The sequence below is a fragment of the Carnobacterium iners genome (genome assembly GCF_900177385.1).
In the GTDB taxonomy this organism is placed as follows: domain Bacteria; phylum Bacillota; class Bacilli; order Lactobacillales; family Carnobacteriaceae; genus Carnobacterium_A; species Carnobacterium_A iners.
The window spans coordinates 1,480,414-1,538,084 of the sequence record NZ_FXBJ01000002.1; the positions used below are offsets into that span (position 1 = coordinate 1,480,414).

Sequence of the window (57,671 nt, forward strand, 5' to 3'; positions counted from 1 at the left end):
TAACGTTTATTAAGAAAGGTGATAAAAATGAATAAGATTAAAAAAAAACATTCTCACGAAGAGCACAACCATAATTATAATCATGGGAAAACACCTGTTTATTTATATTATATTGGTTTAGTTTTATCGTTAATAGCATTAATATTAAACGAAAAATATGTGCTGCTGCAAAATAGCCTATTTTTAATCGCTATCATTACAGCGGGCTATCATGTCATTATTTCGGAAGGATTAAAAGAGACGATTGAACGCACTAAAAATAATAAAAAATTTACTCCTAATTCTCATGTTTTAATGGGGTTAGCGGCAATTGGTGCTTCGTTAATAGGAAAATTTTGGGAAGGAGCACTCTTGATTCTTATTTTTTCTGGTGCCCACTTCCTCGAAGATTACGCTGAAGGTAAGAGTAAAAGAGAAATAACGAAGTTAATGGAAATGAATCCAACAACAGCTAGATTCATTATGCCTGATGGAACAATAAAGGTTGTTGATGTCGAAGAACTAAAAGTTGGCGATCATCTACAAGTCTTAAATGGAGGACAAGTTCCTATTGATGGAATTATTTTGTCTGGAACAACTTTTATTAATGAGTCTGCTATTAATGGAGAAAGCATGCCTAAAGAAAAAACTAAAGGCGATGCTGTTTTTGGGAGTACAGTAAATGGAACAAGTACTTTTTCAATGGAAGTTACAAAAGAAAATAAGGATACAGTATTCTCGAAAATTTTACAATTAGTCAATCAAAATCAAGAAAATCAGACAAAAGCGGCTAGTATTATCCAAAAATTTGAACCTAAATATGTTACGTTTGTTTTAATTGCTATTCCTTTAGTCATTTTACTCACTTCTCTTTTATCGGATTGGACATGGACAGAAAGTATTTATAGGGGACTAGTTTTACTCGTTGCAGCCTCACCTTGTGCGCTAGCGGCTAGTACTATTTCTGCAACTTTATCTGCAACGTCTGACCTTGCAAAAAAAGGTGTTCTTTCAAAAGGAAGTACGTATCTATCACAACTAGCAGATATAAAGGCTATCGCTTTTGATAAAACGGGTACCCTTACTCGTGGTAAACCAGAAGTGACTGATTACTATTTTAATTATTCTACCAATGTTACTAGGATGACGGATATCATTGTAGCTCTTGAAAAAGAGTCAAATCATCCATTAGCTAATGCTATTTTAGAAAAATTTGATAAGAAGAATAAGTTAGAGATAAACGTGACAAATCAAATTGGAAAAGGATTAACAGGTGATTATCAGGGGAGAAGTTATCGGATTGGAAAACCAACTTCTTTTAAAGCTGTTTCCAATGAATACAGTAAATTAAACACAGAATGGGCATCTACAGGAAAGACCGTTGTATATGTAGCGGAAGATGAAATAGTCATTGGTCTAATTGGTTTAATGGATATTCCTAGTCAAGAAGCGAAAGCAACAATTGCTTACTTTAAAAACCTGGGTATTCATACAACGTTGATTACCGGAGATTCCCAAATGACAGGACAAGCTGTAGGTAAACAATTAGGAATAGACGAAGTTATTGCCAATGTTATGCCAGAAGATAAATCACTAATCATCAATAAGAAAAAAGAGCAGTACGGAATAACCGCGATGGTAGGAGACGGTGTAAACGATGCGCCTGCTCTTGTTAAGGCAGATATTGGGATTGCTATGGGGGATGGAACAGATGTTGCAGTAGAGGTATCTGATTTGGTTTTAATGCAAAACGATTTATCTAAATTAGTTAACGCACACAAAAGTTCTTTAAAAATGAAACAGATTATTTGGCAAAATATTATTTTTTCAATGTTAGTTGTAGCCTTTTTAGTTGTAGTCAGCTTAATTGGATTAGCTAATATCACAATCAGTGTCATTATTCATGAAGGAAGTACATTGGTTGTTATTCTAAATGGTCTCAGATTATTAAGAACGAAATAAAAAAACTGGACTGTCTCTTTTAGAGATAGCCCAGTTTTTTCTTACTCATCTTTTGTTGAATCAGGAAAAACAAAACGATTTTTTTTAAATTTTTGAAGCGCATAAGTAGAAAGTATAATATTTACTAGAATAGCAATAACACTACCTATGACGGTATCAAGAACCCGATTAAGACCATAAATATAAGTAGCATTCATCGGAATCGTAAAATAAGTAATCATATAAGTAGCTGTGCCACCGATAATTCCATCATGATAGTGCAATCGGTCGCAGATAATAATAACAAGCATTTGCCCAATAGAAACACCAATAATTTCAAGAATAAACTGATTCCCTGTTGCTGTCTGGAATAATACTAGCGCCGTTGCAAGAATAGCACCGACTGCATTTCCAAAGATACGATTTCTCCCAAAATTAAAGCTCGTTCTCCAGTCTGCTCTCAAAGAAAAAACAGCAGCTAAAGCAGCTAAAGCGGGAGTTCCTCGATTTGTATAGTGAAAAAAAATCATACATAAAGCTACAGCAATTCCTGTTTTGATTGTACGCATACCAATTCGATAATGACTTTTCAACAATATCCACTCACTTTTTAGTTGACCTTTTAACAAGCAAGGTCTGATAATATCTATCATACAGAGATTCCATACTAAAATGCAAGAGTCTTTAGCAAAAAAGGTTAGAAATAAAGGAGATGTTACAGAAAATAAAACTCAAATTGAAAATTAAAAGCAATAGTTATTTTTTTGAGTGGTAAGGAATAAGCAAATTAATAAAAATAGCAATAAAAGCGCCAATGAACGTATCAAAGATACGCTGAATAGCATAAAAGAGGGCATCATCAATAGGAATCGTATAGTAAATGATTAAAAAAGCAGCTGTTCCACCAATAATTCCTGCATTATTTTTAAGTAAGTCACAGATAACAATAATAAAAATAATAGCTACTGGTACACCGATAAGTTCAATCAAAAAATGGGTGCCAAAAATATTTTGAACAAGAACAACTAATGTTGCAGTAAAGGCTCCAATAGAATTACCCAAAATCCTATTTTTACTGAATTTAAAAGTCATTCGCCAATCTTCTCTTAAAACAAAAATAGCAGTTAATGAAGCTATCATAGGGGCTCCACGATTAGTGAAATGAAACAATAAAATACAGCTGGCTACGGCGATAGCAGTTTTAACGGTGCGCATACCAATTCGATACTCTCCGATCATCATCAGCAAAATCCTCCTTAATAAACGTATAAAGTCAACTGACTTTATGAGTCTTCTTTTAATTTTCTATTTTATCATAAAAAAATCAGTAAAAAAATAATATCCTAAATAAATAACGCTTACATCAATTGATATGATAAGGTATAGATAGAAACAAAAAAGAAAGTAGGAGGAAAATGATGAAAAAAATAACAGTCTTATTTAGTTTATTAACAATAGGATTTATTTTGTCTTCTTGTCGACTTTTTAAGATAGATGATTCCGCTGTTAGCGAAGCAGTTTCTAGTCAAAATCAAGTGACTGATAGCTCTAAAGAATCACTAAAATCAAGTGAAACCGATGATTCTTCTATTACAGAGAGCTCAATTAATTCAGATGAATCTAAAGAAATAGTAACTGAAAACCAATTAGCTGATTACTTTCCTGAAACGGCTAATAAAGAATACGTATATATAGGAGAAGGAAATGAATACGCAAGTTACGATGTATTTACAGATTATGAAGCAAACAATTCTAAGCAAACAAGAACAAATAATGGAGGTACAGAAGTAGTAAAAGTATTGGATTTAGAAGAAAATCAAGTAGTGGTTCGCATAGATCGAGAGGAAACCTATACTAGAGAAAATTGGCTCAAAACAAAAATATCTAATAAAAATGAAGAAATGGAAATTTTAATAAAAAGCCCAATAAAAGTCGGGACTAGCTGGGAAGTAGTAGGAGAACGCACAAGATCTATTACTGCCATCAATGTCTCTATGACGACCCCAATTGGAACGTTTAACACGATAGAAGTGACGACTGGAGGAACAGGAGACAAGGAAATTACTTATTATGCACCCAATATAGGATTAGTGAAAAGTGTGTTTTCATTAAATGGTTACAATGTAACATCAACATTAAGTGAAATAAACGAGACACCATTGATGCAAACAATCCGTTTTTATTACCCTGAATCTGACGGAAAAACCATGTCCTTCGTCGACAAAGAAGTAGCCTTTAAAACAAATAATGTTACAAGAAAAAGAATCGAAGCAGCCTATAAAGAAGTCCCTAATAATCAAGTCGGAAATGTCCTTTCTAAAAATACTAAGATCTTAAGTTTGTATTTAAATAAAGATGGCCATGTATACATTGATTTTTCAAAGGAACTAACTTCTGAAATGAATGCGGGGACAGCCTTTGAAACGTTGATTATGCAAAGTCTTGTTAACACAATTGGTGGGTATTATCATACGAATGACGTTTATCTAACAGTAGAAGGTAAACCTTATAGTACAGGCCATATTCAAATGGAAAAAGGGGAACCCTTTATGGTAACCAATAAAAATAGTCACGAGCTAGGAAAATAATAAAATAGAAAAGGCGGAATAGCTAGATTTTCTAGTCTCTATTCTGTTTTTTTGTGTAAGAAAATAAAAGAATAAAAAAAGTAAATAAACGGTTGCTTAAATTGTCAGAATATTCTATACTGTTAGACATTAGCAACTCTTACCAAATTCTAATGTAAATAATATCCAATTTTAAGATTAGTTGAGAAGAAGCTAAAAAACCATATAGGAGGAAACCAAATGAAAAAATTAATTGTAGGCCTTGCAGCATTGGCATTATTTACCACGGCTTGTGGTACAAAAGAAAATACGAAGGATGCCGATACAATTAAAATCGGTGGGAATTTCGAATTAACCGGTCCTGTTTCCGCATATGGAACGGCAGAATCAAAAGGTGTTCAACTAGCGATTAAAGAAATTAATGCAGCTGGTGGCGTTTTAGATAAAAAATTAGACTATGTTGAGTTAGATAATAAATCTGATACAACAGAGTCAGCTAGTGTAGCCACTAAATTAGCAACACAAGAAAAAGTATCTCTTATCGTAGGACCTGCAACCAGTGGAGCAACAAAATCAGCAACCCCTTCTCTTACGAGAGCAAAAGTAGCGATGATCACACCCTCAGGAACAGATGATGGGTTAACATTAGATAGTAAAGGCAACGTTCAACCATTCGTTTTTAGAACGGGTTTCCAAGATTCTTTTCAAGGAGTAGCATTGGCGGAATTTGCTGAAACAAGCTTAAGTTCTAAAAAAGCGGTCATCATCGGAGATAGTTCGAGTGATTACGCTATTGGGTTAACAAAATCTTTCAAAAACTCATATGCTGGTGAAATTGTCGCTGATGAAAACTTTACAGCTGATGATACGGACTTTAACGCTATCTTGACTCGAATCAAAGACAAAGACTTCGATGTTATCTATATGCCCGCTTATTATGAGCAAGCAGGTTTAATCATCAAGCAAGCACGTGAAATGGGTATCGAACAACCGATTTTAGGAGCTGATGGGTTTAGTAACCAAGCGTTACTAGATTTAGCTGGCGAAGAAAATGTTTCAAATGTTTATTACTCAGCTCATTTCTCATTAAACAATAAAGAAAAGAAAATCACAGATTTTATCAAAGCGTATACTGATGAATACGATATCGCACCTGATGCTTTTGCTGCACTAGCTTATGATTCTGTCTACTTGGCAAAACAAGGAATTGAAGAAGCAGATAGCTCAGATCCTCAAGAGGTTGCTAAAGCTCTTGAAAAAGTGACAGACTTCAACGGAATCACTGGTAATTTCTCTATTGATGAAAATCATAATCCAGTGAAATCAGTATTTGTCATCGAATTACAAGACGGTAAAGAAGCTGGCGGTACTGAAGTAAAACCTAAATAAACAAGAAACGATTAAAGAAGGTGCAGGCTGAATGTAGCTTTGCATCTTTTTAATTTTAGGAGAAAAGAGGAGCCTTATGGAAAATTTTATTCAGCAATTAATTAACGGGCTTTCATTAGGAAGCATTTATGCTTTAATTGCTCTTGGTTATACGATGGTATATGGCATTATTAAGTTAATCAATTTTGCTCACGGTGAAATTTATATGGTCGGTGCTTTTGTCGGTTATGCTACTATCAATACCTTTCAGCTTGGGTTAATCCCTTCACTCATCATTTCAATGGCTTTTTGTGCTTTGTTAGGTGCGATGATTGAACGTGTTGCTTACAAACCGCTAAGAAAAGCTACGCGTGTTGCAGCCTTAATTACAGCGATTGGTGTGTCATTTTTATTGCAAAATATTATGATTTATATTGTTGGACCACAGGTGCGGGCCTTTCCACAAGTCATTGAAAATAAAGTTTATTCCGTTGGAAATATCCAAATAAATCAAACGCAAATCACGATTTTTTTAACAACGATTATTTTGATGGTAGCTTTGCAGTTTATCGTTAAGAAAACTAAAATGGGCAAAGCGATGAGAGCAGTTAGCACAGATGCTGACGCGGCTAGATTAATGGGAATAAACGTAGACAATGTCATTTCCTTTACCTTTATTTTAGGTTCTTCATTAGCTGGCGCGGCTGGCGTATTAGTTGGGATGTATTACAATTCGATTGATCCTTTGATGGGTGTTGCACCGGGATTAAAAGCTTTTATCGCCGCTGTTTTAGGTGGAATTGGCATTATTCCAGGTGCGTTAGTTGGAGGATTTGCTATTGGTATTATTGAAACATTAATAAGCGGATACGGCAGCTCGTTGATTAAAGATGCTGTTGTTTACCTTATTTTAATTATTATTTTAATTGTTAAGCCAACTGGCTTATTAGGCAAAAATAAAAAAGAGAAAGTGTAGGTGTTAAAAATGAAGCAACTAAATAAAACCAATCTTGGCTGGCTCATTTTTATCCTAGTCGCCTTTCTTGCTACTCAACTGCTTGTTTCTTTCGGTATTATTGATGCTTTTTATGAGATTACGTTAATGACAATCTTAATCAATATTATTTTAGCAGTGGGATTAAATTTAATTATCGGTTTTTCTGGACAATTTTCTTTAGGCCATGCAGGTTTTATGGCGATTGGAGCTTATTGTACGGCCATTATGACAATCAAAATTCCGACACTAGTCGGCTTATTTGCTGGGATTTTATTAGGAGCAGTCATTGCAGGAGTAGTTGCGTTACTTGTTGGAATCCCAACTTTACGATTAAAAGGCGACTATTTAGCCATTGCTACTTTAGGAGTAGCTGAAATTATTCGCATTGCTATTTTGAATATGGGGAGTCTAACAAACGGTGCAGCTGGATTAAGTGATATTCCTTATCTAACCACTTGGCAATTAGCGTTTATTTTTGTAGTGATAACACTCATTATTGTAGTCAACTACATTAAAAGTAGCGCTGGAAGAGCAACCATTGCGATTCGTGAAGATGAAATCGCTGCTGAATCGATGGGAATCAATACGACTAAATACAAAACGATTGCTTTTGTAATCGGCGCAGCAACAGCAGCTGTCGCAGGTGGTTTACATGCTTCTTACTTTAGTGTTATTCGCCCAGCAGATTTTACTTTTATGAAGTCAATTGATATTTTAATCATTGTTGTTTTTGGTGGATTAGGAAGTGTCACAGGTAGTGTTATTGCCGCTATCGTTTTAGGTATTATTAATGTCTTTTTACAACCTTTTGGACAATTACGGATGATTCTTTACTCGTTGGCTCTGATTGCTATTATGATTTTCAAGCCCTCAGGATTATTTGGGACAAAAGAATTTACGATTTCTACTGTAATGAAAAAAAGAAAAATGAAAACTCCTACTAAAAAGGAGGAAACCAAATGAGTTTATTAGAAGTGAAAAAATTGACTAAAAACTTTGGTGGCTTGGCAGCTGTTTCAATGGTGTCTATGGAACTTTATCCCAACGAATTAGTCGGGTTGATTGGACCAAATGGAGCTGGTAAAACAACGCTATTTAATTTATTAACAGGAGTCTATCAACCAACAGAAGGCAGTATTGATTTAGAAATCAAAGGTAAAAAACAGTCCTTAATTGGAAAAAAAACCTATAACATTACAGATATGGGCTTAGGCCGAACCTTTCAAAATATTCGATTATTCAAAAATCTAACCGTATTAGACAATGTTTTAATTGGTATGCATGCAAAAAAAAAAGTCGGAGCATTAGCTGGTATAATCCGTACACCTCATTTTTATCAGTCTGAAGAAAAAATGAAAAAAGACGCGATTGCATTACTTACTATTTTTAATTTAGAAGATAAAGTAGCTGAACTAGCTAAGAATTTACCTTATGGGGAACAAAGGCGTTTAGAGATTGTTCGCGCACTAGCAACGAAACCAAAAATTTTGTTTTTAGATGAACCTGCAGCTGGAATGAATCCACAAGAAACAGCTGATTTAACCGCTTTAATTCGCCAGATTCAAAGAGATTTTGAAATCACGATTTTATTAATCGAACATGATATGTCTCTAGTTATGAACGTTTGCGAGCGAATTTATGTGTTGGAATACGGCCGGATGATTGCTCATGGAACACCAGCAGAAATAAAAAACAATCAAGCGGTTATTAAAGCTTATTTAGGTGGTGATTAGCAATGTTAGAAGTCAAAAAGTTAACCGTTCATTATGGCGTAATACAAGCAACGAAAGAAGTAAGTTTCCAGGTGAAAGAAGGCGAAATTGTCTCGCTAATTGGAGCTAATGGAGCAGGTAAGTCAACGATTCTTAAAGCGATATCTGGTTTGCATCGAGCAACTTCAGGCGATATTCTCTACCAAGGTAAGCCGATTCAAAAGGAATCTACGAAGAAAATTGTTGAACTAGGTATTTCTCAAGTTCCAGAAGGACGGCATGTCTTTGGAGGGATGACCGTTCTTGAAAATCTGGAAATGGGTGCTTTTCTTCGTAAAGATAAAGCTGAAATCCAAAAAGATTTTAAAATGGTATTTGAGCGATTTCCTATTCTAGAAGAGCGAAAAAAACAAGACACAGCCACTTTATCTGGTGGAGAACAACAAATGGTGGCTATGGGAAGAGCTTTGATGTCTCGTCCTAAATTGTTGCTATTAGATGAGCCTTCAATGGGACTTGCCCCTATTTTCATTAAAGAAATATTTGCTATTATCAAGATGATCAATGCTCAGGGCACAACAGTTTTACTTATCGAACAGAATGCTAAAGTTGCCCTAGAAATAGCGCAACAAGGCTACGTATTAGAGACAGGAAGAGTCGTGAAAAGTGGAACGGGTAAAGAATTGTTGGCTAGTGATGATGTACAAAAAGCCTATTTAGGGGGATAAGTGCAATGAATGTAAAAAATTATATGACATCAAAAGTTGTGACAGTTTCTGAGGATACAAAAGTTTTAGAAGCTCTTGATATTATGAAAGAACATAAATTCCATCGTTTACCAGTTGTTCGAAAAGATAAAATGATTGGGTTAATCACCGAAGAGATTATTCAAGAAAATTCTCCATCAACGGCTACTAGTTTAAGCATTCATGAAATGAACTACTTATTGACAAAGACGACTGTTGGAGATATTATGCACAAAAAAATTATCACTATTGGAGCGGATGCTTTGTTAGAAGAAGCAGCTGATTTGATGCTGAAAAATGAAGTCGGTGTATTGCCAGTAGTTGAAGATCGTGATAACGTTATAGGGATTATCACAGACAAAGATTTATTCAGAGCCTTTATCGACGTTATGGGATACAACAACAAAGGCAGTCGAGTTGTCATCGATATCAAAAAAGACCATTCTGGTATTCTAAAAGATATTACGAATATTCTTGCTGACGAGCATGTTAGTATCAATCAAATTGCGGTTTATCGACAAAATGATATCACTCAAGTCGTCATTCAAATGGATAGTCCTAATACAGATAAAATCAAAGAAATATTAACTGATAAAGGCTATACAGTGAGTTCAGCAACCGTTAAAGAGGGCAATTAAATTGATTACTTTAAAGATTAAAAGAAATATAGCATTGAAAAAGCTATTTTTCTTTTGATTTTTTATTTTTTACTGAGACAAAAAAAGAGAGTTAGGTCTTAAATAGGAGACAAACAGAATGGATGTGGTGTAAAATGAAGGAAGTTAAGAAAACAAATCAAGAACAATGGAGGTTGGAACAACTATGAATAAGCTTAAAAAGTTAAGTATTGCGCTCGTTGCGTCCGTCAGTCTTATAGGAATAACCGTTTCTGTCCTGCCCTCACTCGCGCTAGCTTCGTCGGGTGATATTGACACAACAATAATAGATGAAAAATGGGGGAAACCAACTTTTGTATATGGAGGTGGTTTATCTGATAACCAAATTAGTGAAACAGAAAAATTACTAGGAATCAACAACCCTGAAAATGTAGCAAGCGTCGCTGTAACAGGCGAGGATTTAATCCAATACCTAAAAGAGGGATCAGGGGATACGGCTAACATGATTTCATCTGTTTTAGTCCAAAAAGAAAATTCAGGTAAAGGTGTAGAAGTAACTATTGAAACACCGGAAAATATTACCCAAATTACCCAAGACCAATACGCCAATGCAGCCATCACAGCAGGGGTTAACGATGTTAAAATTGTTGTAGCAAGTGTTAAGAAAGTTACCGGGGAAAGCGCCTTGACAGGTATTTACAAAGCTTTTGATGTAAATGGAGAAGACTTAGATCAAGACCGGATGGCTGTTGCTCAAAAAGAATTAGAAACGACAAATGGTATTGCGCAAGAGAATATAGATAAGACTGACTTCGATCCTGCAAAATTCGACCAAGCGATTATCGAAATCAAACAAGAATTAGCAGATTTAAAAGAAAAACAAGGTGAGTTAGCAACCAAAGAAGACATTGAGCGAATCATAAATGATGCATTAAAAAACAATCAATTAGAAAATGCAGTAACACAAGAACAAATCAATCAATTAATGAGCTTATTTGAGAAATACCAACAAACAAGTGCCATTGACTCAGCACAAGTGAAAGAGCAATTACTAAAACTATCCGATTCAGTCCAATCAAAATTTGGCGAAGCACTTCAAGGTGCTAAAGATAGTGGACTGCTTGATAGAGTGGGGAATTTCTTTAGTCAAATCTTTGATGCAATCGTTGGATTGTTTAATTAATACTAAATCATCAACTGAATAAAGAGATAGAAATAAATAATTATAAAAATACCCGTATTGAATGAATCCATTCAATACGGGTATTTTAACGTTTAAAAGATAGCGTAGCCTCAATTTCACTACTGGTTATTAAGCTTCTTTTTTACGCATAACGGCTTGTAAGTAACGGTAAACGCTAGCTTCGGAGATAGTTAATGTAGCAGCGACTTCGACAACTGCCCCTTTAATTTGAAAAACACCTTTTTCCTCCAAAATTTCAATAATTTCGATTTTTTGATTTTGAGACAACTTAACATCAGGACTTAATAATTTAGAGTCAATGACTGTTAAAACGATGTCTCGAACAGAATTTGAAAAATTTTCAATATAAGGATTCGTATGTTCAGCTGTTAAATCATTTAAAGGTAAGATGATTTGCGCAAGACCTAAAATATCTTTAGCAATATATTTGTATTGATCGATATCGAAATTAATACACAATAAGCCCGTTAGTTTTCCATCTGAGTCTTTGATAAAAAGTGTCGAAGAACGAAATTCTTTTCCGTTAGACATCGTGCCTTTATATCCAGTTATGAACTCCTTTTCTAAATAAACCTTATCTTCAATTAAATTTAGTGCAAAATCAGTTAACGGATTTGTTAAACTGCGGCCACTTAATTCCCCGTTAGCAATAGCTCCAATATAAGACTCTTTTTCAGAAGTAAGGACATGTAAAATAACTTCATATGTTGGACCTAAAAGTTCCCCGAAGTAATAGACAATTTTTTTATACTGTTCAATAATTTCTTTTTCCAATTAGCAACGAACCCCTTCTATAATAGAACAAAATAAAACTACCAATTATGGCGTAAAATGATAGCTTAATTAGATTTTAAGGCAAGAAAGAGAAAAATACAACTGAATTTTAATAATAGTCTATAATAATAATAATTTATCATCAAAAGTGTTGACAGTAAGAAATTAGTGTTATAAAGTGTAATTATGATAATAATTTATTATTTAAGATATAAAGAATTATAAATTTAAAAAAGTCAAGGAGCCTTTTTCAGGTATAAATTATTTTTGCGTCTATTTGTAATCGCTTACTGTTTGTGAAGATTTATTGAAAGTAAAATTTACCTAAACAAAACATTGGAGGAAAAACATGGATATTTTATTTGGGACATTATTATTACTGCTGGTTTTAGCGTTTTTTACTTTATTCAACTACAAAGCACCTCAAGGATCGAAAGCTATGGGCGCATTAGCTAGTGCTGCTTGTGCTAGTTTCTTGGTTGAAGCTTTTCATTTAGCTTTTTTCGGGAATGTGCTAAACATTGAATTCCTAAAAGAAGTTGGGGGAGCAAACGGAAGTCTTGGAGGCGTTGCCGCAGCAATCTTAGTGCCTTTGGCATTGGGAGTTTCACCTGTCTATGCTGTTCTTGTTGGTCTTTCTTTATCCGGACTTGGAATTTTACCTGGCTTTATTGCTGGATACTTAATTTCATTTGTTATTCTATATATGGAGAAAAAAATACCCGGTGGTTTAGATTTGATTGTCATTATTGTCGTTGCAGCACCGCTTGCTCGTTTAATTGGATCGTTAACGTCACCAGTAGTCGATGCAACATTGATGCAAATTGGTGAAATACTAACTGCTACAGCTGACACGAGTCCAGTTATGATGGGAATAATTTTGGGAGGCATTATAACAGTTGTGGCTACAGCGCCACTAAGTTCCATGGCTTTAACCGCAATGTTAGGGTTAACAGGCGTTCCAATGGCTATTGGTGCATTGGCTGTTTTTGGTTCATCCTTTCTAAATTACGTTTTATTTAGTAAAATGAAATTTGGAAGTAAAAAAGATACTATCTCAGTAGCAATAGAACCGCTGACGCAAGCCGATATCATCTCAGCAAATCCGATACCGATTTATGTTACAAATTTTATCGGTGGAGCAGCAAGTGGAATCATTATATCTCTAATGGGATTAATCAATAACACGCCAGGTACAGCAACACCAATAGCTGGCTTTGCCGTCATGTTTGCTTATAATCCGGCTGGCAAAGTATTAATTGCAGCATTTGCATGTATGATTGTTAGTACCCTTGCAGGTTTTCTAGGATCTTATGTTTTTAGAAACTTTAAAATAAAAACCGCTGAACAAATTAGGTCTGGAAATATAAATACAAAAGAATCTGTTTTAGAATCAACTAGTGAAATTGAAGAAACGGTTATTGTATAATAAATGTATCCAAAATACAACGAGCTACTAAAAATTCAGATAATAGAAGAGGAGTTTTTTATAATGAGAACAAACTTAGCAATGGACGAAAAGAAATCTGCTATAGAAGAAACAACTTTATTCCAAGATATCAAAGCAACAAAAGAAGTATTCTGGGTTAATCCAAATAAAAAGAAATTCGAAAAAGCCGCAGAAAAGTCTTCCATCACAAAGGCAGATATTACAGACGCAGATGCTCGCTTAACTCGATTTGCATCGTATTTAAAAATAGCTTTTCCAGATACAGCTCCAACTAATGGCATCATAGAATCACCTATTACAGAAATACCGCATATAAAAGCTTACCTTGAAGAAGAGTACAAAGGAACGATTGAAGGAAAAGTATGGTTGAAGCGAGACGATTTACTACCCATTGCTGGAACGGTAAAAGCACGTGGAGCTATTTATGAAGTCTTAAAGCATGCGGAAGATTTAGCTTTAGAACATGGCATGTTGAAATCAATTGATGAAGACTATGCTATTTTTGCAAGTGAAGCATTCAAAACGTTCTTTTCTGGTTTTAAAATAACTGTTGGCACAACTGGGAATTTAGGAATCAGTGTTGGAACAGTCGGAGCAAAATTAGGTTTTGAAGTCATTGTTCATATGTCAGTAGAAGCAAAGTTATGGAAAAAGAACTTTTTAAGAAGTCGCGGAGTGGTAGTCATTGAACACGAATCTGATTTTACAAAAGCTGTAACAGAAGGACGGCAACAGTCTGATTTAGATCCAACAAGTTACTTCGTTGATGATGAGCATTCCCGTGAGTTATTCTTAGGCTATACAGTCGCTGGAAGTCGATTAAAAAAACAATTAAGCGACAACAACATTTTAGTAGATGCAGATCATCCCTTATTTGTTTACTTGCCTTGTGGCATTGGTGGCTCTCCGGGTGGTGTTACCTTTGGCTTGAAACATATTTATGGTGATAACGTTCATTGTTTCTTTGCTGAACCAACACACGTTCCTTCTATGCTTCTAGGCCTAATTACTGGTAAATACAATGAGATATCAGTTAAAGATATTGGCCTAGACGGGCTAACAGTTGCTGATGGATTAGCTGTTCCACGGACATCTGGTTTTGTTGCGAGAGTATTAGAAGATTTCTTTAGTGGATCGTACACGTTAGATGACGACGAAACATATAAATTATTAACAGCTTTGATTGACCAAGAAGAAATTTATTTAGAGCCAGCTGCAATTGCAGGTTTACCAGGATCTATTCGTATGTTGCAATCAGAAGCAGGACAAGCGTACTTGAAAACCAACAACCTAGTTGATAAAATGTCAAATGCAACGCACATCTCATGGGCGACTGGTGGAAGTATGGTTCCTAAAGAAGACATGGAAGTTTTCTACAATAAAGGCAAAAAGTAAGTTAATTTAAAAGTGAAAGCACGAATACAGGACTTAGTAAATCGTAAATGACACACTACTGAGTAAAGATGAAATTCAAGAGGGTTTCTCTTGTACGAGAAAAAATCATAGGAGGAACACACATGTTAGAAATCATTCACACAAAAAACGCACCGGAACCAATTGGTCCATATTCACAAGTCATCAAAGCAGGAGATTTTATTTTTCCAGCTGGTCAAATCGGAGTAGATGCAGTATCCGGTAAACTAGTTGGAGAAAGTATCACAGAACAAACCGAACAAGCTTTTAAAAATCTTTCTGCTGTTCTAGAAGCGGCTGGTTCTTCTTTGCAACATGTTGTTAAAACAACCTGTTATTTATCAACAATGGAAAATTTTCAAGCGTTCAACGAAGCTTATGGCAAACAGTTTAATGGGCATAAACCTGCTCGCACTTGTTTTGCTGTCCAAGAGCTTCCCCTCAAGGGCTTATGTGAAATCGAAGTTGTCGCAGTTTTAAAAAAATAAAGCAGCTTATAAATTAATAGGTTAGTAATAAAATAAACAACGTTTTCTATATAAAATAAATAATGTTCTTAAAAAATAGATTGACATTCTCATTGGTTCCATATAGTCTAACAGTATAAAAACAAAATAGTCTTCAGGGCAGGGTGTAAGTCCCTACCGGTGGTAAAGCCCACGAGCCGCAAAGCAGATTCGGTTAAATTCCGAAGCCGACAGTTAAAGTCTGGATGAAAGAAGACAAAGTGATTGCAGAAAAAACGATGATTATAGAAATCTTATTTGAGATGGATAAAAATCCTACGTTTAAAAAGCAATGATACACTAGTCTTATTTGACCATGAACAAAGCCCTGGATTTACTATCTGGGGCTTTTTTGTATTCTATTTCCAAAAAATTGAATAGTCTTCAGGGCAGGGTGTAAGTCCCTACCGGTGGTAAAGCCCACGAGCTGCAAAGCAGATTCGGTTAAATTCCGAAGCCGACAGTTAAAGTCTGGATGAAAGAAGACAGCGTTTAAAGAGATCAAAGGTAGCCGAATACCCAGTATGCGGTGCTATTTGTTGCACTCTCTTATTCAAAATGCGCTAAAACCCTGAAGAGACAATCTTTTGGGTTTTTATTTTTTGGTTTTATGTAGATGGGAGTGAAAAAATTGGATGAATTTTATATGAAGATGGCGCTAGACTTAGCAAAAAAAGGAAAAGGGTTTACAGCACCCAATCCTTTAGTGGGCGCTGTAATTGTTAAGAATGGAAAAGTGATTGGACAAGGGTACCACGAAGAGTTCGGCCAAGCGCATGCAGAAGTAAATGCTATTGCATCAGCAAGTGAATGTGTATCTGGTGCAACATTATACGTCACTTTGGAGCCATGCTCACATGTGGGGAAAACACCTCCCTGCTCTGACTTAGTGGTAGATAAAAAGATAAGACGAGTGGTTATTGGGATGGGTGATCCTAATCCATTGGTTGCAGGAAAAGGCATTGAAAGACTTCGCAATAAGGGGATTCTCGTTAGCATTGGAGTGCTAGAAAAAGAGATAGCCCAACTAAATGAGGCTTTCATTAAGTACATTGTCACGAAAGAACCCTTTGTTGTGATGAAGAGTGCGATGTCCCTAGATGGGAAAATAGCTACAGTAACAGGTGAGTCTCAATGGATTTCTGACGCAGCAGCGAGGAAACGAGTCCACAACTTGCGACACGAATTATCTGGCATCATGGTAGGTATCGATACGATTATCAAAGATGATCCGCAATTAACAGCTAGAATTCCAAATGGTAAAAACCCGATTAGAATTGTTGTGGATAGCCAACTAAGAATCCCGTTAGCCTCTGTCGTATTGTCCCAGCAAGATAAAGCTAAGACAATTGTCGCAACAACTAATAGAGCAAGTAGTGAAAAAATAGCAACATTAACCAAAATGGGTATTGAGGTTATCGTGACTTCCCAAAGGGATAACAGAGTTGATCTACGCGAATTGATGAAAAAATTAGGCGCTAAGGGGATTGACAGCATTTTATTGGAAGGTGGAGCGACATTAAACTTTTCAGCTCTAAAAGAAGGAATTGTTGATAAAGTTCACGTCTATCTTTCGCCAAAAATCATTGGTGGAAAAGATGCGAAGACAATTGTTGAAGGCGAAGGAATCAGTTCATTAGAAAATGCTTTTCAATTGAAGCGATTAAATCCCGTGATGGTTGGAGAAGATATATTGATAGAAGGTTATCTGGATAAATAAAAAGAAATTAAATGGGAGGAAAACAAATGTTTACTGGAATTATTGAAGAAATTGGGACAATCAAATCGATTAAAAAAGGTGAGAAAAGTTCAGTACTTACTATCAAAGGCCGAAAAGTCGTACAAGGAACCCGTATTGGAGATAGTATTTCGACTAATGGTGTATGCTTAACCGTCACAAAAATAGAAAACGATTCTTTTGAGGCAGATGTGATGTCTGAGTCTTTGAAAAGAACAAACATTGGCGAATTGACTCCAGGAGGCTACGTTAATTTAGAACGAGCTCTAAGCCTTGAGACAAGACTAGGTGGGCATATGGTTAGTGGCCATATCGATGGAACGGGAAAGATAAAAGCTTTCAGGCAAGATGATAATGCGGTATGGATTACAGTTGAAACAAGTCCGGATTTATTAAGGTACATTATCGAAAAAGGCTCGATAGCTATTGATGGAGTTAGTTTAACCGTCGTAATAGTAGACGACCAGTCGTTTCAAGTTTCGATTATACCTCATACTGGTGAAGAAACGGTGCTGTTAGCCAAGCAACCAGGTGATAAAGTTAATCTTGAATGCGATATGATTGGAAAATACGTCGAAAAGTTATTGGGACTTGGCTCAAAAGAACCGACTAAAGAAAGCAATGTAACGCATGGATTTTTAAAAGAAAATGGGTTCTATTAGACCAGAATGGAGGAGCGTATGTTTAATACCATTGATGAATTATTAATTGATTTAAAGGCAGGGAAAAATATTTTATTAGTAGACGATGAAGACAGAGAAAATGAAGGAGATATTATTTGTGCGGCTGAATTTGCTACTACAGAAAATGTTAATTTTATGGCTCGTTACGCTAAAGGGTTAATTTGTATGCCAATGAGCAAAGACTATACTAAGAAGTTAGCATTGCCACAAATGATTCAAGACAATACAGATAACCACCAAACAGCGTTTACTATTTCGGTAGACCATCTGGACACAACCACTGGAATCTCAGCAGCTGAACGATCGCTAACGGCAATGAAACTAGTTTCAGATGAAGCGAAATCAACTGATTTTAGAAGACCAGGCCACATGTTCCCGCTAGAAGCGGTTGATGGGGGAGTGTTAGCTAGAAAAGGACACACAGAAGCAACGGTTGATTTGATGCAACTAGCAGGTTTAAAACCAGTTGGATTGTGTTGTGAAATTCTTAAAGAAGATGGCACAATGGCCAGAAGAAAGGATCTAATGGAATTAGCAAAAGAGCACGGATTAAAAATAGGAACCATTGCTGATTTAATTGAGTACCGCAAAAATAAAGAACAAGTTATCTTCAGACAATCTAAAGCGCATCTGCCAACAAAATATGGTGAGTTTGAAATTTATGCCTATGAGCATGCTGTTACGGGTGAACACCATGTTGCTTTAGTAATGGGGGATGTTAGTGATGGCGAGCCGGTTTTGTGTCGCATCCATTCTGAATGTTTGACGGGTGATGTATTTAGTTCTAAAAAATGTGACTGTGGCCAACAGTTAGATGCGGCAATGGAGCAAATTGCAACAGCGGGTCGTGGCATTTTAGTATACATGCGCCAAGAAGGTCGGGGCATCGGCTTAGTAAATAAAATTAGAGCGTATGCCCTTCAAGATCAAGGTCACAACACCATCGAAGCTAATTTAGCGCTTGGTTTTCCAGCTGATTTGAGAGAGTATTACGAGTCTAAACAAATCTTTGATGATTTGTCCGTTTCGCACTTGCGTTTAATGACTAATAATCCATTAAAAGTAGAAAGTATGGAGAAATACGGACTAACGATTGTTGAAAGAGTACCTCTTCAAGTGGAAGCTCAACTAGAAAACAAGGCTTATTTAAAAACCAAGCAAGAAGAAATGAATCATTATCTAAACTATTAACTATAAGAGAAACTAACGATTTAAAAAAATGGAGGAATTATAATGAACGTATTCGAAGGACAGTTAATTGCGAAAGATTTAAAAGTGGGCATCGTAATCGCACGTTTTAATGAATTTATAGGATCAAAATTATTGAGCGGGGCAATAGATAGTTTGAAAAGACACGGCATGTCAGAAGAGGATATTGCAATTGCTTGGGTACCAGGAGCTTATGAAATTCCGCTAGTTGCACAAAAAATGGCAAATTCGGGCAATTATGATGCTATAATCACGTTAGGAGCAGTAATCAAAGGAGCTACATCACATTATGATCTTGTGTGCGCAGAAGTGACAAAAGGGGTCGCGACAGCTTCAATGAATACCGGTTTACCAATAATATTTGGCGTCTTAACAACAGATAATATTGAGCAAGCTATTGAGCGTGCGGGTACTAAATCTGGTAATATTGGCTACGAAGCAGCTGTTTCAGCTATTGAGATGGCGAACTTACTGAAAGAGATGTAAGGCTTAATGATGGATAAAGCAAGATTGAAAGCTACACGAACACTTATTTTTGATTACGATGGGACGCTACATGACAGTAGACAAAACTACATTGTTGCTTTTAAGCGGGCCTATCGTTATCTGATAGCACACCAAAAAGCTAAACCAAGAGAGTGGCAAGATGATGAAATAACGAAGTGGCTAGGTTATAGCAGCAAAGAGATGTGGGAAAACTTTATGCCGGATTTAGCTGAAGATTACCAAATGGCTGCTTCAAAAATAATAGGCGAAACCCTACTAGAAAAGGTTCTTTCAAAAGAAGCAAAGCTGTATCCAGAAGCTTTAGAAACATTAGATAATTTAAAAAACAAGGGATACAAACTAATCTTTTTGAGCAACTGTAGTAAAGCCTACATGCAAGCACACCAAGAGACTTTTCAATTAGAGCGTTACTTTGATGAGATGTATTGTACCGAACAATTTGATTTTATAGCTAAACACGAGATATTTTCGCTGATTAAGAGTGAGGACCAAGACGAATACCTCGTGATTGGTGATCGAATCCATGATTTAGAAATTGGGCATTACCATCAGTTGATTACAATAGGCTGCAATTATGGCTTTGGAACTCAAGCAGAAATGCAACAATCAGATATAAGGATAAACAGTATTCAGGAATTACAAGAACTGCTATAGAAAAAGATTCCGGCTACTAGGGTAAGTAAGCCAGAACCGTTTTATTCAAAATCAAAAGACAAATCCCATTTTTCTATAAGGGTATCCATTATTTCCATCACATCATGGGTTAACGTTAATGAACTCGTATCTTTTTTAGTACGGACGTTTTCATTAAAATGAGAAATTTCGTAATTTAAAGCTTGAGAAGTATCACCAGCTTGAATGCGTTCGACTGACCCATCAGAATAAGTTAAGGTAGCTTCATCGGCTCTGGGGAAATCGGTAACTGTGAAGTAACCATTTTCAAAAGCAACAATCCCTTGTTTAGGCATTTTAGCTCTAAAAGTAATAGCGATGGTAGCAAGCTCGTTTTCAGTATTTTTTAAGATAATCCCAGCTTGTTCATCTACTCCAGTCTCAAAAAAGTTGACGGTTGTTAAAACTTCGCTAGGCTGACTGGATAAAAAGAAACGAGCGAACGATAAAGCATAGGTTCCAATATCTAATAAAGCGCCACCAGCAATGGCTTTATTAAAGAAACGATTTGTTGGATCAGCTTCTTTTAGACTGCCAAAAGAGACTTGAATCATTTTTAATTTACCAAGTGATCCATCGACTGATCTTTTTTTGAGTTCTTGATAAAGCGGCATGTGAAAAATAGTCATAGCCTCAGCTAAAACCAATTCTTTTTCTTTAGCAAGATCCATAACAGCATCTAGTTGTTTGGTATTCATAACAATGGCTTTTTCACAAAGTACGTGCTTGTTATTTTCTAAACTCTTCATAATAAGATTGGCATGATGACTGTGAGGAGTCGCAATATAGATAACATCAATAGCAGGATCATTTAACAGTTCAGCATAGCTGCCATAAGCTTTTTCAATCCCAAACGTTGTTGCAAATTGTTCAGCTTTTTCGATTGAGCGAGACCCAACTGCATAAATTTTTGCATTATCAGCTATAAAAGTTGTAGCGAAACTAGTAGCAATAGATCCTAATCCTAAAATACCCCAATTTAATTCTTTCATTTTATTCCTCCTTCATACTTAGATAGGACCCTGTTTATCTTCTTTCATTGTAGCAAGCTAAAGAAGTGAACGCAATGAGAACCGTTACACTTTTGTTTTAAAGCTGTTACGTGTAAAATAAGGGTAGCACTTATTCTATTAATGAAGGATATGACAATGAGAGGGGAATGCATCATGCAAGAAGCACTTATTCAGATTGTTTTATATACCATAAAGGAAAATTACCATACTGAGAAAGATTTTTACTCTAGTCAATTATCCATTAGCCAAGAAAATTGGCAACGATGGAAAGAGGGTGAGATTAGCCTAAAACCAAAAGATGAACAGTCAATCATAAATTTATTTACAGATTATGAATGGATGCTCGTTCAAAAAGTTATTAGAAATGCGACTTTCTTCCCGGAAGTAGAAATGCATCCCGTCGAAGAATACTTGGGAATAAAATTTCACGTAGCTAAAAAATGGGTCAATAGTGGAGCAGCTGAGTTAGCTTTTCAACAAGACAATGAAAAAGAAACAATTAATCAACACCGTAAGAAAAATAGCACTATCCTTAAAATTGAGATGAATTATGATTTCTGGAGTTACAAAGATTGCATTGAGTTGAGTTTACCAGGTATTATCCAACAGCAAATTGAAACTGAAAAACAAGATTTATTGGAATGGTTTAAAGAAAATATTGAAGATCACTATACTGTTTGAGAATGAGTTCAGTAATTTTCTGGAGGTTGGGACAAAAGTCCCGCCTTTTTTTTATCCGATTCTTTTAAAAAAGTTGTTAAATAGAGATAAAAGAAGTCCAAATTTTTTGTGACGATTTTATTAATAAATGTTATCATGGAATGGAACAAAAAAATCCTGGTTTTTAGTAAAAAGAAAACAGGTTTTTTATTTTGCTACTAGTAAAAAGAATGGGGTATTGCTGAAATGAACTACAAAAAAATAGCAGGCAGTCTTTTGATTCTAACAACGATTACAGGTTGCGGATTAATAGAAGAAACTTTTTTGAATGAACCAAGCGAATCTAATAAATCTCAAAAAGAGATAGACAATCAATCAATAGCTGTAGACTCTTCCGTCGAAGTCTTAACACCGGAAGAGGAGCAACAAATAAAAGAAAAAGAAGAACACCAAAAGATGCTAGATGAGTTACCAGATGTATCTGTTTCTGACTGGAATTTACTGTTAGTCAATAACTCCCAGTTAATTGACCCCAATCTCGACTTGCCTCTAACCGTTTTGCCAAATGGATACCTGATTGATGAACGGATAAAACAAGAATATGAAAATTGGTTAAAGAAAGCTTCTGAAGCGGGTTTTGAGATTGTTTTAGTTTCTAGTTACCGCTCAATTGATTTACAACAAAAAAATTATGACAGTAGCATCCAACGTTACATTGACCAAAATTATACTCAAGAAGAAGCCATTCAAGAAACAGAAAATTATATTGCTATTCCAAGAGGCAGTGAACACCACACAGGCTTAGCTGTTGATATAGTAGATTCAGATTGGTTAGAAACCGGAAAAGGGTTGATACCTGAATACGATGCGCAAGCTTCTCAACATTGGTTAGTGGATAATATGACCGATTATGGTTTCATCTTACGCTTCCCACAAGGAAAAGAAGCAGAGACAGGGATTAACTATGAGTCATGGCATTTCCGTTATGTTGGTATTGAAAATGCTAAATATATCGAGAAATATGACTTGTCTTTAGAAGAATATATCCAATTACTAAAAGAAGCCGGAAAATAAAAAGTAAGCAACTAAACTAAAAGGAAAGATGTGATAAGTTGTCTAAAAAGAAACCACTAAAAAAATATGTCTCTTCAAAAAATAAAAAGAAAAATCTTTTTATTTATTGGATGTCTCCTAGTTTTGTAATGGTTAGTTTATTTACAATCTGCCTCATTTTTTTTAGCGCAATCGCTTTATTAGGTTCAAAAAGTCTAAACGAAAGTTCAGATTCGTCCTCAAATATAAATAACGCAAGTCAGGAACAATTTATTAGCCAAACGGCTGAGTATGCTAAACAGATAAAAGAAAAATATGGTATTCTCCCAAGTATTAGTATTGCTCAAGCGATTTTAGAATCTGATTGGGGTAGAAGCGAACTTTCAGTAAAATATAATAATTTTTATGGGATTAAAGGGAGTAACCCCGATCAGACAACGGTCATGAATACAAAAGAATTTGTTAATGGAGAATGGATTGAAATAAAAGCACCGTTTAAAGTATACGATAGTTGGCAAGAATCGATGGACGAGCATGCTAGACTACTCGTTTTTGGAACCACTTGGAATACAAATCAATACGCAACAGTCCTAGCAGCAACAAACTATAAGGATGCAGCAGTTGCCTTGCAAAATAGCGGTTATGCTACCGATCCAGATTACTCCGTAAAGCTAATGGACTTAATTGAACAATACAACTTAAACCAGTATGATTAAGTAACTACAGTTTTTAACTATTGTTCCAATATTCCGATATCTAGACAAGTTAAGAATAAAAATGACTCGACTTGTCTGTTATAATCTGTAATCAGCCCAGTAAGCTGAAAACTAGTCTTCACTTGTCTAGTCTTATCCAAAAACAGCCGAGTAGAGAACAATTAGTTAAGCACTCGTCTAAACTCGTGAATAAAACTAAGGTCCATGGACAATAATGGTTGGTTTTATCACTCGTGATAAAACCATTCCGATAATATTCCGATATCTAGACAAGTTAAGAATAAAAATGACTCGACTTGTCTGTTATAATCTGTAATCAGCCCAGTAAGTTGAAAACTAGTCTTCACTTGTCTGTTATAATCTGTAATCAGCCCAGTGAGTTGAAAACTAGTCTTCACTTGTCTGTTATAATCTGTAATCAGCCCAGTAAGCTGAAAACTAGTCTTCACTTGTCTAGTCTTATCCAAAAACAGCCGAGTAGAGAACAATTAGTTAAACGCTCGTCTAAACTCGTGAATAAAACTAAGGTCCATGGACAATAATGGTTGGTTTTATCACTCGTGATAAAACCATTCCGATATCTAGACAAGTTAAGAATAAAAATGACTCGACTTGTCTGTTATAATCTGTAATCAGCCCAGTGAGTTGAAAACTAGTCTTCACTTGTCTAGTCTTATCCAAAAACAGCCGAGTAGAGAACAATTAGTTAAGCACTCGTCTAAACTCGTGAATAAAAGATAGAGCTTTAAAAAAATAAGTAAGCTAGCGTAAAAGGTATAAAGATACTAGGAGGTTAGTAAATGGAAAAACAGGTTAAAAAAAAGGCTCCAAAAATTACAACAGATTTGAGAAGAGATTACATTAAAGTGCCAGAAATTATAAGAAAAGCGAGTGGAATTGTTATCAATGGTAAACGAATTCGCTCATTTATATTTACAACGGATATTGCGATTATTATGAATAATAATGCAGATGCGATAATAGCTGTTTATCCATTTACACCTCATCCAGCGGTTGTCAACGGCATCACAACGGTAGCGAACATGCCTGTTGTTGCAGGAGTTGGTGGAGGATTGACTCACGGTCCTAGATCATCCAATATTGCTTTGTTCGCTGAAGCACACGGCTGTATCAGTGTTGTTTTGAACTCACCCACACCTTTAAGCACAATAAGAGAGGTAAATGGCATAGTTGACATTCCAATTATCTTGACAGTCGTTTCAGAATTTACAGATATTCAAGAAAAAATAGATGCAGGAGTCGATATCTTGAATATCAGTGGTGCAGCGAATACCGCTAATATTGTCAGAGAAATCCGTCAAGCTTTCCCGGAATTGCCAATTATAGCAACGGGTGGACCAACTTTAGAAAGCATCCAAAGAACAATAGAAGCAGGAGCCAATGCTATCACTTATACACCACCAAGTAACGGGGAACTATTTAGTGAAAAAATGAAGAAATACCGTAAACAAGAAGAAGAAAAAGCAGAGGATTCTGAATATCACGAATGAAAGTACCTTAAAAGGTCCAGCTACTTAATTCTAACAAAGTAAAAAAGGAGGTAAATGAGTGGAAACAATAAAACGCAATAAAAAGAAAAAGCAACCGTCGTGGAAAATCATTGTTGCAATGAGTCTGATTCTCATAACAATAATCGGCGTAGGAGCAGGATACTATTTTTGGTCAAAACAAAAGGACGAAAAAGCAGCACAACAAACGGTAGATTCTTATGTTAATGCTTTAGAAAAACAAGATTACTCAAAATTAAGTCAGTTAGCCTCACAAAAGTCATTGAAAAAAATAGTTTACACTAAAAAAGAAATAAAAGAACGCTATGAAGCAATTTATGGCGGAATTGGTGTTTCAGATGTAACGGTTTCTGGTGTGAAGTCTGTCTTGAACAAAGAGAAAGACCATTACGATGTTACGTATAATATGCAAATGACGACTTCTTTAGGAAAATTAGAAACACAATCATATGCCACGACTATGAGTAAAGAACAAGAAGACTATCGGGTGGACTGGAGCACAAAACTTATTTTTCCGGACTTAGAGTTAAAGGATAAAATTAGTTTAGCGACCACAATCGGTGAGCGTGGAGATATCCTTTCAAAAGATGGTTCTCCCCTAGCAACAGAAGGAAAGTTTTGGGATGCAGGTTTATATCCTGAAGCTTTAGGCGAAGGAATAGAAAAAGACAAAAAACTAGCTGTTATTAGTGAAAAATATACTATCTCAGCAGAGCAACTAGAAAATAAGCTGGCCGCTGAATGGGTATTACCAGAGAGTTTCGTGCCTTTTAAAATTGTAAAAGATGGCGAAACTCCTGAAGTACCGGGAGTACTCTACCAAGAAAAAACACTGCGTACGTATCCACTGAACGAAGCAGCAGCTCATCTAATCGGGTATGTCGGAGAAACAACAGCGGAAGACATTGAAAAAAATCCAAGTTTACAAGCTGGAGATATCATCGGGAAAGCTGGGTTAGAAGCAGCCTTTAATGAACGTTTAAATGGTCAAAAAGGTGGAAGAATTGTTATTAACGATGAAACAGATCAGTTAAAGAAAGTGATTCAAGAAATGGAATTGAAAAACGGTGAAGATATCATATTAACAATCAATGCGAAACTTCAAAAAGCAGCCTACGAAAAATTAAAAGGTGAAAACGGATCAGCTGTTTTCATGGATCCTAAAGACGGCAGTTTGTTGTCATTAGTTAGTACACCATCTTATGATGCCAACCAAATGACAATGGGCATCAGTACAAAAGACTACCAAAAGTATACGGATGATGTAAATAACCCTTTCTTATCCCGCTTTGCATCAGGTTATGCTCCTGGTTCAACGTTTAAGACAATTACAGCAGCAATCGGATTAGATTCTGGAGTGACAACAGTAGATGAAACCCACAAAATTGACGGCCTAAAATGGCAAAAAGAATCATCATGGGGAAATCACTATATTGTCCGTGTTTCAGATACACCGCAAGTAAATTTGGAGTCAGCCCTAGTTTATTCTGATAATATCTATTTTGCTAAAGAAGCTTTAGAAATGGGACAAAAAGCATATGAAGAAGGATTATCTAAGTTTATTTTCGGAGAAAAGTTAGACTTACCAATAGCGATGAACCCAGCTCAACTATCAAATGAGGGAACATTAGCGAATGAAAAATTACTAGCGGATACAGCATATGGGCAAGGTCAACTTTTACTAAATCCTATCCAGCAAGCCGTATCGTTTTCAGTTTTCGCTAATCAGGGGCAGTTGATTTTTCCTAAACTAACGGCCGATCAAAAAACAGCTGAACCAAAAATGGCTGTGACTGTCGAATCTGCGGATATAGTGAAAAATAATTTGATTAAGGTAGTAGAAAACCCAGAAGGAACAGCACACAGCCTTGCTTCGTTAAATAAAAAGAACCTAGCAGCAAAAACAGGAACAGCCGAAACAACCGCATCAGAGGTAGAAGGTGAAGATGCAGATACTAATGGCTTCCTACTAACTTTCGATGCAGAAAATAAGAGCTATCTAATGGTAGCAATAATCGAAGGCAAATCAAGCGGAGACGTTACTACAACCATGAAACCCTTATTAGGAAATATAGAAGACCTATTAAATTAAAAGATGCACAGAACTCTATTCAGCTCTGATAGGGAAATAAAACAGTACCGCAAGAGGCTAAAAGCCTCGAGGAGACAGTTGAATTTACAAAAAGAGCTAGAGTCCGTAGCTCAATAAATAAAATAAAAAGAAACGACAATCTAAAGTTCTTATCATAAAGCAATGGAAGTAAACTAATTTGCTATGAGCTTTAAATTATGGTATGTTTTTTTTAATCGAAAAAACGCAACTATTAAAAAGGAGACCACGATTTATGAATCCAGACCCCGACAGTCAGTCGATGTTAGGACAAATTTTGTTTATTATTGTTCTAACAGGTATTAATGCTTTTTTTGCTTCAGCAGAAATGGCATTTGTATCGTTAAACCAAAGCAAAGTAAGAGAGAAAGCTGCCCAAGGCGATAAAAAATCAGCTGCAGTATTGAACTTATTAGCGAACTCAGATAATTTTCTTGCGACCATTCAAGTAGCTATCACATTAGCAGGATTTATTTCGAGTGCCTCAGCTGCGACAAGCTTTGCTTCACGCTTGGAACCTTTGTTAATAAACATTCCAGGTGGGAAACAACTAGCAGTTGTATTGGTAACAGTTATTTTATCTTACGTTACACTTGTTTTTGGTGAGTTGTATCCCAAACAAGTTGCTTTACAAAAAGCAGAAGAAGTAGCTAGCTTCACTGCTGGACCCATTAGAGTAGCACAAATTATTTTTGCACCTTTCGTAAAACTACTCTCGTTATCAACGAGTTTATTGAAGAAAATGACACCAATTGATTTCTCTAAACAAGAAGAAAAAATGACTCGTGATGAGTTTCGTTCTTATTTAGAAAATAGCCAAGCAAAAGGCGCGATTGATGTTGATCAATTTACAATGCTAAAAGGTGTTCTATCAATGGACACAAAAATGGCACGAGAGATTATGGTCCCTCGAACAGATACTTTTATGATTGATTATGAGGATGGAACGAAAGAAAATATTCCTTTATTGCTAGATTGCAGATTTTCTCGTGTGCCCGTTTATATATCTGATAAAGACAATATCATCGGTATTGTCCATGTGAAAAATTTGTTGAAAGCCTCAAGAATGACCCAGCTAGATGATATTGATATTAAAGATATCTTGAATCCACCCTTATATGTGCCTGAAACAATCTTTATGGATGATTTATTGTATGAGCTAAAACGAACTCGCAATCAAATGGCTATTTTAAATGATGAGTATGGTGGAGTCGTTGGGATAGCGACATTAGAAGATTTATTAGAAGAGATTGTTGGCGATATTGACGATGAGTACGATGAAACGTATAGTATGATTCAAATAATAAGTGAAACACGCTACTTAGTGGATGGCTCTGCCCCTCTTTCTAAATTCAATGAGTTTTTCAATACAAGTATAGAATCCAATGATGTCGACTCGATAGCTGGCTTTTTCATTATGCAACATGGCAGTATTCCTCAACTAGGTGAAGAAGCCGTAGTCAAATACGCCGGTTACATCTTTACGGCTAATGATATAGAAGGTTCTAGACTAGTTAATTTGTATGTTGATACTATTTCACAAGAGCCAACAAATGACCAAATAACTGGTTAGTTTTTAAAGATATCTAGTTGAATAAGCTTAATAAGAACTCAAAAAACAGACAATTGAATTTTTGAGTTTTTATTTTATAAACGAACAATTATCATATTTTTTGTATAAAAGTTTATTATTATTGATAGTTGAATGAGAAAATAAAAAAAATATTGACGTTTGAAAAAAAATATATTCGATACAACATCAACTTATATAATGCCAAAATAAGGTTGGCAAGTTTCTACCCAGTACCGTAAATACTGGACTATAAGTAAAGAACTAAAAATGAGCTAAATTCAATTGGATTTAAGGCCTTTTTTAACTTTGCTTTAGTAAGAAACAAAGCGAAGTTAAAAAGGTCTCTTTTTGTTTTTTAAAAGAAATAATAACTAAACAAGAAAAGTTTTTAAAGGAAGGGTAGGATGATGATGAAATTATTAGAAGAACGTATTTTAAAAGATGGCATGGTATTAGGTGAAGATATTTTGAAAGCAGATAATTTTCTAAATCATCAAATTGATCCAGTTTTGATGCAGGCCATGGGAAATGAATTTGCTAGTTATTTTGCAAATAAGGGTATTACAAAAATACTAACGATTGAAACTTCAGGAATAGCACCAGCTGTTTTTGCTGGATTAGAATTAGGTATTCCAGTTATTTTTGCTCGCAAACATAAAAGCTTAACGCTAATCGATAATTTATATACTACAAATGTTCATTCGTTCACAAAAGGAGTAACAAACAAAATCGCAGTTTCAAGAAATTTTTTAGATGCAACCGATCATGTCTTAATAATTGATGACTTTTTAGCTAACGGACAAGCAGCAAAAGGACTGATTGAAATTTGTCGCCAGGCAAAAGCATCTCTTGCTGGGATTGGGATAGTGATAGAAAAATCATTTCAACCTGGGCGTAAAGATTTAGAAGAATTAGGGTTTGATATTTTATCTTTAGCTCGTATTCGTGCATTTGAAAAGGGTGTCGTTAAATTTGTAAAAGAAGAGGAGAAAAAATAAAATATTAACCAACTCAAAAGCAGCAGCTTTATGATTGCAACATGTATTGGCTATATACGCGGGAGCGATTTTAGTTCCTTTATTAATTGGGAGTGCAATTGGGTTTAATTCAGAACAAATGACCTACCTCGTATCAATCGATATTTTTATGTGTGGTGTCGCTACATTATTGCAATTATTTGTTAACCGTTATTTTGGAATAGGCTGACCTGTTGTACTGGGTTGTGCGATGCAAACTGTTTCTCCTTTAATTTTAATTGGCACAACTAAGAGTATCGGAGCGTTGTATGGCGCAATTATTGCTTCTGGAATCTTCATTATCCTTATCGCTGGTTTATTCTCAAAGATCAACCGTTTTTCCCACTGGTTGTAACGGGAACCGTCATCACAGTTATTGGCTTAACTCTTATCCCAGTTGGCATTGAGAAGATGGGTGGTGGAATAAAAATAGTTCCTGATTTTGGTTCTGGCAAGTACTTATTCTTGGCCTTCTTAACCGTTGTGATTATTCTAGGCATCCAGTTATTTGCAAAAGGGTTTATTCTTTCGTTAGCTATTATTATCGGTTTAATTGCCGGAAAAATTGTTGGCTCACTCATGGGACTGGTTACCTTAGCACCTGTAGCCGAAGCAACTTGGTTTCATTTTCCGCAATCTTTTTATTTTGGAGCGCCTATTTTTAAATGGTCCTCTATTTTAACAATGATTTTAATTCTAATTGTTAGCATGGTTGAATCTACCGGCGTTTATTTTGCACTAGGAGAAGTAACCGGTCAGACAATCGAAGAAGTGCATTTGAAAAAAGGATACCGTGCAGAAGAATTAGCTATTATTTTAGGAGAAATTTTTAATACATTCCCTTATACAGCATTCTAACAAATTGTTGGTTTGGTTCAAATGTTTGGTATTCGTACGCGTAAACCCATTTATTTTGCAACTGGCTTTTTAATAGTTTTAGGACTTGTCCCGAAGATTGGCGCATTTGCGACTAGTATTCCTGAACTTGTTTTAGGTGGTGCAATGATGATTTTATTTGGAATAGTTGTGACTCAAGGAGTTAAAATGCTGAGCCAGGTTGATTTAAATGAAGATGGCAACTTAATGATTGTTGCGCTATCTTTTGGACTTGGCTTAGGCGTAACTGTCGTACCAGAGTTATTCGCTAATCTACCAGCAGCCGTTCAAACTTTCACAGGAAACGGCATCGTTGTAACGAGTGTGACAGCCATCACGTTGACTATCCTTTCTCATCACGGACGCAAGAAACAATTAGTCGAAACGGTAGTAGAAAAAGAAAATCTGATGGATTTACCAGAGACTACTTAATCGATTCTTTTAATCGAACGATTTACCCCTTTAAAATGAAAGCCTCAGCTGAGTACCAAATAGGCCGAGGCTTTTTTTATAAAAAATTAAACCATTTTTACTTGCTATTTTGAGAATGTTTGATAGGCTTATAAAGAAATAGACTATCTTATTAACAGATCGGGGATTTTTAGAATGGATACAAATTTTCAATTTTTAGGCCTTATATTTATCATTAATTTAGCATATGTAGCATTAAATACGATTCGATTTATGCTGACTATGAAAGGGTATCGACTGATTGCCCCTCTTGTTTCAATGGTTGAAATTACTATTTATATTGTCGGGTTAGGATTGGTTCTCGATCGACTAGATAATTTTTTGAATATTGCGGCTTATGCACTCGGCTATGGTGTTGGGATTGCTGTTGGAATCCAAATTGAAGAGTACTTGGCACTGGGACATATTATGGTAACGGCTATCGTACCTGATGTAAAAAGTGAAATTGCTGAAGCTTTACGAGATTTAGGCTATGGTGTCACAACGAGTTATGCTTTGGGTAAAGAAGGCGATCGGTTAGTGTTAGAGATATTGACTACTCGCAAATCGGAAAGGAAATTATACAAACAAATTAGTGAAATAGAATCTAAAGCTTTTGTTATTTCTTATGAACCTAAATATATCAGTGGTGGTTTTTGGACCAAGAAAGTTAAAAAAAGAAGGAACGCATTAAAACAACGAGGAGAACTTTAAAAAAGATACCAGTATTTAGTAATAAATCATGACAGTTTTTAAGTTAACTGTTAAACTAATAAAGAAAAAAATGAGCGAAAAGGTAGTGAGGCAGTTGCCGAATATAATTAATCCTGGGAAAACGATTGGCATTATTGGTGGAGATCATTTAGGAAGGATGATGGCATTAGCTGCAAAACAAATGGGGTACAGGGTTGGTATCTTGCATCCTGAAAAAAATTGTCCAGCTGCACAAGTAGCAGATTGGCAAATCGTGGCTACTTGTGACGAGCAAGAGGCATTAATGGATTTTGCGATGAAGTGTGATGTTGTGACCTATGAATTTGAAAATATTGATGCGAGCAAAATGGAAGGACTAAGTAAAACAGTCGCTGTGCCACAAGGAGGCGTATTGTTAGCTATTGCTCAAGATCGGATATTAGAAAAAGCTTATTTAGAAATGAATAAGATTAACTTAGCCCCTTATGAGATGATTTTAACGTTAGAAGATATTAAGATAGCCGCTAGTTCAATCGGTTTTCCGAGTGTGTTAAAAACAGTCTATGACGAAAACGGAGAAAAAGGCCAACGAATTCTTTATGGAGAAGAGGATATTTTAAAATGTGAATCTTTTTTAAAAAGAGGGACTTGTATTTTAGAAGCGTGGATCCCATTTGAACGAGAATTATCGATAGTGATTTCGAGAAACGCTGCAGGTGATATGTCTGTATTTCCAACCGCTGAAATTGTTCATCGTGACAATCTTTTAGAAGAAGCAATTGTGCCAGCGAGAGTTTCAAAAGAAGTAACTCAAGAAGTCAAACGCATTAGTCAGACTATAGCGGAGGGCTTGGATTTAGTAGGTACATTGGGAATAGAACTATTCCTGACTTCCTCTGGTGCTTTATACGTAAGTGAATTGGTTTCACACCCTCATGGTTCAGCAAATTATAGTATTGATGCTTGCTCGACATCTCAATTTGAAACCCATATTAGAGCAATTTGTGGTTGGCCTTTACCAGAGATCACTTTACTTTCGGACGCTGTTTCTGTCACGATTTTTGGAGAACAAATGAAAAGTGTAGAATGGCAAATCCAATTGAAACCAAATTGGCATTTTCATTATTATGGAAAAAATGAAGCAAGAGTAAGTAGAATCATGGGCCATATTACTATTTTGACAAAAGATGTCGATAAGACACTTGAAAATATACATGATACAGGAATCTGGATTTAAAAAAGGGAGTACGAAGTAGATGATTGAACGCTACACAAGAAGTGAAATGGGCCAATTATGGACAGACGAAAATCGCTACAATACATGGTTAGAAGTAGAAATATTAGCAGTGGAAGCATGGGCCGAACGTGGCGATATAGCTACCGAAGAAGCTGAAAAAATAAGAGCAAATGCAAGCTTTAAAGTAGAACGGATTTTAGAAATTGAAGAAGAAACTCGCCATGACGTCGTTGCGTTTACTCGCGCGGTATCCGAGTCACTTGGTGAGGAGCGCAAATGGATTCATTACGGTCTAACCAGCACCGATGTTGTTGATACGGCTTATGGCTACCAATTAAAGCAAGTAAACGCCTTATTACGAAAAGATTTAACGGATTTTTTGGTTATTCTTGCCGAGAAAGCAAACGAGCATAAATACACGGTCATGATGGGAAGAACACATGGTGTCCATGCTGAACCAACGACTTTCGGTTTGAAATTGGCGCTTTGGTATTCAGAAATGAAACGCAATATCGAACGGTTTGAGCATGCAGCAAACGGAATAGAAGCAGGAAAAATCAGTGGAGCAGTTGGAACGTTTGCCCATACGCCACCAGCTGTTGAGAAATACGTTTGTGAAAAGTTAGGCCTTCGACCACAAGAGATTTCTACACAAATTTTGCCGCGTGATTTACATGCAGAATACATGGCAACACTCGCTTTAATAGCAACGAGTATTGAAAAATTCGCAACTGAAATTCGCGGTCTTCAAAAATCAGAAACACGAGAGGTAGAAGAGTTTTTTGCTAAAGGCCAAAAAGGATCCTCTGCCATGCCACACAAGCGCAATCCAATCGGTTCTGAGAACGTCACGGGATTAGCACGGGTAATCAGAGGTCATATGGTTACAGCATATGATAATGTGGTCTTATGGCACGAGCGAGACATTTCACATTCTTCAGCTGAGCGAATCATTTTACCAGACTCCACTATTTTGTTAGATTACATTCTTAATCGATTTGGTAGTATTATGAAAAACTTGACTGTTTACCCTGAAAATATGCAGCGTAATATGAAAGCTACTTATGGCTTAATTTATAGCCAACGTGTTTTACTAAAGTTAATTGATAAGGGCATGAGCCGTGAAAAAGCTTATGATCTCGTTCAACCTAAAACAGCTCTTTCTTGGGAAAGCCAGATTCCTTTCCGTAATTTAATCGAAGGAGATGCTGAAATTATGTCTCTTATGACACTGGCTGAACTAGATGATGCGTTCGATTACCGGTATCATTTGAAAAATGTAGATGTCCTCTTCGATAGAGTTGGACTTTAAAAAATAAAAAAAGATAAAAGAGTAAATAGAAATGGCATAGGCAGGCTATCAATAAAATGTGCCTAAGCCATTTCTATTTGTATCATTAAACTGCAATAAGGAGGAAAAGGAATGACGAAAGCAAAAATGAAAGTCATTACGACCATGTTGATCTTCGGAACAATTGGACTGTTTGTTAAAAATATTGACTTAACTTCAAGTGAAATAGCCCTTTACCGTGGTTTTTTTGGAAGTACCTTCCTTTTGCTAATCTTGTTTTTTAATAAAAAGACCTTATCTTGGGGAAAAATTAAAGAGAATGCTAAAATTCTTTTTTATTCAGGGACAGCTATTGGATTAAATTGGATTTTATTATTTGAAGCTTACCGCTACACGACCATTTCGAACGCAACATTAAGCTATTATATGGCCCCTTTATTTGTTGTTTTAGCTTCTCCTTTTATTTTAAACGAAAAACTGACTAAATTAAAAATAGGAGCAATTTTTTTAGCATTAATTGGTATGTATTTTATTGTAGAAAAAGGCACATCAAATGGACTAGGATACAATCATTCTTTAGGAATTACCTATGGTATCGGTGCAGCCTTATTGTATGCGAGTGTGATTTTAGCGACGAAGTTTTTGAAAAATATTGCTAGTTTAGAAACTACGATTGTCCAATTGATGACGGCTTCTCTAGTATTAGCACCCTATGTTTTCTTAAAAGAAGGGTTCAATATTGTAACCGTCTCTAGCACGTCTTTGGTTTATTTATTATTTTTAGGTATTGTTCATACTGGGGTAGCTTATGCTTTATACTTTTCAGCGATGCAAGTTTTAAAAGGCCAGACGATGGCTATTTTAAGTTATATTGATCCTATTTCAGCTGTTTTTTTATCAACCATATTTTTAAATGAGCGCATGACACCCATCCAACTGATCGGTGGGTTCTTTATCCTAGCAGCAGCATTTTTAAGTGAAAGTGGAGTAGTTGAAAAAATGAAAACAACTCGTTCATTGAAAAACTGATTGAAAAAAACTTTATGAAAAGATACTATACTTGTATGTACAAGATGAAGTCTTTATTATTGAAGGATAGAGGTCAATTAAAGAAACTGACGATAGGTGGATAAAATTATGGCTAAACCAAAAAAATTAGATGAATTGGCTTATCAATACATAAAAGAAAAAATCGATACGAGGCAATGGATGCCTCAAACTCGTATTACTGAGTTAGGCTTATCTAAAGAATTGAATATTAGTCGTACGCCTATCCGTCAAGCTTTTCAGCAACTTCAAAAAGAGGGCTTCCTAGAGGTTGAAGTCTATAAAGGTGCACGTGTTAGAGAACAAAAAATCGAATCTCGTGGTGCACAAGAAAGATTAGAGTTCATTGAAATGACTCTCATCAATTATTTTCATTACCTCCAAATAAAAGAAATTATATTTGACTGCTCACAAGTTGAAGAAAAATTAGTCTTTCTAAAAAAACACCTCAATGATTCAGAAAAGGAATTTTTAAATTTAGAAGCCCAGTTGATTTATAAAATACTAGTTTATAATAAAAATAATTATTTTGTTAGATTAATGATGGATACAATTCGTGAAATACAAACACAAAACAACCCAGAATACCTCTTGCTAATGAAAAAAAACCGTGATGTAAAAATAGCCCATTATGAAAAAATAGTAGCTTACTTAAAAGTAGGGGACCATCCTTTAGCTCGTAAGCAAGTTCGTATTTTAATCAATCAGCTAACACTTAATATTATTCACAATGGACAGAATTAAAGAGCTTCAGTTTTTTTTACTGCCTAACAGATAGAGTCAGACAAAATGAATAAGAAAAATTAAATAGATTGAATGAACCAACTCAATAAGATAAGAAACAAGATGAACTCTAAAAAAGTGGTTCTAGTTTCTTATCTTATTGAGTTATTTTATCATCTAATTTATTTTATAACAGGCATAAAATATAAATAAGGCAAGTTAGATTATTCAATAGCCTAGTCTGACTTAAACAAGGAGTGTTTGGTTTTTATCTTTTCAATTAAATCTTTTATTCATTTCTCGATTTAGGCCAATCTGTGGTAAAATGGGTAATGGAAACTTATGCAAAAATTCATTTTCTTTTATAAAATAAAAAGAAGAAATAAAGATGAAATGATTAGACGATTGAGTTTGATACAAAGAGAGGATGGACAAATTTTGGCAATACAAAACAACTTGTTAGAGGGTATGAACCCAGGACAAAAGGAAGCCGTAGCTTATACAGAAGGTCCTCTTTTAATTATGGCAGGAGCAGGCAGTGGAAAGACGCGTGTGTTAACGCATCGCATTGCTTATTTAATTGATGAAAAAGGCGTAAATCCATGGAATATATTAGCCATAACCTTTACGAATAAGGCCGCTAAAGAAATGAAAGAACGCGTTGGTCGTTTGATGGAAACAGGTGGAGATAGTGTCTGGGTTTCAACGTTCCACTCCATGTGTGTGCGTATGTTGCGCCGTGATATCGACCGGATTGGATACAACAAAGCTTTTACAATCAGTGATCCAAGCGATCAGCAAACCCTAATGAAACGGATTTTAAAAGAGCAAAATATTGATCCAAAAAAATACAATCCAAGAGCGATTCTTTCTGAAATCAGTAACGCAAAAAATGAATTAATGAATGCAAAAGAGTACCGTAATTCAGCAAATAGTTTTTTTGAAAAAATCGTAGCGGATTGTTATGACGACTACCAACGTGAATTACGTCGTAACCAATCAGTCGATTTTGACGACTTAATTATGCTAACGATTCGTCTATTCCAAGAAAGCCAAGAAACGTTGGATTATTATCAAAATAAATTTCATTACATTCATGTCGATGAATATCAAGATACCAATACAGCACAATATACATTGGTTAATATGATGGCGAAACGCTTTAAAAACTTGTGTGTGGTTGGAGATGCAGACCAAAGTATCTATGGTTGGCGTGGTGCGAATATGGATAATATTTTAGATTTTGAAAAGGATTACCCAGATGCAAAAGTAGTGATGCTTGAACAAAACTACCGCTCAACCAAGTTTATTTTGAAAGCAGCGAATGATGTCATTGCAAATAATAATAAACGCAAAGTCAAAAAACTTTGGACAGAAAATGATGAGGGCAATAAAATTACTTATTACCGTGGTCAATCTGAAGGAGACGAATCAAGATACGTTGTCTCAAAAATATTGGAAGAAATGAAGGCAGCCAATTATAACTATGGCGATTTCGCTGTATTGTATCGGACAAATGCTCAGTCACGTGTTATTGAGGAAAATTTATTGAAATCCAATATTCCTTATAAAATGGTTGGCGGGCACAAGTTCTATGACCGCAAAGAAATTCGTGACGTGTTAGCTTATTTGCGTTTATTAGCTAACCCAGAAGACAATATGAGTTTTGAAAGAGTCGTTAACACTCCTAAGCGAGGAATTGGCCCTGGTACAATTGAAAAATTAAGAAGTTTTGCTAATGAATACGACTGGTCTTTATTAGAAGCAGCCTTGAACGTTTCAATTACCAATATTAAAGGTAAAGCGGCAGGCGAACTTGAAGGATTTGCCTTCATGATGCGTGACTTGCAACAAATGCAAGAATACTTGCCAGTAACTAAATTAGTAGAGGAAGTTCTTGACCGCAGTGGTTATTTGAAAAGCTTAGAGTTGGAACGAACACTTGAGTCTGAAACACGTGTTGAGAATATTAAAGAGTTCTTATCGGTTACCCAACAATTTGAAAAAGATAATGGTGAAGATAAAAGCTTACTAACTTTTTTAACTGATTTAGCCTTGATATCAGATTTAGATAATATCGAAGAAGAACCACAAAGTGAAGTAACCTTGATGACCTTGCATGCAGCTAAAGGGTTGGAGTTTCCAATCGTATTTTTGATTGGTTTAGAAGAAGGAATATTCCCACTTTCTCGTTCGATGATGGAAGAAGACGACCTAGAAGAAGAACGTCGCTTAGCTTATGTTGGTATCACTCGTGCTGAGAAAAAACTGTACATCACTAATGCGTATTCACGAGTATTGTATGGGAAAATGCAAAGCAACCAGGCTTCCCGTTTTATTAGAGAAATATCTGAAGAAGTCATTGAATTAGGCAATAATCAAGCTGGAAACACCTATACAACAAATTTTAGTCGCTCAATTAGCTCAACACCTTATCGAACCAATCAAGCAGAAAAAGCTGCAAGTACACCTTATCAATCACCAGTTAGTGATAAAAAAGAAAGTGGCGCTGATAAATTAGCTTGGAGTACCGGCGATAAAGCTGTACACAAAAAATGGGGCATTGGAACAGTCGTTAAAGTAACCGGCGACACCGACAACTTACAACTAGATATAGCTTTCAAAGAACAAGGAATCAAAAGATTATTAGCTGCATTCGTACCAATAGAAAAACAAGATGCTGAACACTCTGACCAGTCATGAAAGAAAAATAGGAAATAACAAAGAGGATGTTTCTTATCCTCAAAGTTATTTATCATTTTTCCGAATGACTAGAGTGTAAAGCTCAATTAAGATCTAAAGCAGAAAGGAGCTTTCAAATGTCCATTAACCAAACTTTCGAAGAAGCAAAAAAAAGAGTTAGTGATTTAAGAGACTTACTTGATAAATATGGTTACCACTATTATGTTCAAGATAAATCAGTCATTTCAGATGCAGATTACGATAGGTTGTATAAGGAGCTTGTTGAATTAGAAGAGCAATTTCCAAATCTAGTCTCTAATGATTCTCCGACTCAACGAGTAGGTGGTACTATTTCATCAGGCTTTGAAAAAGTCGTCCACGATATTCCGATGCTTAGTTTGGGTAATGCCTTTGATGAAAATGATTTGATTGAATTTGATAACCGCATTAAAAAATTAACAGATAAACCCTTTAGTTATATTTGTGAACTGAAAATTGATGGCTTAGCTATTGCACTAAAATACAAAGCTGGAAAATTAGTTTTGGCAGCTACTCGGGGAAATGGAACCATTGGTGAAAATGTTACTCAAAATATCCGTACAGTAAAATCCGTTCCCTTAAGGTTAAAGAAGCCTTATACTATTGAGGTTCGTGGGGAATGTTATATGCCTAAATCATCTTTTGTAGTTTTAAATGAAGAAAGAGAAGAAAATGGTGAAGCGGTTTTTGCTAATCCTAGGAATGCTGCAGCAGGTGGTTTACGCAATTTAGATGCTAAAGAAACAGCTAAACGGAATCTAAGTACTTTTTTCTATACCGTTGCAGATTTTGGCGAAATGACAGCCAATAGTCAAGAAGACGCTTTAAAAGAATTAGATGAATTAGGAATCCGGACCAATCATGAGCGTAAAGTCTGTGAAACAATTGAAGAAGTGTGGGCATATATTCAATCTTTTCTCGATAAACGAACCCAATTACCTTATGAAATCGATGGTATCGTAATCAAAGTAAATGAGTTTGAGGCACAAGGAGAAATCGGTTATACCGTAAAAGCACCTCGATGGGCAATTGCTTATAAATTTAAAGCAGAAGAAGGAACAACAGTGATTCGTGATATCGAATGGACGATAGGTAGAACCGGTGTTGTAACGCCGACCGCCATTATGGATCCAATTTTATTAGCAGGTACTACGGTCAGACGGGCTAGTTTACACAATGTTGATTTGATAAAAGAACGAGATATTCGTTTGTTGGATACTGTTGTTATTCATAAAGCAGGAGACATCATTCCTGAAGTAACCCGTGTTGTTTTAGAGGAAAGACCAACAGATAGTGATAGCTACGTTATTCCAACTCATTGTCCAGCCTGTAAAAGTGAGTTAGTCCATTTGGAAGAAGAAGTAGCTTTACGCTGTATTAACCCTAAATGTCCCGCTCAAATAACCGAGGGCTTAGCGCATTTTGCCTCACGCAATGCGATGAATATTGACGGAATGGGACCAAAAGTGATCATTCAGTTATTTGAAAAAGATTTGGTTCACGATGTAGCTGATTTATACAAAGTAACATATGATCAATTGCTAACATTAGATAAAATTAAAGACAAAGCAGCTAATAATTTACTAAAAGCGATTGACGCTAGCCGCAGCAATTCATTAGAACGTCTATTATTCGGTTTAGGTATTAGACATGTCGGAGCAAAAGCGGCTAAGCAAATCGCGGAACATTTTGAAACGATTGAAAGAATTCAAGCGGCTAAACAAGAAGAAATCATTGCTATTGATGGTATTGGAGAAATTATCGCTGAAAGTTTTGTGACCTATTTTTCATTACCAGAAGTGGGTGAGCTGATAAATGAATTGCAATCTTGTGAAGTGAATTTAGTTTATTTAGGTAAGAAAAAAGCAGAGGTCGCTCAAAATGATTCTTACTTCAATGGTAAAACAGTTGTCTTAACCGGTAAATTAACTCATTTTACTCGTGAAGAAGCTAAAGCTCGTATTGAAAATCTAGGTGGAAAAGTAACAGGAAGTGTTTCTAAAAAAACGAATCTCTTAGTTGCTGGCGAAGAAGCAGGCAGTAAATTAGATAAAGCACAAAAATTTGATATTACTATTTGGGATGAAAACCAACTATTGAAAGCATTAGAAGGAGAAGAAAATGAATAAAAAAATCATTGCAACATTGGCTGCTACTGTTTTTTTATTGAGTGCTTGCAGTGATCCTACAGGTGAAGATTCAAGCGGAAATACTGTAGGTACTCCAGGAAAAGCAGACACAACATCAACGACCAATAATCAATTATCAGATGATTATTATAAAACAGTGATAACCAACGGTAGCTATCAAGTTAGTAAAACAAGAGGTTCTACGCTAGGTTTGAATTCAAATTTCAATTTAAAAGCTTTCGAAACAGGCTTAATGAGTTTGTCTCAATTACACTTTAGTACAGAGGATTATTATTTCCAAGAAGGACAATATATCGATAGTACGACAGCTAACAAATGGTTAAGAAGAGTTAGTGAAGAAAACCCAGATGGCTTGAATCCAGCAGATAATGGAAAAAAAGAACCGAATGAACGTACTCCTGATTACTTAAATTCTGTTTTAGAGCAAAATTATATGGTGAAAAAAGGCGATAAATTTTCATTAGGCGGTATTAGTATCGGTTTGTCGATGAACGCCATTGATTATTACCAAAAAGTTGCCTTCGGAGCAGACTATGAAACAAAAATTAGCCGTGATGAGCTGTTAAAACAAGGTCAGGAAATGGCTAATAAAATTGTTCAACGATTACGCGAAACAGAAGGTGTTGGAGACATTCCAATTGCAGTTGGTATTTTTGAACAATCTCCTAAAGATAGCTTAGCGGGTGGCAGTTTTATTGCAGAAGCTATTAGTGAAAAAGGCGATACGAGAGTCGGAGAATGGGAAGTACTGAATCAAGAAAAAGTTGTTTTTCCTTTAGTAGATAAGACAAGTAACGAATTAACGAACTTTGAAAACTTTAAATCAGAAGTTGAGTATTTTTTCCCTAATCTAAGCGGCGTAACAGCTGAGGCTAGTTACACAAATGACCAACTTGTGAAAATGAAAGTAGATATCGTGACTCAATTTTACGGAGAAAGTGAAATCATTGGGTTTACACAATACGTTGCAGAAAAAGCTGCAACATTCTTACCACCTAACATACCAATAGAAATTACAATCGGATCCATAAATGGAACCGAATCATTTATGGCCAGAAAAACAGGCGAAACAACATTCATCACACACGTATTCAATTAAGACGCGAAGAACAACGGTTTGCTTCGACAAGAAAACAAAAAAATTGAAGAAAACTTTGGTTTCAAGCATTTTTATCTTTTTTTCGAGAAGCAGTTGTTCGTAGCTCAATTAAAAAAGATGCGAAGAACTCTGCTCAGCTCTGAAAGATACACAATAAAAAGACACCTGCTCTCTTTCGTATAGAGGCTAAAGAGACTTTGTGGTAGAATAGAAAAGAAGTTTTAAGCAATAGGATAGATAGAAAGAGAGTTGAAACCTAAAATGACAAATATTGATGTAAACGAAGTGAAACACGTTGCTTTATTATCGAAGTTAGAATTTCAAGAAGAAGAGATCGCAAGCTTCACAAAACAAATAGATGACATTATTACGATGGTTGAGCAATTAGATGAACTAGACACAAAAGATATACCTGTCACAACACATGGTTTAAAAGTATCTAGTGTCATGCGTAAGGATATCGCAACACCAGGAATGGACCGCGATGAATTATTTAAGAATGTTAAAACTCAACAAGATGGGTTAATTAAAGTTCCCGCAATGATAGATAACGGGGAGGCTGGAGCATAGAATGACTGTATTAGATCATACTTTAGAAGAGTTGCATCAATTATTAGTAGATAAAGAAACAACAGCTGAAGCGATTATGAAAGCTGTTTATGCACGAATTGCTGAAACAGAAGATAAAATCGGCTCATTTATTACGTTAACTGAAGAAGAGGCTTTAGAAAAAGCCCGCGAGATGGATGCGGCTGGTATTAATCCTTCGAATATCTTGTCAGGATTGCCAATTGGTATCAAAGACAATATCGTAACAAAAGGCACTCTAACAACAGCAGCGAGTAAAATGTTAGAAGATTTTATACCCGTCTATGATGCGACTGTTATGGAAAAAGTAACCGATGCAGGAATGATTTCAGTTGGGAAACTAAATATGGATGAATTTGCTATGGGGGGAAGTACAGAGACGTCAGCGTATAAAATTACTCGTAATCCTTGGAATTTAGCTAAAGTTCCTGGTGGTTCTTCAGGTGGATCAGCCTCAGCGGTTGCTGCCGGGCAAGTTCCAATGACTTTAGGAACAGATACAGGTGGATCTATTCGCCAACCAGCAGCATTTACTGGAATCGTTGGCATGAAACCAACTTACGGTCGTGTCTCACGTTTTGGGCTGATTGCTTTTGCATCAAGTTTGGATCAAATCGGACCATTGACTCGTACGGTTAAAGACAATGCACTTGTCTTAAATACGATTAGTGGATACGATGAAAAAGATTCAATGAGTTACAATGAAGCAACTCCTGATTTTACAGAAGGGATTGAAGCTGGCGTAAAAGGCATGAAGATAGGGGTACCAAAAGAGTACTTGCAAGAAGGCTTAGAAGCTGGTGTAAGAGAAGCGGTTCTTAAAGCCATTGAAACTTTTAAAGAATTAGGCGCAATTGTAGAAGAAGTCAGTTTGCCACATTCAAAATATGGTGTTCCTGCTTATTACATTATTGCATCCTCTGAAGCATCATCAAACTTGCAACGATTTGATGGTATTCGTTATGGTTACCGTTCACCAGAAGCTAAAACACTAGAAGAAGTTTACGTGAAATCACGTTCTGAAGGTTTTGGTATGGAAGTAAAACGTCGCATCATGCTTGGAACATTCTCGTTGAGCTCCGGTTTTTACGATGCTCACTTTAAAAAAGCTGGCCAAACACGGACATTAATCCGCCGTGATTTTGAAAAAGTATTCGAGGGCTATGATTTAATCTTAGGACCAACGACCACAAAAACAGCGTTTAACATTGGTGGACAAGTACATGATCCAGTAGCGATGTATTTAAGTGATATCTTAACCGTTCCTGCAAATTTAGCAGGCGTTCCAGCTATCTCTATTCCTGCAGGTTTTTCAAATGGGCTACCAGTTGGGCTGCAATTGATTGCAAAACACTTTGATGAAAAAACGATTTACCAAGCAGCTTATGCATTTGAGCAAGCAACTGATTTTCATAAAGAAAAACCAAATTTGTAGGAGGCGAGAATAAACATGAATTTTGAAACAGTCATCGGACTTGAAGTACACGTAGAATTAAAAACAGAATCAAAAATGTTCTCACCATCCCCAGCACATTTTGGTGCAGAGCCGAATACCAATACAAACGTCATTGACTGGGGTTACCCAGGAGTCTTACCGGTTACCAATAAACAAGCTGTTGAGTTTGCAATGAAGGCTGCGATAGCCTTAAATTGCGAGATTTCAACAGATACAAAATTCGATCGCAAAAACTATTTCTACCCAGATAATCCAAAATCTTACCAAATTTCACAATTTGATAAACCAATTGGACACGATGGGTACATTGATATTGAAGTCGAAGGTGTGAAAAAACGTATTCGTGTTGAACGCGTTCATTTAGAAGAAGATGCCGGTAAAAATAACCACGGAACAGACGGCTATTCTTACGTCGACTTAAACCGTCAAGGAACACCACTGATTGAAATCGTATCTGAAGCAGATATGCGTTCACCAGAAGAAGCCTATGCTTACTTAGAAGCGCTTAAACAGATCGTCCAATACACTGGAGTCAGTGATGTGAAGATGGAAGAAGGCTCAATGCGTTGCGATGCGAACGTTTCTCTACGCCCAATTGGACAAGACAATTTCGGTACGAAAGCCGAATTGAAAAATCTGAACTCCTTTAACTTTGTGCGTCGTGGACTAGCATTTGAAGAAGTTCGCCAAGAAAAAGTTTTATTGTCTGGTGGAATCATTCAACAAGAAACGCGTCGTTACGATGAAGCAACAGGAGCAACCATCTTAATGAGAATTAAAGAAGGTTCAGATGATTACCGTTACTTCCCAGAACCTGACCTACCTAATCTAGTAATCAGTGACGAGTGGATTGAAAAGGTTAAAAAGAGTATTCCAGAAATGCCAGCACAACGCCGCATTCGCTATGTAAAAGAATTAGGATTATCTGATTACGATGCAATGGTCATGACAGCAACAAAAGAAATGTCTGATTTCTTCGAAGCAACGTTAGCCAATAAAGCCGATACCAAACAAGTTTCTAACTGGTTAATGGGCGAAGTTTCAGCTTATGTAAACAGCGAAAAAATAGAGTTACGCGATACAAAATTAACACCAGAAAACTTAGCTGGTATGATTAGTCTAATTACCGATGGAACAATTAGTTCTAAGATAGCTAAAAAAGTCTTCCAAGAATTGATTCAAAAAGGCGGCAGCGCTCAAGAAGTTGTGGAAAAAAATGGTTGGATTCAATTAAGTGATCCATCAAAATTAATTCCAATAGTAAACGATATATTAGATAAAAATCCTCAATCAATTGAAGATTTTAAAAATGGAAAAGATCGGGCAATCGGTTTCTTAGTTGGACAAATTATGAAAGCAACTAAAGGACAAGCTAATCCAGGGATTGTAAACAAACTATTGAATGAAGAGTTAGCTAAACGCTAAACCTTTGTTGGTAGTAAAGGAGTGTTTTTATGCGTGCCAGAATTATTTATAATCCATCGGCGGGACGAGAGCTAATTAAAAAAAATTTAGTAGATATTCTTCAAATTTATGAAAACGCCGGGTATGAGACCAGTGTTTTTGAAACAACACCAAAAAAACATTCAGCACTAGATGAAGCAAACAGAGCAGCTAAAGCAGGCTTTGATTTAATCATTGCTGCAGGTGGAGACGGAACCATTAATGAAGTTGTGAATGGAATCGCTGAATTGGAGAAAAGACCGAAAATAGCCATCATCCCCGCTGGGACGACAAATGACTATGCGCGAGCTTTGCATATCCCAAGAAACAACTTGCTTGATGCGGCTAAGTTAGTGCAAAAGAAAGAAACCATTAAAATGGACGTTGGTAAAGCCATCATGGACGAGAAAGAAACTTATTTTATTAATATTGGTGGTGGAGGTCTTTTGACGGAATTAACCTATGACGTCCCCTCTACGCTAAAATCTGTTTTTGGCTCATTGGCTTACTTTGTTAAAGGTGCTGAAATGTTGCCGCGAATTAAACCTATTCCAATGCACATTGAATACGATGAAGGCATTTATGAAGGAACAGCTTCAATGTTTTTCATTGCACTAACTAATTCAGTAGGTGGATTTGAACAAATCGCACCAGATGCCTTACTAGATGATGGGAAATTCACCATGATTGTTGTTAAAACGGCGAGTCAAATTGAGATTCTTCACTTAGTTGCGCTGTTATTAAATGGCGGAAGACACATTGATCATCCGAATATTTTATATGCTAAAACAAGTAAAATTCATGCTAGACCAGCTAATGATTCTAGAATGATGATTAATTTGGATGGCGAATATGGCGGAGATGCACCGGTTACGTTTATTAATTTGCATCAGCATATTGAAATTATCGCAAATAGTGAAGACGTCAGTGCGACCGGTTATGCCTTTGACCATGCTGAAGAAGAAGCCTTTATTAAAGAAGTAGAGGGATTAACTCAAGAAGACATTGACGGAGACGGAAAAGTTTCTTAAAAAAAATAAGTAAACTTTGAGTTTGCTACTCTTTTGTGTAATAATGAAGAGTAGCGAACTTTTTTTAAATGGAACCATTAATGAACCAGTCTGAAGAGAGAGAAAATAAAAATAAAACATGGCTATCAACTAGCAGTGCTTTATTTTGAAAATCTTATCTAGCTGATATTTGAATTTCAATCTTAAGAGATAGATAGGATTAGTTTATCCATCATCCAACAAAACCGGTCGAGTCAGGAACACTCCCAGTTCAATAAGGATGACAAAAAGTAAAGGATATCCAAAAGAACACGCTGACAAAAAAATCAATCGATAAAAAATATAAAATACTCGTTGAAAAACGAAGGGAGTTTTTTAAAAAATGAAAAGTAATAAAACTATACCTGTACAAAAAAATGAAAAGCACACAGTAAAAATTGAGGATTTAACACGCGAAGGAATGGGTGTAGCTAAAATAGATGGCTATCCGCTATTCATTGAAGATGCATTACCTGGCGAAGAGATAGAAGTTAAAATCCATAAAACAGGTAAATCATTTGGTTACGCTAAGAGCATGAAGCGCTTGACTTCTAGTCAAAATCGCGTTGAAATGAAAGATGAAAATTTTACACGTGCCGGTATTACACCGTTACAACACATGCACTACCCAGCTCAATTGAGCTTCAAAAAACAACAAATTAAAAATGTAATGAAACGCATTGCAAAAGTTTCTGACGTTAAAATTCTTGATACAAAAGGGATGACTGAACCTTGGGGATACCGTAATAAAGCGTCTGTTCCAGTTAGAAAAATTGGCGAAAAACTAACAACAGGATTTTTCCGTAAAAACAGCCATGATTTAATTGCTATGGAGAATTTTTATATTCAAGATCCTAAAATTGATCAAGCTATTATTAAAGTGCGTGATATTATGCGTACGTATAACGTTAAATCATACAATGAAAAAGACAATACAGGGAACTTGCGTCACATTATTGTGCGCCGCGGTTATTACACTGGTGAAATGATGATTGTCCTCGTTACAAGAACAGCTAAATTATTCCCTGCAAGCAAAATTATTCCAGACCTAACAGAAGCATTGCCAGAAGTAGTCAGCATTGTTCAAAACGTAAACCCAACTCGTACGAATACGATTCTCGGTGAAGAAGCGATTGTCTTGTTTGGTGAAGATAAATATACGGATACATTACTTGGAAAAACGTATGAAATTTCACACCGTTCATTTTACCAAGTGAACCCAACACAAACAGAAAAATTATATAATGTCATATTGGATTTTGCTGCTTTAACAGGAGAAGAAACAGTCATTGATGCTTATAGTGGAATCGGAACAATCACGTTAACTTTAGCCGATAACGCTAAGCACGTTTACGGAATTGAATCGATTGAACCAGCAGTTGAAAATGCAAGAGCTAACGCGGTATTAAACAACGTTGAAAATGTTACTTTTGAAGCTGGATTGGCTGAAGAAGTCATGGTTGAGTGGAGTAAACAAGGCCGTAAGGCGGATTTAGTTGTTGTAGATCCCCCTCGTAAAGGCTTAGAAGAAGCCTTTATTGATGCCGTTATCGAAATGGCACCAGCTAAAATGATTTACGTGAGTTGCAATCCAGCAACTTTAGCACGCGATGTTGCTTTATTAATAGAAGGTGGCTATACTGCTGAAAAGATTCAACCAGTAGACTTATTCCCACAAACAAGTCACGTTGAGTCTGTCACACTTCTTACAAAAAACTAATAAAAAAATAAATACGACTGAAAAGTCCTTAAAGTAAGAGCTCTCAAAGCAGTGTTTCCTACGCCTATTATAGACGAATGGTTAATCTGCACGAAGGCTCTCTTTTTATAAAATAGATACAAACACTTAGACAAATAAGTAGAAAAAAATAAATTAATCCAAACTAGCTATTGTAAATTCAGTATGCTATACTTTAAAATATTATTGGATAAAGTTAGGGTTTCATTAATGCCCACTACGATCATCTAGCATAGATTTAGGGGGAGTTTCATGACAAAAGGACAAATTGAATCGAAATTAAGCGAAGCAATTAGTAAGTTTGAAATTGAACAGATGGGAAGAGGTCCAGAGAAAATTAGAACAGTTATTTTTCAGGATTTAATTATTTTTAGGCTTACAGGATTTTTGAGTATCTCAGAAAAAAATCTTGCTCAAAATAAGGATGGCGTCGAGCTCATAAAAAAAGTAAGAACAGCCTTATTTGAAAGCGCACGTAAAGAATTAGAAGCAGCGATTAAGTCTGTTATTGATGTTGAGATTATAAGCACTTATTCAGATGTCAGTACTAAGACAGGTGAAAGAATTATTGCAGTCGTGGTAGATCGAAATATCGAAGAAAATCTAATAAAATAAGCCTTGGAAGACGAATTGAAAGGTCTTTGACCAGTCAAAAGTAGCCCAATAGTAAAAAGTTCTCTTAAGAGGGCTTCTTATTATTGGTTTTTTTTATTCTAAAACAGAAAGCAGGTAGCAACAACTATTTTTAAAGTAAAATGATCAATAAGAAAACAGCATTCAATTTCGATAAAATATTTTTTTTCAAGCAATTAAAAAATAGACGAAAGTTGGGATAAAGATGAAAGAAAATACAACGATAATAAATAAAAAACAAAATGGAATGAATAGGTGGATGTATGTTATTTTAGGCATGGCCATCATGATTTTTTTAGGAACGGTCTACTCTTATAGTGTATTTAGACTGTCATTAGAAAAGGAATTTGTGATTGGGTCAGCTGAAAGTGGCATGCCTTATATGATTGCTTTAGCTTTTTATGCATTATTTATGTTTTTAACCGGTAAATACATCAATCGGTTCAATCCCCGGATAATTATTTTAATAGGTGGATACCTTGTTGTATTAGGGTGGATTTTATCTGCATTTGCACCGAATATTATCCTATTAACTATCGCATATGGTTGCATTGGTGGAGCAGGTGTTGGGATTGCTTATGGTGTTTTAATGACCGTTATTGCAAAATGGTTTCCAGAAAAAAAGGGACTAGCAGTAGGTATCCTATTGGTTGGGTTCGGACTGTCGCCTTTAATTACAGCACCACTTGCTAGATTATTAGTTGAGTCTTATGGCGTGTTTACAACATTTCTTGTTTTTGGAATAGGATTCGGTATAATTTTACCATTTTTATCTTACCCTTTTAAATATCCAACAGAAGAAGAACTAAAAAATATGAAAAATATCCCGACTAGTCAATCTAGTGCAAAGAATTTTGAGACAAAAGAAATGGTAAAATCAAAAAGTTTCAAAGGTTTATACTTAAATTTTGTTATTGGAACTATGATTGGTCTGATGCTCATTGGACTAACGACGAGTGTCGGAGTTGACTTTGTAGGATTAGAGCCAAACAAAGTTATTCAACTAGTAGCTTTTTTTGCTATCTTTAATGGATTAGGAAGACCCGCCTTTGGATGGTTAACAGATAAATTCACTTCGAAAAAAGCAATGTTACTATCTTATTCACTCATTAGTTTAGCAGCTATCTCCCTAATAATAGCAGGCTCAAATAACGAACTGGTTTATGTTTTATCCTTTTCAACATTTTGGTTTAATATGGGCGGCTGGCTGGCAATTGCTCCAGCATCGACACTTAGACTTTATGGCCTAAAAAATTATAGTCAAAATTATGGTTTAGTCTTTACAGCTTACGGTATAGGAGCAATTGTTGGGGTCTCCTCATCTGGTTTATTACTAGATATTCTAAAAAGTTATGATTTAATATTCTATTATGTTATTGCATTGAGTGCCCTAGGAATTATTTTGACACTAACATTGATTAGCGATAAAAACGAATAAAGGATAAATTTAGTTAGAAATATTAAGTAAGATGAAAAGAAATTAGGATACGAACAAATGTGAATAAAATAGTTTAATATTAAACAACAGTATGAAAAATAGAACTTTAAGCTAACAATTATATAGAAAGTCGATTTTTAAGTATCTTAGATAAATAAAGTTTTTACCCCTTTATCTTTAATTTTCTGCGCTTATGAAAACTTACTAATACGATTATAAACTGACTAGTTTATAATCGTATTAATTTTACATGATTACTTTTTTTACAGTGGAAATTAAAGGTTTTCAAGCGGTTTTTAAGTTTCAATTATTTGATTATTCTTGTTTAAAATAGCAGGTAAGTTGTTTGTTCTGGAAGAAAGACAGTTGCTAAGCTTATTTCGTACTATGTCCATCAAAAACTTTTCTATAAAATTTTATAGAATATTCACTATTTAAGATAGCATTAATAATCTGAATAATTCATAGCTTTTCTAAAAATACTAATCGATGTTGATTTTACAGCGTTTAAACTAATTTGCTTTATCACCCATTAGGTGATGAAAAAAGAACCCCTTTCTGCTATGGTTATATCATCACAACCAACCAATAGAAAGGGGTTCTCTCAATGATTACTTTACAAGAAAAAGCAATGAAATTCAATAACCATTTATATGTCTCTCATACAGGTGGTCGTTTATCGAGTGATTCAGGATTAATTTTAGTTGATGAATTAATGGATACTTTTCATTTTGAAGAATTGTCAAAAAAACTCATTTCATATAATGAAAATCGTCGCTATTGGAAACACACTAACCATAAAATTTTAAAACAACTAATTCTTCAACTAATTGCTGGCTATAAAGTTGATTCGTCTGCGACTATCTTACAGTATGATCCAGTATTACAAACTCTATCACAAGAAGAGTGTTTGGCTTCTCAACCGACTATCTCTCGGTTTCTTGATCGCATTACAGACCAAACGATTAATGATTTACAAACCTTTAATCAAACATTAATTGACCAAGCGAGATTTGTTCGCAATGATATGAATATGATTATTGATTTGGATTCTACACACTCTGATACCTTCGGTATTCAGGAACAAACAGATTATAATGCCCACTATCGAACGAACGGTTATCATCCATTAGTCGCATTCGATGGATTAACGGGCGATTTTTTAAAAGCTAAACTTCGTTCAGGAAATCAATACACGTCTAAAGGAGTTAAAGAGTTTCTTGAACCGTTATTAGATCATTATAATCAAGCAGTCCCTACGACAGATATTTTAGTGCGTGGAGATAGTGGATTTGCAACACCTGATATTTATGAGTTATGCGAAGAATATGGGTCAAACTTTGTCATTCGCCTAAAACATAATAATAATTTATACCGATTAGCAGAAGAGTTTGTGTATTACGACGATAATTATCCTTGGAATGAAAAAGAAGAATACTATTATTCCGTTTCCTATCAAGCAGCGTCTTGGTCTAAATCGCGTAGAGTATGCATTCAATCCATTCGAGAAATGGGTGAATTACTTTTCAAGCATACGTTTATTGTCACAAATTTTTCAGAAAATATTTCATCAAAACAAGTTTTTGAGACGTATAAAAAGCGTGGTGCTATGGAAAACTACATTAAAGAAGCAAAAAATGGTTTCTATTTTGATAAGACAGATAGCCCTAAATTTATTGAAAATCATGCACGTATGATGATAAGTGTCCTTGCATACAACCTAATCAATTTTTTGCGTACAACTTGTTTTGATAAAAATTATAAAGGACTTCAAATTAATACGATTCGTCTTCGCTTATTCAAAGTAGCTGGCAAACTAGTGAGTACTGCGAGAGAAATGTATCTAAAAATTTCTAGTTCGCATGTTTATCAAGCGGAGTTTTATGCCGTCTTTAATCGAATCCAAAGGATTCGGCATTACATTTAAAAACTCCTTAATTTTTTTTAAAAAAACCAATCAAAACCAAGGACCAACTATGCCCAAAATTCGTACTTTCTTAATGAGAAACCAATAAATAAATGAATTAAGTACCAAAAAGTAAAACTATTAAACGTTAATTTGAAAAAAATTTGAAAAAAGTGTGTTAATTGATTAAAAACAACAAAAAATTAAAGGTATGAATTATTCAGGGTATAACTATGTTTTGCAGAATTAACTTACTCAAAATTCTTTTTAGAGTTTTTGAATAAAAAAAGTGAATTATAAAATAAATAGTAATCCAAGGGCAATTGTATGAATCATTTAAGTTAATTCACTAGCGTTGTATGAAACATTATATGTTTCATGAATTTTTTTGTATTAATAGACAAAAAAGTCCTTTATACTGAACTCAGATGACTCATCCAAGACCAATAAAAAGGAATCCAAGACCAATAAAAAGGAACCAATCTATGGACAAGTATAAAACAAATTTTATGCAACACTAGTGAAGTTAAATATGATATTATGAAGAGGGTAGAATAGGGTTCTTAAGTTAATTAGTAAAAAAAGTAAAATAGATAATGCTTAGTATTAAATCTTATTCTGATTGTCTAAAATGAGCAAGCAATATTTCCACTAACATTACATGAAATATGAACACTATTCCAACGCAAATCAGAGTATGTAAAACTCAGATAAGATATCTAAGACTAATTAGGAAAAACAATTTTTTTTTTTATTAAATGGTTTTTTTATTATGTCCTATTTCAATCCACCAAAAAATAGGTTGATTTTTTGGTATCTACTTAACAATAAAATATTATCAGATGGCAAAAGAACCTGTTGAATAAACAAAAAGATTGGAAATAGTTATCTTTTACGTGAACTTTTATTTTTTTTAATTTTTTCTATAAAAGTAAAGAAATGAATTAAACTATATTCACGAAACGTCAATAAGACTAGTTAAAATATAGAGAAACAAAAATTCAGACTGTACTAAGTTTAGTTAGGAGATAGTTAAATGAAGAAAATTACTACTAAATATAGTGATTTATCTAAATCGCAACTGATAAAACTTGTTGAAGAAATGGAAGAGACTTTTTATCAGATAAGCAATGATAAAAATGAAACCGAATTGCTTTCCTTTCCATGGATAGGAAATTTAGGACAATGGCATTGGATGGTTGAAAATAATCTATTATTATTTAATGAAAAAAAATTGACAAACTTAGGATACGAGAGAGAAGAGATACCAGAAGAAGTCGGATTTGAATTCTTTACTTCAAAATTACACCCGGATGATTACGAAAGAGTGATGGAAGATATGCGGAAATATTTAAGGCACGCAAGTGATGTCTATGAAGTAGAGTATAGGATTCAAACTAAGGATGGCAATTATATTTGGTATTATGATAGAGGAACAATCACTAAAGAGAATGAGGACGGAGAACCCTTGATTATTTCAGGGATTGTATTTGATATCACTAAAAGAAAAGTTTTGGAAGAAGAATTAAAGGAATCTAATGAGAAGTTAAAACAATTAGTTGATATCGATGAACTTACAGGAGCTTTTACCAGAAGATATATGCTAAATAAAATAGAGAATGAAATCCAACGTTATAATACGGAGAAGTTATGTTTTTCATTAATTATGCTTGATATTGACAATTTCAAACTAGTAAATGATAATTTAGGGCATAATATTGGGGATACGGTTTTAAAAGACTTTGTAGAAATAGTTGAGAAACCATTGAGGGTAAAAGACAGTTTATCTCGCTGGGGTGGTGAGGAATTCCTCATATTATTACCAGCTACTAACTTATCTGATGCTGTTAAGATAGCAAATGAGATAAGAGTTGGATTAAACCACACATGCATGAATGATGCAGGTATAGTAACAGCAAGTATTGGAGTTTCAAATTACTATGAGGGTGATTCTACAGATAATGCAATTAAAAGGGTTGATGATTTAATGTATCAGGCAAAATATGATGATAGAAATTGTATTAAATATTAACAGATAGAGTTCTATATGATGTCTATGACATTCAGATAATTATCTGGTATAGATCAGTGATAAATTTTTTTAAATTAATTATTTTAGATAGAGATGTATATTTAATTAAATTATGATATAATTTATACTGTCTACATTTTTTTATAATTAAAGGAGAGCTAACATATGGTTAATACAAATATGGAACAAATGAAAAAACTAATAGAAGCAAAAAAGAAAAAAGGCTCACAACAAAATTCAAGCGACAATACACCAAGTAAAGTTAATGGAACCTCAAGTAAAGGATTTAAAAACACAAAAAGATCAGGCTCGTTAAATAAATAAAATAAAGATAGTTGAGACAATTGTCTCAACTATCTTTATTTTATATCTGATATTAAAAGTAAAAGAGTTTTTTAAAGAAGAAAAGTAACGATAAAGATAAAAAGTTACTCTAAATTTTCACAATAAATGGTAGTCAAAGCAAACAAATCTTGTTATACTTGTAGTTGTGTAAACGCTTAGATAGTTGATAGGACAAGTTCAGAATAAAACAAGGTATCAAACCTTGATGGCACTAGTCTAGAAATTGAGTTACAGCACAAATAATAAAAAAGCTAAAAGGGGATAAAAAAATGACTAACTATAATGCAGTACTAGGAAGAAATACAGAAGATGCTCCAAAAAATATTGGACCTTATTCACAATCTGTAGCATACTCTCACTACAATAACTTTTCGGCTCAATTGCCTATCGATCCAAAAACAGGCGAATTAGTAGTTGGTGGCGTAAAAGAGCAAGCTGAACAATGTTTTAAAAATATTAAAGCAGTTGTAAACAGCATCGACCACATTATGAACGATATTGTTAAAGTAACAATCTATGTTAAAAATATTAAAGATGTTGACGCTATTGACGAAGTTTACAAAACAGTTTTCACAAACTATCTTCCTACACGTACAGTAGTTGCAGTTGCAGCTTTACCAATGGATGCTTTAGTACAAGTTGACGCACTTCTTTCATATGGAGAAGGTACGATTCCTAATGCACCGCAATCAGGCGACTTGATCAAATTGACAAACAACACATCAAATGCACCAATGAGCGCTTTATCTACACAAGCTGTTGCCTTTTCTCACTACAATAACCTGTCAACTCAATTACCTATTGATCCTAAATCTGGTAGATTAGTAACTGGTGGAGTAAAAGAGCAAGCTGCGCAAGCATTAAAAAATATCAAAGCTATCTTAGAAAGTATTGACGTTCCTTTTGATGATATTGTTAAAATTAATATTTTCCTTAAAAACTTCTCAGATATCGATGCTGTAAACGAAGTATATACTACATTCTTCCCAGACTCAGCTATCGCTAGAGCAGTAGCTTATGTTCCTGCACGCACAGTTATTGCAGCAACAGCTTTACCAATGGATGCTTTAGTACAAATTGAAGCGGTAGTATCACACGGAGACGGTACTCCACCACAACTTGTCGAAGACAGACATGGACTAATCATTGAAGCAAACAATACAAAAAATGCTCCAACTAGTCCTTTATCTTCACAAACTGTAGCGTTCTCTCATTACAACCACCTTTCTGCTCAATTGCCTATTGATTCAAAAACAGGCGAAATGGTAGTTGGCGGCGTAAAAGAGCAAGTTGCACAATGCTTGAAGAATATCAAGGAAATTATTGAAAGTGTCGACCATAAAATGGCAGACGTTGTTAAAGTAAATGTATTCCTTAAAAATATTACAGATATTGATGCTGTAAACGAAGCTTATACAACATTCTTCCCTGAGGGCACTCCTGCTCGTACAGTAATCGGTGTATCTGCTTTACCTGGTGACGCTTTAGTACAAATTGATGCTGTTGTATCAAACGCTGAAGGAACACCTCCAGTAGCATAAAAATTTAAATAAAAAGTAGTTGAGACAATTGTCTTAGCTGCTTTTTTTTTGCTATACTGGAGTGAAGATAGAACCTAACAGACAATTAAAGTTGAGAGGAAAATGATAATGAAAATAGAACACGTAGCGATATGGTCACCAGATATTGAAAATTTGAAAGCTTTTTACGTAACTTATTTTGGTGCAGTATCTAATGACCAATATCAAAACAGTAAAACGGGTTTTACGTCATACTTCTTGACCTTTAAGGAGGGTACAAGACTTGAAATCATGTATAAAAAAACTATTTTATCAGTTGAACAAAGAAACTAAGAGTACCTGGGTTATGCTCATCTAGCAATGAGTGCTGGGACAAAAGCTGAAGTAACTATGTTGACAAATCAGTTAAGGGAAGATGGGTATCGTATTGTTGGAGAACCAAGAACAACCGGTGATGGTTATTTTGAAAGTGTGGTCTTAGATCCCGACGGCAACCGTATCGAAATTACTTACTAATACATTGTTTATAAGTAGAATAAAGTTAGATTAGACAAGTAAGAGATAAAAACGAGCTAACTAGTCTATTCTTACAACCAATCGGACAACCGAACAGAAAATCGACCTCTACTTGGTCCGTTCACGGTTTTTTTGGCCAACTAGCATGATAATTATTCGAAACTTGTTCGATTCATTTAAATAATTGTCAAAGAGAAGACAAAAAGGCTAAACTATAAAGTAACGGCTGAAAATTACTTGTTTCAAAAGATAGGGTAAGCAGCAAGGTATATAAAATTAAAGAAGAGATGAGAAAGGAAGATTAGATGAAAAAAACAGTAGCCTTTATTTGCGTACACAATTCATGCCGATCACAAATGGCAGAAGGATGGGCAAAAAAACTAGGGAGCGATGTTCTAGAAGCCTATTCAGCAGGGACAGAAAACTATCCTGAAGTAAAACCATTAGCAGTAGAAGTGATGGAAGCAGCAGGGGTAGACATGAGCAGCCACAAACCAAAATTATTATCTGATATACCAAAAGAGTTGGATGTCCTAATAACAATGGGTTGTAATGTAGACTGTCCAAACGTTCCTAGTAAGCATAGGGAAGATTGGGGACTCGATGACCCTTCAGGCGGACCAATCGAAGATTTTAGAGAAACCAGAAATACAATAAAAGAAAAAGTAGAAGAGTTAATCAATAGAATAGAAAATAATGAACTTTAAACGAATAAAAAATAACTCAATAAGCAGGGTTAAATAAATGAAAGAACGATTTAATGAAAGCAAAAGGCTGCCAATTTGTTATCTTTAGCCAAACACCGAATCAAGTGACTACAACAAGTCCAACGACTACTAATAAGTTAGCGAATGCTAATACAATTGGCATTAATCAAGTGTTAACGATTCCAAAGCAATCAAAAAACAGGTAGAATAGAGTTAACAGTGTGCCGAAATAGATAAGAGAATTCTAGCATAAACGATTC

Annotated in this window: 49 protein-coding genes, 2 pseudogenes and 3 riboswitches; of the genes and pseudogenes, 47 read left to right on the forward strand and 4 right to left on the reverse strand. The window is 35.2% G+C overall.

All coding sequences use genetic code 11. The features are described 5' to 3' along the window. Positions 1-27: 27 nt before the first annotated feature. Complete coding sequence (locus B9Y54_RS07185) at positions 28-1,941, forward strand: heavy metal translocating P-type ATPase (RefSeq protein ID WP_085559632.1); 1,914 nt, start codon at positions 28-30, stop codon at positions 1,939-1,941. Between the two features lie 41 nt (positions 1,942-1,982). Here the strand turns inward: B9Y54_RS07185 and B9Y54_RS07190 are convergent, their stop codons facing one another. Beyond that, complete coding sequence (locus B9Y54_RS07190) at positions 1,983-2,573, reverse strand: FUSC family protein (protein ID WP_085559633.1); 591 nt, start codon at positions 2,571-2,573, stop codon at positions 1,983-1,985. Positions 2,574-2,676: 103 nt separating this feature from the next. Next, positions 2,677-3,162 carry an FUSC family protein gene (locus B9Y54_RS07195; RefSeq protein ID WP_085559634.1) on the reverse strand — a complete coding sequence of 162 codons (486 nt, stop codon included), beginning with the start codon at positions 3,160-3,162 and terminating at the stop codon, positions 2,677-2,679. A 176-nt stretch (positions 3,163-3,338) separates the two neighbouring features. On the opposite strand from B9Y54_RS07195, the gene B9Y54_RS07200 reads away from it, so the two are divergent. The 8 genes from B9Y54_RS07200 (at position 3,339) to B9Y54_RS07235 (ending at position 11,110) form a co-directional block, all read left to right on the forward strand. Continuing rightward, the gene (locus B9Y54_RS07200) at positions 3,339-4,508 is read left to right on the forward strand and encodes a GerMN domain-containing protein (protein ID WP_159446067.1); all 1,170 of its coding nucleotides are present in this window, start codon (positions 3,339-3,341) and stop codon (positions 4,506-4,508) included. A 219-nt stretch (positions 4,509-4,727) separates the two neighbouring features. After that, on the forward strand, positions 4,728-5,876 hold the full coding sequence (locus B9Y54_RS07205) for an ABC transporter substrate-binding protein (RefSeq protein WP_085559636.1): 1,149 nt from the start codon (positions 4,728-4,730) through the stop codon (positions 5,874-5,876). A 76-nt stretch (positions 5,877-5,952) separates the two neighbouring features. After that, complete coding sequence (locus B9Y54_RS07210; protein ID WP_085559637.1) at positions 5,953-6,831, forward strand: branched-chain amino acid ABC transporter permease; 879 nt, start codon at positions 5,953-5,955, stop codon at positions 6,829-6,831. Between the two features lie 9 nt (positions 6,832-6,840). Further along, the gene (locus tag B9Y54_RS07215) at positions 6,841-7,815 is read left to right on the forward strand and encodes a branched-chain amino acid ABC transporter permease (RefSeq protein WP_085560537.1); all 975 of its coding nucleotides are present in this window, start codon (positions 6,841-6,843) and stop codon (positions 7,813-7,815) included. Continuing rightward, the gene (locus B9Y54_RS07220) at positions 7,812-8,585 is read left to right on the forward strand and encodes an ABC transporter ATP-binding protein (protein ID WP_085559638.1); all 774 of its coding nucleotides are present in this window, start codon (positions 7,812-7,814) and stop codon (positions 8,583-8,585) included. Before B9Y54_RS07215 ends, B9Y54_RS07220 begins: the two co-directional genes overlap by 4 nt. A 2-nt stretch (positions 8,586-8,587) precedes the next feature. Beyond that, positions 8,588-9,292 carry an ABC transporter ATP-binding protein gene (locus tag B9Y54_RS07225; protein WP_085559639.1) on the forward strand — a complete coding sequence of 235 codons (705 nt, stop codon included), beginning with the start codon at positions 8,588-8,590 and terminating at the stop codon, positions 9,290-9,292. Between the two features lie 5 nt (positions 9,293-9,297). After that, complete coding sequence (locus B9Y54_RS07230; RefSeq protein WP_085559640.1) at positions 9,298-9,948, forward strand: CBS and ACT domain-containing protein; 651 nt, start codon at positions 9,298-9,300, stop codon at positions 9,946-9,948. 184 nt (positions 9,949-10,132) lie between these two features. Further along, positions 10,133-11,110: a DUF1002 domain-containing protein gene (locus B9Y54_RS07235; RefSeq protein ID WP_090005028.1), complete on the forward strand. Its 978-nt coding sequence runs from the start codon at positions 10,133-10,135 to the stop codon at positions 11,108-11,110. 129 nt (positions 11,111-11,239) lie between these two features. On the opposite strand, the gene B9Y54_RS07240 is transcribed toward B9Y54_RS07235, so the two are convergent. Next, positions 11,240-11,905, reverse strand: a complete 666-nt coding sequence (locus tag B9Y54_RS07240) for a helix-turn-helix transcriptional regulator (RefSeq protein ID WP_085559642.1) — start codon at positions 11,903-11,905, stop codon at positions 11,240-11,242. A 349-nt stretch (positions 11,906-12,254) separates the two neighbouring features. Here B9Y54_RS07240 and B9Y54_RS07245 point away from each other — a divergent pair, with 349 nt between their 5' ends. The 8 genes from B9Y54_RS07245 to B9Y54_RS07280 all read left to right on the forward strand — a co-directional run bounded on the left by B9Y54_RS07245 (position 12,255) and on the right by B9Y54_RS07280 (position 20,065). Beyond that, positions 12,255-13,334, forward strand: coding sequence for a PTS sugar transporter subunit IIC (locus B9Y54_RS07245; protein WP_085559643.1), 1,080 nt, complete (start codon positions 12,255-12,257; stop codon positions 13,332-13,334). Between the two features lie 81 nt (positions 13,335-13,415). Then, positions 13,416-14,750: a D-serine ammonia-lyase gene (locus B9Y54_RS07250; RefSeq protein WP_234987944.1), complete on the forward strand. Its 1,335-nt coding sequence runs from the start codon at positions 13,416-13,418 to the stop codon at positions 14,748-14,750. Positions 14,751-14,872: 122 nt separating this feature from the next. Beyond that, positions 14,873-15,256: a RidA family protein gene (locus B9Y54_RS07255; RefSeq protein WP_085559645.1), complete on the forward strand. Its 384-nt coding sequence runs from the start codon at positions 14,873-14,875 to the stop codon at positions 15,254-15,256. 125 nt (positions 15,257-15,381) lie between these two features. Next, positions 15,382-15,496: riboswitch (FMN riboswitch) on the forward strand. 154 nt (positions 15,497-15,650) lie between these two features. Then, positions 15,651-15,765: riboswitch (FMN riboswitch) on the forward strand. Between the two features lie 125 nt (positions 15,766-15,890). Continuing rightward, entirely contained in the window at positions 15,891-16,994 is a 1,104-nt protein-coding gene (gene ribD / locus B9Y54_RS07260; protein ID WP_177173720.1) for a bifunctional diaminohydroxyphosphoribosylaminopyrimidine deaminase/5-amino-6-(5-phosphoribosylamino)uracil reductase RibD, read from the forward strand. A 26-nt stretch (positions 16,995-17,020) separates the two neighbouring features. Continuing rightward, positions 17,021-17,674: a riboflavin synthase gene (locus B9Y54_RS07265; protein ID WP_085559647.1), complete on the forward strand. Its 654-nt coding sequence runs from the start codon at positions 17,021-17,023 to the stop codon at positions 17,672-17,674. An 18-nt stretch (positions 17,675-17,692) separates the two neighbouring features. After that, positions 17,693-18,886: a bifunctional 3,4-dihydroxy-2-butanone-4-phosphate synthase/GTP cyclohydrolase II gene (locus tag B9Y54_RS07270; protein ID WP_085559648.1), complete on the forward strand. Its 1,194-nt coding sequence runs from the start codon at positions 17,693-17,695 to the stop codon at positions 18,884-18,886. Between the two features lie 42 nt (positions 18,887-18,928). After that, complete coding sequence (ribH, locus tag B9Y54_RS07275) at positions 18,929-19,390, forward strand: 6,7-dimethyl-8-ribityllumazine synthase (protein ID WP_085559649.1); 462 nt, start codon at positions 18,929-18,931, stop codon at positions 19,388-19,390. A gap of 9 nt (positions 19,391-19,399) precedes the next feature. Beyond that, the gene (locus B9Y54_RS07280; protein ID WP_085560538.1) at positions 19,400-20,065 is read left to right on the forward strand and encodes an HAD family hydrolase; all 666 of its coding nucleotides are present in this window, start codon (positions 19,400-19,402) and stop codon (positions 20,063-20,065) included. A 41-nt stretch (positions 20,066-20,106) separates the two neighbouring features. Here B9Y54_RS07280 and B9Y54_RS07285 read toward each other — a convergent pair whose 3' ends face one another. After that, positions 20,107-21,075: a Gfo/Idh/MocA family protein gene (locus B9Y54_RS07285; protein ID WP_085559650.1), complete on the reverse strand. Its 969-nt coding sequence runs from the start codon at positions 21,073-21,075 to the stop codon at positions 20,107-20,109. A 156-nt stretch (positions 21,076-21,231) separates the two neighbouring features. Between B9Y54_RS07285 and B9Y54_RS07290 the strand changes: the two genes are divergently transcribed. The 30 genes and pseudogenes from B9Y54_RS07290 (at position 21,232) to B9Y54_RS12335 (ending at position 57,617) form a co-directional block, all read left to right on the forward strand. Further along, positions 21,232-21,777, forward strand: coding sequence for a hypothetical protein (locus B9Y54_RS07290; RefSeq protein WP_234987869.1), 546 nt, complete (start codon positions 21,232-21,234; stop codon positions 21,775-21,777). Positions 21,778-22,002: 225 nt separating this feature from the next. Beyond that, a complete protein-coding gene (locus B9Y54_RS07295; protein ID WP_085559652.1) occupies positions 22,003-22,830 on the forward strand; it encodes a M15 family metallopeptidase in 828 nt (275 codons plus the stop codon). A 38-nt stretch (positions 22,831-22,868) separates the two neighbouring features. Continuing rightward, positions 22,869-23,525, forward strand: coding sequence for a glycoside hydrolase family 73 protein (locus tag B9Y54_RS07300; protein WP_234987871.1), 657 nt, complete (start codon positions 22,869-22,871; stop codon positions 23,523-23,525). An 800-nt stretch (positions 23,526-24,325) separates the two neighbouring features. After that, positions 24,326-25,036 carry a beta/alpha barrel domain-containing protein gene (locus B9Y54_RS07305; RefSeq protein ID WP_085559653.1) on the forward strand — a complete coding sequence of 237 codons (711 nt, stop codon included), beginning with the start codon at positions 24,326-24,328 and terminating at the stop codon, positions 25,034-25,036. A 58-nt stretch (positions 25,037-25,094) separates the two neighbouring features. Further along, entirely contained in the window at positions 25,095-27,146 is a 2,052-nt protein-coding gene (pbp4, locus tag B9Y54_RS07310) for a penicillin-binding protein PBP4(5) (RefSeq protein WP_234987872.1), read from the forward strand. A gap of 253 nt (positions 27,147-27,399) precedes the next feature. Further along, positions 27,400-28,737 carry a hemolysin family protein gene (locus B9Y54_RS07315; protein WP_085559654.1) on the forward strand — a complete coding sequence of 446 codons (1,338 nt, stop codon included), beginning with the start codon at positions 27,400-27,402 and terminating at the stop codon, positions 28,735-28,737. Between the two features lie 171 nt (positions 28,738-28,908). After that, positions 28,909-29,007: riboswitch (purine riboswitch) on the forward strand. Positions 29,008-29,147: 140 nt separating this feature from the next. Next, complete coding sequence (locus B9Y54_RS07320; RefSeq protein ID WP_085560541.1) at positions 29,148-29,735, forward strand: xanthine phosphoribosyltransferase; 588 nt, start codon at positions 29,148-29,150, stop codon at positions 29,733-29,735. Between the two features lie 34 nt (positions 29,736-29,769). Continuing rightward, positions 29,770-31,061 (forward strand): annotated as a pseudogene (locus B9Y54_RS07325) (nucleobase:cation symporter-2 family protein). A gap of 174 nt (positions 31,062-31,235) precedes the next feature. Then, the gene (locus B9Y54_RS07330) at positions 31,236-31,793 is read left to right on the forward strand and encodes a DUF2179 domain-containing protein (protein ID WP_085559655.1); all 558 of its coding nucleotides are present in this window, start codon (positions 31,236-31,238) and stop codon (positions 31,791-31,793) included. A 94-nt stretch (positions 31,794-31,887) separates the two neighbouring features. After that, positions 31,888-33,009: a 5-(carboxyamino)imidazole ribonucleotide synthase gene (gene purK, locus B9Y54_RS07335; RefSeq protein ID WP_085559656.1), complete on the forward strand. Its 1,122-nt coding sequence runs from the start codon at positions 31,888-31,890 to the stop codon at positions 33,007-33,009. A 19-nt stretch (positions 33,010-33,028) separates the two neighbouring features. Further along, on the forward strand, positions 33,029-34,321 hold the full coding sequence (purB, locus tag B9Y54_RS07340; RefSeq protein ID WP_085559657.1) for an adenylosuccinate lyase: 1,293 nt from the start codon (positions 33,029-33,031) through the stop codon (positions 34,319-34,321). Between the two features lie 111 nt (positions 34,322-34,432). Continuing rightward, positions 34,433-35,329, forward strand: a complete 897-nt coding sequence (locus B9Y54_RS07345; RefSeq protein ID WP_085559658.1) for a DMT family transporter — start codon at positions 34,433-34,435, stop codon at positions 35,327-35,329. Positions 35,330-35,437: 108 nt separating this feature from the next. After that, a complete protein-coding gene (locus B9Y54_RS07350) occupies positions 35,438-36,091 on the forward strand; it encodes a GntR family transcriptional regulator (RefSeq protein WP_085559659.1) in 654 nt (217 codons plus the stop codon). 417 nt (positions 36,092-36,508) lie between these two features. Continuing rightward, positions 36,509-38,773 carry a DNA helicase PcrA gene (gene pcrA / locus B9Y54_RS07355; RefSeq protein ID WP_090005032.1) on the forward strand — a complete coding sequence of 755 codons (2,265 nt, stop codon included), beginning with the start codon at positions 36,509-36,511 and terminating at the stop codon, positions 38,771-38,773. 116 nt (positions 38,774-38,889) lie between these two features. Further along, positions 38,890-40,920 carry an NAD-dependent DNA ligase LigA gene (ligA, locus tag B9Y54_RS07360; protein WP_085559660.1) on the forward strand — a complete coding sequence of 677 codons (2,031 nt, stop codon included), beginning with the start codon at positions 38,890-38,892 and terminating at the stop codon, positions 40,918-40,920. After that, complete coding sequence (locus B9Y54_RS07365; RefSeq protein WP_085559661.1) at positions 40,913-42,040, forward strand: CamS family sex pheromone protein; 1,128 nt, start codon at positions 40,913-40,915, stop codon at positions 42,038-42,040. The genes ligA and B9Y54_RS07365 overlap by 8 nt, the downstream gene beginning before the upstream one ends. Before the next feature lie 261 nt (positions 42,041-42,301). Next, positions 42,302-42,610 carry an Asp-tRNA(Asn)/Glu-tRNA(Gln) amidotransferase subunit GatC gene (gene gatC / locus B9Y54_RS07370; protein ID WP_085559662.1) on the forward strand — a complete coding sequence of 103 codons (309 nt, stop codon included), beginning with the start codon at positions 42,302-42,304 and terminating at the stop codon, positions 42,608-42,610. Position 42,611: 1 nt separating this feature from the next. After that, positions 42,612-44,063 (forward strand): Asp-tRNA(Asn)/Glu-tRNA(Gln) amidotransferase subunit GatA, encoded by a 1,452-nt coding sequence (gene gatA / locus B9Y54_RS07375; protein ID WP_085559663.1) that lies wholly within the window; start codon positions 42,612-42,614, stop codon positions 44,061-44,063. A 15-nt stretch (positions 44,064-44,078) separates the two neighbouring features. Further along, positions 44,079-45,509: an Asp-tRNA(Asn)/Glu-tRNA(Gln) amidotransferase subunit GatB gene (gene gatB, locus B9Y54_RS07380; RefSeq protein ID WP_085559664.1), complete on the forward strand. Its 1,431-nt coding sequence runs from the start codon at positions 44,079-44,081 to the stop codon at positions 45,507-45,509. A 29-nt stretch (positions 45,510-45,538) separates the two neighbouring features. Then, positions 45,539-46,558: a diacylglycerol kinase gene (locus B9Y54_RS07385; RefSeq protein ID WP_085559665.1), complete on the forward strand. Its 1,020-nt coding sequence runs from the start codon at positions 45,539-45,541 to the stop codon at positions 46,556-46,558. 361 nt (positions 46,559-46,919) lie between these two features. Beyond that, a complete protein-coding gene (gene rlmD, locus B9Y54_RS07390; protein WP_085559666.1) occupies positions 46,920-48,296 on the forward strand; it encodes a 23S rRNA (uracil(1939)-C(5))-methyltransferase RlmD in 1,377 nt (458 codons plus the stop codon). Positions 48,297-48,566: 270 nt separating this feature from the next. Beyond that, complete coding sequence (locus B9Y54_RS07395) at positions 48,567-48,929, forward strand: Na-translocating system protein MpsC family protein (protein ID WP_085559667.1); 363 nt, start codon at positions 48,567-48,569, stop codon at positions 48,927-48,929. Positions 48,930-49,152: 223 nt separating this feature from the next. After that, entirely contained in the window at positions 49,153-50,385 is a 1,233-nt protein-coding gene (locus B9Y54_RS07400; RefSeq protein ID WP_085559668.1) for an L-lactate MFS transporter, read from the forward strand. Positions 50,386-50,992: 607 nt separating this feature from the next. Then, positions 50,993-52,312: an IS1380 family transposase gene (locus tag B9Y54_RS07405; protein ID WP_085559669.1), complete on the forward strand. Its 1,320-nt coding sequence runs from the start codon at positions 50,993-50,995 to the stop codon at positions 52,310-52,312. A gap of 1,015 nt (positions 52,313-53,327) precedes the next feature. Next, positions 53,328-54,323, forward strand: a complete 996-nt coding sequence (locus B9Y54_RS07410; protein WP_085559670.1) for a GGDEF domain-containing protein — start codon at positions 53,328-53,330, stop codon at positions 54,321-54,323. 165 nt (positions 54,324-54,488) lie between these two features. Then, positions 54,489-54,647, forward strand: a complete 159-nt coding sequence (locus tag B9Y54_RS12520; RefSeq protein WP_177173764.1) for a hypothetical protein — start codon at positions 54,489-54,491, stop codon at positions 54,645-54,647. Positions 54,648-54,937: 290 nt separating this feature from the next. Next, positions 54,938-56,209 (forward strand): RidA family protein, encoded by a 1,272-nt coding sequence (locus tag B9Y54_RS07415; protein ID WP_085559671.1) that lies wholly within the window; start codon positions 54,938-54,940, stop codon positions 56,207-56,209. Between the two features lie 108 nt (positions 56,210-56,317). Further along, a pseudogene (locus tag B9Y54_RS07420) lies at positions 56,318-56,704 on the forward strand (VOC family protein). Positions 56,705-57,009: 305 nt separating this feature from the next. Then, a complete protein-coding gene (locus B9Y54_RS07425; RefSeq protein WP_085559672.1) occupies positions 57,010-57,411 on the forward strand; it encodes an arsenate reductase ArsC in 402 nt (133 codons plus the stop codon). Between the two features lie 53 nt (positions 57,412-57,464). Beyond that, on the forward strand, positions 57,465-57,617 hold the full coding sequence (locus B9Y54_RS12335; RefSeq protein ID WP_159446068.1) for a hypothetical protein: 153 nt from the start codon (positions 57,465-57,467) through the stop codon (positions 57,615-57,617). Positions 57,618-57,671 lie beyond the last annotated feature (54 nt).

What these genes read in the sequence shown, in the direction of transcription:
- gatC (WP_085559662.1), top strand. Translation starts at nt 42,302, where the DNA reads ATGACAAATATTGATGTAAACGAAGTGAAACACGTTGCTTTATTATCG.
- B9Y54_RS07195 (WP_085559634.1), bottom strand. Translation starts at nt 3,162, where the DNA reads ATGATGATCGGAGAGTATCGAATTGGTATGCGCACCGTTAAAACTGCT.
- gatA (WP_085559663.1), top strand. Translation starts at nt 42,612, where the DNA reads ATGACTGTATTAGATCATACTTTAGAAGAGTTGCATCAATTATTAGTA.
- B9Y54_RS07210 (WP_085559637.1), top strand. Translation starts at nt 5,953, where the DNA reads ATGGAAAATTTTATTCAGCAATTAATTAACGGGCTTTCATTAGGAAGC.
- B9Y54_RS07315 (WP_085559654.1), top strand. Translation starts at nt 27,400, where the DNA reads ATGAATCCAGACCCCGACAGTCAGTCGATGTTAGGACAAATTTTGTTT.
- B9Y54_RS07255 (WP_085559645.1), top strand. Translation starts at nt 14,873, where the DNA reads ATGTTAGAAATCATTCACACAAAAAACGCACCGGAACCAATTGGTCCA.
- ligA (WP_085559660.1), top strand. Translation starts at nt 38,890, where the DNA reads ATGTCCATTAACCAAACTTTCGAAGAAGCAAAAAAAAGAGTTAGTGAT.
- B9Y54_RS07215 (WP_085560537.1), top strand. Translation starts at nt 6,841, where the DNA reads ATGAAGCAACTAAATAAAACCAATCTTGGCTGGCTCATTTTTATCCTA.
- gatB (WP_085559664.1), top strand. Translation starts at nt 44,079, where the DNA reads ATGAATTTTGAAACAGTCATCGGACTTGAAGTACACGTAGAATTAAAA.
- B9Y54_RS12520 (WP_177173764.1), top strand. Translation starts at nt 54,489, where the DNA reads ATGGTTAATACAAATATGGAACAAATGAAAAAACTAATAGAAGCAAAA.
- B9Y54_RS12335 (WP_159446068.1), top strand. Translation starts at nt 57,465, where the DNA reads ATGAAAGCAAAAGGCTGCCAATTTGTTATCTTTAGCCAAACACCGAAT.
- B9Y54_RS07230 (WP_085559640.1), top strand. Translation starts at nt 9,298, where the DNA reads ATGAATGTAAAAAATTATATGACATCAAAAGTTGTGACAGTTTCTGAG.
- B9Y54_RS07270 (WP_085559648.1), top strand. Translation starts at nt 17,693, where the DNA reads ATGTTTAATACCATTGATGAATTATTAATTGATTTAAAGGCAGGGAAA.
- B9Y54_RS07295 (WP_085559652.1), top strand. Translation starts at nt 22,003, where the DNA reads ATGAACTACAAAAAAATAGCAGGCAGTCTTTTGATTCTAACAACGATT.
- B9Y54_RS07220 (WP_085559638.1), top strand. Translation starts at nt 7,812, where the DNA reads ATGAGTTTATTAGAAGTGAAAAAATTGACTAAAAACTTTGGTGGCTTG.
- B9Y54_RS07200 (WP_159446067.1), top strand. Translation starts at nt 3,339, where the DNA reads ATGAAAAAAATAACAGTCTTATTTAGTTTATTAACAATAGGATTTATT.
- B9Y54_RS07415 (WP_085559671.1), top strand. Translation starts at nt 54,938, where the DNA reads ATGACTAACTATAATGCAGTACTAGGAAGAAATACAGAAGATGCTCCA.
- B9Y54_RS07405 (WP_085559669.1), top strand. Translation starts at nt 50,993, where the DNA reads ATGATTACTTTACAAGAAAAAGCAATGAAATTCAATAACCATTTATAT.
- B9Y54_RS07280 (WP_085560538.1), top strand. Translation starts at nt 19,400, where the DNA reads ATGGATAAAGCAAGATTGAAAGCTACACGAACACTTATTTTTGATTAC.
- B9Y54_RS07185 (WP_085559632.1), top strand. Translation starts at nt 28, where the DNA reads ATGAATAAGATTAAAAAAAAACATTCTCACGAAGAGCACAACCATAAT.
- B9Y54_RS07235 (WP_090005028.1), top strand. Translation starts at nt 10,133, where the DNA reads ATGAATAAGCTTAAAAAGTTAAGTATTGCGCTCGTTGCGTCCGTCAGT.
- ribD (WP_177173720.1), top strand. Translation starts at nt 15,891, where the DNA reads ATGGGAGTGAAAAAATTGGATGAATTTTATATGAAGATGGCGCTAGAC.
- B9Y54_RS07385 (WP_085559665.1), top strand. Translation starts at nt 45,539, where the DNA reads ATGCGTGCCAGAATTATTTATAATCCATCGGCGGGACGAGAGCTAATT.
- rlmD (WP_085559666.1), top strand. Translation starts at nt 46,920, where the DNA reads ATGAAAAGTAATAAAACTATACCTGTACAAAAAAATGAAAAGCACACA.
- B9Y54_RS07285 (WP_085559650.1), bottom strand. Translation starts at nt 21,075, where the DNA reads ATGAAAGAATTAAATTGGGGTATTTTAGGATTAGGATCTATTGCTACT.
- B9Y54_RS07190 (WP_085559633.1), bottom strand. Translation starts at nt 2,573, where the DNA reads ATGATAGATATTATCAGACCTTGCTTGTTAAAAGGTCAACTAAAAAGT.
- B9Y54_RS07395 (WP_085559667.1), top strand. Translation starts at nt 48,567, where the DNA reads ATGACAAAAGGACAAATTGAATCGAAATTAAGCGAAGCAATTAGTAAG.
- B9Y54_RS07320 (WP_085560541.1), top strand. Translation starts at nt 29,148, where the DNA reads ATGAAATTATTAGAAGAACGTATTTTAAAAGATGGCATGGTATTAGGT.
- B9Y54_RS07400 (WP_085559668.1), top strand. Translation starts at nt 49,153, where the DNA reads ATGAAAGAAAATACAACGATAATAAATAAAAAACAAAATGGAATGAAT.
- B9Y54_RS07410 (WP_085559670.1), top strand. Translation starts at nt 53,328, where the DNA reads ATGAAGAAAATTACTACTAAATATAGTGATTTATCTAAATCGCAACTG.
- B9Y54_RS07305 (WP_085559653.1), top strand. Translation starts at nt 24,326, where the DNA reads ATGGAAAAACAGGTTAAAAAAAAGGCTCCAAAAATTACAACAGATTTG.
- B9Y54_RS07265 (WP_085559647.1), top strand. Translation starts at nt 17,021, where the DNA reads ATGTTTACTGGAATTATTGAAGAAATTGGGACAATCAAATCGATTAAA.
- B9Y54_RS07425 (WP_085559672.1), top strand. Translation starts at nt 57,010, where the DNA reads ATGAAAAAAACAGTAGCCTTTATTTGCGTACACAATTCATGCCGATCA.
- B9Y54_RS07350 (WP_085559659.1), top strand. Translation starts at nt 35,438, where the DNA reads ATGGCTAAACCAAAAAAATTAGATGAATTGGCTTATCAATACATAAAA.
- purB (WP_085559657.1), top strand. Translation starts at nt 33,029, where the DNA reads ATGATTGAACGCTACACAAGAAGTGAAATGGGCCAATTATGGACAGAC.
- B9Y54_RS07205 (WP_085559636.1), top strand. Translation starts at nt 4,728, where the DNA reads ATGAAAAAATTAATTGTAGGCCTTGCAGCATTGGCATTATTTACCACG.
- ribH (WP_085559649.1), top strand. Translation starts at nt 18,929, where the DNA reads ATGAACGTATTCGAAGGACAGTTAATTGCGAAAGATTTAAAAGTGGGC.
- B9Y54_RS07225 (WP_085559639.1), top strand. Translation starts at nt 8,588, where the DNA reads ATGTTAGAAGTCAAAAAGTTAACCGTTCATTATGGCGTAATACAAGCA.
- B9Y54_RS07245 (WP_085559643.1), top strand. Translation starts at nt 12,255, where the DNA reads ATGGATATTTTATTTGGGACATTATTATTACTGCTGGTTTTAGCGTTT.
- B9Y54_RS07290 (WP_234987869.1), top strand. Translation starts at nt 21,232, where the DNA reads ATGAGAGGGGAATGCATCATGCAAGAAGCACTTATTCAGATTGTTTTA.
- B9Y54_RS07250 (WP_234987944.1), top strand. Translation starts at nt 13,416, where the DNA reads ATGGACGAAAAGAAATCTGCTATAGAAGAAACAACTTTATTCCAAGAT.
- B9Y54_RS07345 (WP_085559658.1), top strand. Translation starts at nt 34,433, where the DNA reads ATGACGAAAGCAAAAATGAAAGTCATTACGACCATGTTGATCTTCGGA.
- B9Y54_RS07365 (WP_085559661.1), top strand. Translation starts at nt 40,913, where the DNA reads ATGAATAAAAAAATCATTGCAACATTGGCTGCTACTGTTTTTTTATTG.
- B9Y54_RS07330 (WP_085559655.1), top strand. Translation starts at nt 31,236, where the DNA reads ATGGATACAAATTTTCAATTTTTAGGCCTTATATTTATCATTAATTTA.